General features: G+C 65.7%; 34 protein-coding genes and 3 pseudogenes. 28 read left to right on the top strand and 9 right to left on the bottom strand.

Going from position 1 to position 42,838, the window contains the following annotated elements; all coding sequences use genetic code 11:
* Together F7R02_RS16200 and F7R02_RS16195 are read right to left on the bottom strand one after the other, a co-directional pair.
* A partial coding sequence (locus F7R02_RS16200) for a transposase (RefSeq protein ID WP_151210039.1) occupies nt 1-187 on the bottom strand: 187 nt, incomplete at its 3' end.
* Nucleotides 188-232: 45 nt separating this feature from the next.
* Nucleotides 233-445 (bottom strand): annotated as a pseudogene (locus F7R02_RS16195) (endoglucanase); the annotation flags it as partial.
* A gap of 212 nt (nt 446-657) precedes the next feature.
* On the opposite strand from F7R02_RS16195, the gene F7R02_RS16190 reads away from it, so the two are divergent.
* The 8 genes from F7R02_RS16190 (at nt 658) to hemC (ending at nt 12,449) form a co-directional block, all read left to right on the top strand.
* Nucleotides 658-2,145, top strand: a complete 1,488-nt coding sequence (locus F7R02_RS16190; protein ID WP_005923772.1) for a SulP family inorganic anion transporter — start codon at nt 658-660, stop codon at nt 2,143-2,145.
* Between the two features lie 496 nt (nt 2,146-2,641).
* Nucleotides 2,642-3,622: a GGDEF domain-containing protein gene (locus tag F7R02_RS16180; RefSeq protein ID WP_167521044.1), complete on the top strand. Its 981-nt coding sequence runs from the start codon at nt 2,642-2,644 to the stop codon at nt 3,620-3,622.
* Nucleotides 3,623-4,056: 434 nt separating this feature from the next.
* Entirely contained in the window at nt 4,057-5,706 is a 1,650-nt protein-coding gene (locus F7R02_RS16175; protein WP_078591305.1) for a M28 family metallopeptidase, read from the top strand.
* A gap of 1,212 nt (nt 5,707-6,918) precedes the next feature.
* On the top strand, nt 6,919-8,856 hold the full coding sequence (gene mdoH / locus F7R02_RS16160) for a glucans biosynthesis glucosyltransferase MdoH (protein ID WP_078591307.1): 1,938 nt from the start codon (nt 6,919-6,921) through the stop codon (nt 8,854-8,856).
* 154 nt (nt 8,857-9,010) lie between these two features.
* Nucleotides 9,011-9,679, top strand: a complete 669-nt coding sequence (locus F7R02_RS16155) for an alpha/beta hydrolase (RefSeq protein ID WP_011050437.1) — start codon at nt 9,011-9,013, stop codon at nt 9,677-9,679.
* 4 nt (nt 9,680-9,683) lie between these two features.
* Nucleotides 9,684-10,736 (top strand): sensor histidine kinase, encoded by a 1,053-nt coding sequence (locus tag F7R02_RS16150; protein ID WP_078591308.1) that lies wholly within the window; start codon nt 9,684-9,686, stop codon nt 10,734-10,736.
* Between the two features lie 30 nt (nt 10,737-10,766).
* Entirely contained in the window at nt 10,767-11,504 is a 738-nt protein-coding gene (locus tag F7R02_RS16145) for a LytR/AlgR family response regulator transcription factor (protein ID WP_007965008.1), read from the top strand.
* A gap of 30 nt (nt 11,505-11,534) precedes the next feature.
* On the top strand, nt 11,535-12,449 hold the full coding sequence (hemC, locus tag F7R02_RS16140) for a hydroxymethylbilane synthase (RefSeq protein WP_078591309.1): 915 nt from the start codon (nt 11,535-11,537) through the stop codon (nt 12,447-12,449).
* Between the two features lie 130 nt (nt 12,450-12,579).
* Here hemC and F7R02_RS16135 read toward each other — a convergent pair whose 3' ends face one another.
* Complete coding sequence (locus tag F7R02_RS16135; RefSeq protein WP_005916853.1) at nt 12,580-13,380, bottom strand: DUF481 domain-containing protein; 801 nt, start codon at nt 13,378-13,380, stop codon at nt 12,580-12,582.
* A gap of 555 nt (nt 13,381-13,935) precedes the next feature.
* Here F7R02_RS16135 and F7R02_RS16125 point away from each other — a divergent pair.
* Nucleotides 13,936-14,901: a helix-turn-helix transcriptional regulator gene (locus tag F7R02_RS16125; RefSeq protein ID WP_005916857.1), complete on the top strand. Its 966-nt coding sequence runs from the start codon at nt 13,936-13,938 to the stop codon at nt 14,899-14,901.
* Between the two features lie 109 nt (nt 14,902-15,010).
* On the opposite strand, the gene F7R02_RS16120 is transcribed toward F7R02_RS16125, so the two are convergent.
* A complete protein-coding gene (locus F7R02_RS16120) occupies nt 15,011-15,580 on the bottom strand; it encodes a lipocalin family protein (protein ID WP_078591310.1) in 570 nt (189 codons plus the stop codon).
* Between the two features lie 370 nt (nt 15,581-15,950).
* Here F7R02_RS16120 and F7R02_RS16115 point away from each other — a divergent pair, with 370 nt between their 5' ends.
* The 3 genes and pseudogenes from F7R02_RS16115 to F7R02_RS26925 form a co-directional block, all read left to right on the top strand.
* On the top strand, nt 15,951-16,262 hold the full coding sequence (locus F7R02_RS16115; protein ID WP_033483885.1) for a hypothetical protein: 312 nt from the start codon (nt 15,951-15,953) through the stop codon (nt 16,260-16,262).
* A gap of 67 nt (nt 16,263-16,329) precedes the next feature.
* Nucleotides 16,330-18,423 carry a prolyl oligopeptidase family serine peptidase gene (locus F7R02_RS16110; protein WP_078591311.1) on the top strand — a complete coding sequence of 698 codons (2,094 nt, stop codon included), beginning with the start codon at nt 16,330-16,332 and terminating at the stop codon, nt 18,421-18,423.
* Nucleotides 18,424-18,597: 174 nt separating this feature from the next.
* A pseudogene (locus F7R02_RS26925) lies at nt 18,598-18,873 on the top strand (P-loop NTPase family protein); the annotation flags it as partial.
* Between the two features lie 288 nt (nt 18,874-19,161).
* Here F7R02_RS26925 and F7R02_RS16100 read toward each other — a convergent pair.
* Nucleotides 19,162-20,346: a pyridoxal phosphate-dependent aminotransferase gene (locus F7R02_RS16100; RefSeq protein WP_078591313.1), complete on the bottom strand. Its 1,185-nt coding sequence runs from the start codon at nt 20,344-20,346 to the stop codon at nt 19,162-19,164.
* Between the two features lie 109 nt (nt 20,347-20,455).
* Between F7R02_RS16100 and F7R02_RS16095 the strand changes: the two genes are divergently transcribed.
* The 8 genes from F7R02_RS16095 (at nt 20,456) to hslU (ending at nt 28,471) form a co-directional block, all read left to right on the top strand.
* Entirely contained in the window at nt 20,456-22,564 is a 2,109-nt protein-coding gene (locus F7R02_RS16095; protein ID WP_139371111.1) for a S9 family peptidase, read from the top strand.
* Between the two features lie 367 nt (nt 22,565-22,931).
* Nucleotides 22,932-23,330 carry a YbaN family protein gene (locus F7R02_RS16090; protein WP_078591314.1) on the top strand — a complete coding sequence of 133 codons (399 nt, stop codon included), beginning with the start codon at nt 22,932-22,934 and terminating at the stop codon, nt 23,328-23,330.
* A 56-nt stretch (nt 23,331-23,386) separates the two neighbouring features.
* On the top strand, nt 23,387-23,635 hold the full coding sequence (gene lptM / locus F7R02_RS16085) for an LPS translocon maturation chaperone LptM (RefSeq protein ID WP_011050444.1): 249 nt from the start codon (nt 23,387-23,389) through the stop codon (nt 23,633-23,635).
* Nucleotides 23,625-24,479, top strand: coding sequence for a diaminopimelate epimerase (gene dapF, locus F7R02_RS16080; RefSeq protein WP_005923514.1), 855 nt, complete (start codon nt 23,625-23,627; stop codon nt 24,477-24,479). Before lptM ends, dapF begins: the two co-directional genes overlap by 11 nt.
* The gene (locus tag F7R02_RS16075; protein WP_167521043.1) at nt 24,476-25,147 is read left to right on the top strand and encodes a DUF484 family protein; all 672 of its coding nucleotides are present in this window, start codon (nt 24,476-24,478) and stop codon (nt 25,145-25,147) included. Before dapF ends, F7R02_RS16075 begins: the two co-directional genes overlap by 4 nt.
* A gap of 180 nt (nt 25,148-25,327) precedes the next feature.
* On the top strand, nt 25,328-26,245 hold the full coding sequence (xerC, locus tag F7R02_RS16070) for a tyrosine recombinase XerC (protein WP_139371112.1): 918 nt from the start codon (nt 25,328-25,330) through the stop codon (nt 26,243-26,245).
* 196 nt (nt 26,246-26,441) lie between these two features.
* Complete coding sequence (gene hslV / locus F7R02_RS16065; protein ID WP_003482763.1) at nt 26,442-26,993, top strand: ATP-dependent protease subunit HslV; 552 nt, start codon at nt 26,442-26,444, stop codon at nt 26,991-26,993.
* 110 nt (nt 26,994-27,103) lie between these two features.
* Nucleotides 27,104-28,471, top strand: coding sequence for an ATP-dependent protease ATPase subunit HslU (gene hslU, locus F7R02_RS16060; protein WP_078591317.1), 1,368 nt, complete (start codon nt 27,104-27,106; stop codon nt 28,469-28,471).
* 198 nt (nt 28,472-28,669) lie between these two features.
* Here hslU and F7R02_RS16055 read toward each other — a convergent pair whose 3' ends face one another.
* From F7R02_RS16055 to F7R02_RS16040, 4 genes are all read right to left on the bottom strand, one after another.
* Nucleotides 28,670-29,125 carry a nucleoside deaminase gene (locus F7R02_RS16055; RefSeq protein WP_039580914.1) on the bottom strand — a complete coding sequence of 152 codons (456 nt, stop codon included), beginning with the start codon at nt 29,123-29,125 and terminating at the stop codon, nt 28,670-28,672.
* Nucleotides 29,122-29,622: a GNAT family N-acetyltransferase gene (locus F7R02_RS16050; RefSeq protein WP_078517423.1), complete on the bottom strand. Its 501-nt coding sequence runs from the start codon at nt 29,620-29,622 to the stop codon at nt 29,122-29,124. Before F7R02_RS16050 ends, F7R02_RS16055 begins: the two co-directional genes overlap by 4 nt.
* Before the next feature lie 113 nt (nt 29,623-29,735).
* Nucleotides 29,736-30,824, bottom strand: coding sequence for an HlyD family secretion protein (locus F7R02_RS16045; protein WP_003482758.1), 1,089 nt, complete (start codon nt 30,822-30,824; stop codon nt 29,736-29,738).
* Nucleotides 30,821-32,470 (bottom strand): MFS transporter, encoded by a 1,650-nt coding sequence (locus tag F7R02_RS16040; RefSeq protein ID WP_078591318.1) that lies wholly within the window; start codon nt 32,468-32,470, stop codon nt 30,821-30,823. Before F7R02_RS16040 ends, F7R02_RS16045 begins: the two co-directional genes overlap by 4 nt.
* Nucleotides 32,471-32,557: 87 nt before the next feature.
* On the opposite strand from F7R02_RS16040, the gene ubiE reads away from it, so the two are divergent.
* The 8 genes and pseudogenes from ubiE to F7R02_RS15995 all read left to right on the top strand — a co-directional run.
* On the top strand, nt 32,558-33,319 hold the full coding sequence (gene ubiE / locus F7R02_RS16035) for a bifunctional demethylmenaquinone methyltransferase/2-methoxy-6-polyprenyl-1,4-benzoquinol methylase UbiE (protein WP_003482754.1): 762 nt from the start codon (nt 32,558-32,560) through the stop codon (nt 33,317-33,319).
* 189 nt (nt 33,320-33,508) lie between these two features.
* Nucleotides 33,509-34,399 carry a GGDEF domain-containing protein gene (locus F7R02_RS16030; RefSeq protein ID WP_003482753.1) on the top strand — a complete coding sequence of 297 codons (891 nt, stop codon included), beginning with the start codon at nt 33,509-33,511 and terminating at the stop codon, nt 34,397-34,399.
* 118 nt (nt 34,400-34,517) lie between these two features.
* Nucleotides 34,518-36,464 carry a M1 family metallopeptidase gene (locus tag F7R02_RS16025; RefSeq protein ID WP_078591319.1) on the top strand — a complete coding sequence of 649 codons (1,947 nt, stop codon included), beginning with the start codon at nt 34,518-34,520 and terminating at the stop codon, nt 36,462-36,464.
* Between the two features lie 189 nt (nt 36,465-36,653).
* Nucleotides 36,654-37,373, top strand: a complete 720-nt coding sequence (locus F7R02_RS16020) for a hypothetical protein (RefSeq protein WP_078591320.1) — start codon at nt 36,654-36,656, stop codon at nt 37,371-37,373.
* A 353-nt stretch (nt 37,374-37,726) separates the two neighbouring features.
* Nucleotides 37,727-38,341, top strand: a complete 615-nt coding sequence (locus tag F7R02_RS16010; RefSeq protein WP_078591357.1) for an HAD family hydrolase — start codon at nt 37,727-37,729, stop codon at nt 38,339-38,341.
* A gap of 624 nt (nt 38,342-38,965) precedes the next feature.
* Complete coding sequence (locus F7R02_RS16005; protein WP_425478579.1) at nt 38,966-40,825, top strand: methanol/ethanol family PQQ-dependent dehydrogenase; 1,860 nt, start codon at nt 38,966-38,968, stop codon at nt 40,823-40,825.
* Entirely contained in the window at nt 40,822-42,597 is a 1,776-nt protein-coding gene (locus tag F7R02_RS16000) for a quinoprotein dehydrogenase-associated putative ABC transporter substrate-binding protein (protein ID WP_078591321.1), read from the top strand. Before F7R02_RS16005 ends, F7R02_RS16000 begins: the two co-directional genes overlap by 4 nt.
* A gap of 25 nt (nt 42,598-42,622) precedes the next feature.
* Nucleotides 42,623-42,838 (top strand): annotated as a pseudogene (locus tag F7R02_RS15995) (c-type cytochrome); the annotation flags it as partial.

Raw genomic sequence — 42,838 nt, 5'->3', positions numbered from 1 at the left:
AACGGTTCATGCGTGTGTAGACCGTATGCCAGTTGCCAAAGCGCTTGGGTAGGCCGCGCCATTTGCAGCCATGCTCGGCAACGTAAAGGATGGCGTTGACCACTTGCAGGTTGGTCATGCTGACATTGCCGCGCTGCGCCGGCAGGCAGTGTTCGATCAGAGAAAATTGTGCTGGCGTGATCTCCATGCCCAATAGTTTAATCGCTCGGGCCATTAGTGTTAACAGGCCCTAGTTGATCATCTCTTTCCAGTTGCGTGCCCACAGACCATGCATGACATGGTTGCCGGTCTCGAAGCCGAACACGTTGACGCCCTTGAGCTGAACCACATTGCCGTTGTCGTCGACGATCTTGTTATTGCTGACCGAATAGCTGAAAGCCGGTGCGGCGGTGAGCGCTAACATCGTTGCCAATGCGAGCGTACTTGCAGCCCTGAAAATAGACATGGTGGTCTCCCTGGATGACCGAACTCGACGCCCGAGCGCGGTGAGGGGGGCATCTTGGTCTTCGGCTGCGCCGTGTGGCGTGACCGCTGCCGCAGAAGAGCGCAGTGGCGCACCGGTCACATGCAAGCTGCGGGCGAGGTCGCTTTCCCGCACACTATCGATGCGGCGTGTTGTCCGCAGGCTGTCCTTTCTGTCCCCCGGAGTGTCTCTCAATGTCCTTGTTGCGTGCCGAACTGGCGCAATGGCGCGCTTCCCCCGCGCGCGAACTCATGGCCGGTGCGGTCGCCACATTTGCGCTGATTCCCGAAGTGATTGCGTTTGCATTCGTCGCCGGGGTGGATCCGCAGGTAGGCCTGTTCGCATCCTTCGTGATCGGCATCGTGATTGCGTTTTGCGGGGGGCGGCCGGCAATGATTTCGGCTGCGGCCGGCTCGGTGGCGCTGGTGGCTGCACCGCTGGTGGCCGCGCACGGGTTGCCATATCTGCTGGCCGCCGGCTTGCTCGCTGGCGTGGTCCAGATCCTGTTCGGGGTGTTGCGGCTGGGCGTGTTGATGCGCTTTGTCAGCAGTTCGGTACGCACCGGTTTCGTCAACGCGCTGGCCGTGCTCATCTTCGCAGCGCAATTGCCGCATCTGCTCGGCGCCAACCCGACCACCTGGGTCATGCTGGGCGCAGGCCTTGCCATCATCTACGGCCTGCCGCGTCTGCGCCTGCCGGGGCTGTCGGCGATTCCCTCGCCCCTGCTGTGCATCCTGCTGCTCAGCGTTGCCGGCACCGCGCTGCATCTGCCGCTCAAGACGGTGGCCGATCTGGGCAAGCTGCCCAATGCGCTACCGTTCCTGCAATGGCCGGCGGTGCCGTTGACGCTGGAGACGCTGCGCATCATCGCCCTGCCAGCGCTGGCCATTGCCATGGTGGGCCTGCTCGAGTCGATGATGACCGCGCGCGTGGTCGATGAACTCACCGACACGCCCAGCAACAAGAACCGCGAATGCACCGGGCTGGGCATCGCCAACGCAGCCGCCAGCCTGTTCGGCGGCATTGCCGGCTGCGGCATGATCGGGCAGACCGTGGGCAACGTGAAATACGGCGGCCGTGGCCGGCTGTCCACGTTGTTTGCCGGCGTGTTCCTGCTGATCCTGATGGTGCTGCTCAAGCCGTGGGTGTCGCAGGTGCCGGTGGTTGCGCTGGTGGCGATCATGGTGATGGTGTCGGCGGAGACCTTCGACTGGCGCTCGCTGCGCACCGTGGTGACCCACCCGCGCACCTCCAGCGTGGTGATGCTGGCCACCGTGGCGGTCACGTTGTTCACCCACAATCTGGCGGCGGGTGTGGCGGTCGGCGTGCTCCTGAGCGGGGTGTTCTTCACCTTCAAGGTGGCCGGGCTGCTGCAGATCGCGCATCACGATGGCGCGGATGGCGTGCGCACCTACAGCGTGCGCGGGCAGGTGTTCTTCGCCTCGGCCGATGTGTTCATCGACGCCTTCGACGCACGCGAGGTGCCCGGCCGCGCAGTGGTGATCGATGTCGGCCGCGCGCATTTCTGGGACATCACCGCGGTGGCGGCACTGGACAAGGTGGTGCAGCGTTTGCGCCATCACGGTCTGGATGTGCAGGTGAAAGGCTTGAATGCCGGCAGCCGACGCCTGATGCAGCGGCATGCCTTGGGCGAAGACGCGCTGGAATCGGCACTGCCTTAGAGCGTGTTATGCACGTTGAGACGAGATGCGTTGGCCGCCAGCGGTGCGGAGCGGGCGCTACGTGGCGCCGGCTTGGCTGGCGCCAGGGCAAGCCAAACCGGCGCGCGGTGCCGTTGACGGCCAACCCTCTGGGAAGCGCCCTGTGGCGCGCCGATGCCGCGTTGCGCGCCTTGCCCAGGCGGCCAGCCCGGACAAGGCGCACGCCTTGTCTCGATGCGCCACCGGACGCTCCGCACTCACCTCAACGTACATGACAGACTCTAGGCTGCGAGCCTGCGCCAGGAATGCGTCTGGCACGCCTGCGGCGCGTCATGCCGGGCTGTCCGCGCGCTGAGTGCGGCTGCCAGCGCATTCAAGTTCCGGCGGGCGACGCCGATGTTTCGGCATCCTCGTTGCCGGTCGTCGCCGTGATGCCAGTGGGTTTCAGCCCGAGATATGTGCCTGCGTGGCAAGCCCGGCATGACGGGTTCGTGTCCGCCCGCCGGAGGGCGCAGCCGTGACCAACGCACCGTTGCTGGAACGGATGGTGGACCTGACCGCCATCCGCGATGCGGACCTGCTCGATCTGAGCCTGTTGCGCACCGTGCGCGAAGTCTGCGCGGCCGAAGAACTCTCGCTGCTGCGCATCGCCCCGGACAGCAACAGCATCGCCGAAACGCGGCTACGCGACGACGGTTGGCTGGCGCTGACGGTGGCCGAGATCCACGATGCGCGCACGCGCACCCAGCTGGCCGAGGTCCATGGGCCGGGCGATGTGGTGCAGCTGCAGGAAGACGGCCGCGCCTTGCTGGTCTACCCGATGATGGAGGCGCGCGGCATCCGGACCTGCCTGCGGGTGGGCGGGACGCGTATTCCCGGCCTTGCCGAGCAAGCGATGCTGCAGGGCTTTGCGCGCTTCTTCCAGAATTACCGCAGCCTGCTCGACGACGCCCAGCGCGATGCGCTGACCGGCCTGCGCAACCGCAAGACGTTCGATGATGTGATCCTGCGACTGTTTGCCGGTGGTGCCGACTCCGCCGCAGAGCAGGGCGTGTGGCTGGGCATCGTGGACATCGATCACTTCAAGCGCGTCAACGACACCTTCGGGCATCTGTATGGCGACGAGGTGCTGCTGCTGGTCGCACAGCTGATGCAGCGTGCGTTTCGACAGGACGACCTGCTGTTCCGCTTCGGCGGCGAAGAGTTCGTGATCGTGTTGCGCGGCGTTGACCGCGACACGGCCGTGAGTCTGTTCGAGCGGTTCCGCTTGGCCGTGGCCGAGCACTTGTTCCCGCAGGTGGGGCAGGTGACGCTCAGCACCGGCATCGTCGAACTGACGCATGGGCGGCTGATCAGCGAAATGCTGGACGAAGCCGACAAGGCGCTGTACTGGGCCAAGCAGAACGGCCGCAATCGCGCGGCGGTCTATGCCGAGCTGATTGCTGGCGGGCAATTGCAGCAGGTTGCGCAACCGGTGGGCAGCGTCGATCTGTTCTAGAGCGTGTTATGCACGTTGAGTTGAGTGCGAAGCGTCCTGTGGCGCGTCGAGACAAGGCGTGCGCTGCGGCCCAGGCTGGCGGCCTGGGCAAGGCGCGCAACGCGGTCTCGGCGCGCCACAGGGCGCTTCCCGGAGGGTTGGCCGTCAGCGGCACGGAGCGGGCGCCGCGCGGCTTGCCTTGGCGCCAGCCAAGCCGGCGCCACGCAGCATCCGCTCCGCACCGCTGACGGCCAACGCATCTCATCTCAACGTGCATAACACGCTCTAGCGGCAGCAAGGCGCTGGAACAATCCAGAGCTATTTGCCGTGGATGCAGGCACGAACGTTCCGCAGTGCTCATCGCACCCGCATCGCACGCATCGGCGCAGCTGCAGGTATCGGCCTGCACGCGATGCTGGCTACACTCCAGGGCTATCCATGATGCGGGGTGTGCAATGAAGCGAGTTGCCGTAGGACTTCTGGCGATGGCGGTCTCGACCGCACTGATGGCGGCCACGCCGAGTTTCGATGGCGCGCGCATCTCGCGTGACGTCAAGGAACTGGCCTCCGACGCCTATGAAGGCCGCGGCCCGGCCACCGCTGGCGAGGAAAAGACCATTGCCTACTTGAGCAAACAGTTCGCCGAAGCCGGTCTGCAGCCGGGCGGCGATCTGGCCAACGGCAAGCGCGCCTGGACCCAGGCGGTGCCGTTGCGGCGCGCCGATATCGTCGGCACGCCGACCATTGCCGTGCAGAGCGCCGGCCAGCCGCAAACGCTGACCCAGGGCAAGCAAATCGCCATTCGTGCTGCGCTGGATGGCTCATCCACAGTGGAGATCGCCAACGCGCCGCTGGTGTTCGTCGGCTACGGCGTCAAGGCGCCCGAGCGCAACTGGGACGACTTCAAGGGTGTGGACCTGAAGGGCAAGATCGCGGTGGTGCTGATCAACGACCCGGACTTTGAAACCGGCAAGGGCGACTTCGACGGTGCCGGCATGACCTACTACGGCCGCTGGACGTACAAGTACGAAGAAGGCGCGCGCCAGGGCGCCCTGGGCGTGCTGGTGGTGCATGAAACCGCGCCGGCCTCGTACGGCTGGGACACGGTGGCCAGCTCCAACACCAACACCATGTTCGACGTGGTGCGCGACAACCCGCGCAGTGCGCATCCCACGCTGGAAGGCTGGATCCAGCGCGATCTGGCCACCGAACTGTTCAAGCACGCCGGGCTGGATTTCGAGACCTTGAAGAAGCAGGCGCAGACGCGCGGGTTCAAGCCGGTCGAGCTGAAGGGCCAGCGTTTGAGCGCCAGCTACCAGGTCAAATCCGATGTGATCACCTCGCACAACGTGGTGGCGCGGCTGGAAGGCAGCAAACACCCGGACGAGACGGTGATCTACAGCGCGCACTGGGATCATATCGGCGTGGGCAAGCCGGATGCACGCGGCGACACCATCTTCAATGGTGCATTGGACAATGCCAGCGGCACCGCCGCGCTGCTGGAGCTGGCGCGCGGTTTCGCCAAGGGGCCAACGCCTGAGCGCTCGGTGGTCTTCCTGGCGGTCACCGCCGAAGAAAAGGGTCTGCTGGGCTCGGAGTTCTACGCCTCCAAGCCGCTGTACCCGCTCGATACCACGGTGGCGGTGATCAAAATGGACGGCATGAATCCGTTCGTGCCCTCGCGCGATTTCGGCATCTACGGCACGGCAAAGCTCGAACTGCTCGATCAACTGAAGAGCGTGGCCGCGCAATCCAAGCTGCGTTATACGCCCGATCCCAAGCCGCAGGCCGGGTATTTCTTCCGTTCCGATCACTTCTCGTTCGCCAAGCGCGGCGTGCCGGCGCTGTCGTATGCAGCCGGCCAGGATTGGGAAGTGGGCGGCGTGGCGGCAGGAAAGGCGGCCGCCGACGACTACACCGCCAAGCGCTATCACCAGCAAGGCGACGAATGGAAGCCGAATTGGACCTTCGCCGGCGCCGCCCGCGACTTGGGCGTGCTGTATGCACTGGGCCAGCAGCTGGCCGACTCGCGCCAGTGGCCGAACTGGAGCCAAGATTCCCAGTTCCGCGCCACCCGCGACGCCAGCGCGGCGGCACGCAAGTAAGACCGGCGCACAACGCCGTTGCGCGAAACCGGGGCAGCTGCTCTTGCGCGATGCGGCATGTGTCATATCGACATGCCGCTTTTGAATCAGCCTTGCCTGCCACGCGGCGAGTGCTTCTTGTTGTCGGTCACAGCAATCGGCCAACGTCCTGCAATCTCCTCGCTGCCTGCGGCACGGATGCCGCCCTCGAGCCCCAGGGATGGAGTCGCGGCGTGTCCTGCAAGCGGCGAGGGCACTGCGCACGCGACACGCCAGGCTTGAAGATCGCCGAGCGCTCGCGCACGCGAACGCTCCGCATCTGGAGGTGGCTGCTTGGCGCCAAGAGTGAAGTTGTCACCAGGCGGGCCTGCGCATTGCTGCAGGGCCCTTGCCCGCCCACCACCGCAGGACACGCTACAAGTACGTGCCTGTCAGCTCCGTGGCGGCATCCATGTCGCCCAGGTCGCGCGACGGTGGGCGGGCAAGGGCCAGTCGTGGTGGTCGGTGCGTACGGCATGGGCAAGCAGTACATGTCGGGTTTTAAACGTATCGCCTGCTCGCTCCAACCGAATGTCCTGAAACGGCGTTCATCGATCCCTTGATCAAGCTGTTGCATCAGCAAACGAAGGCTACGTGCGACCAGCCGCCTTCCTGGCCATCGATCAACTGCCTGGAGCGTGAGGACGCCGCACACTCGACCAATCACGCTGTTGCCGCAGGCCTTGAGAACGTCCGACCACCGCAATGGCTGGAACTCCAGAGTGCCTCAAGCGATTTAGAGCGACCAACCGATCTCTTGCCCCAAGCCTTCGACTGCATCGGCACAACGCAACGCCAAAGCCCCGTCGCTGCAACCGATTGCACGTCATGGCACACCAATTGCAGCTCCCCAGCAGGATGGCCCGGCCAGCGGCCCGTGACAGCGTCTGCGCTAGGCTGCAATCTGTTGGGGTTGCGTTCGGTCGGTGCGGCGTAGTCTGCCGCGCGGTCCTCGTGGGGGAGGGCGAAGACCGTACGCGGCGTTCGTTCCTTTAACGGTCGATTCTTTAGGATGAGCTGCGAGGTGAGATTGCAGCCAGGAGAACTTGTGCATCGGAGTGGTTTCAGAGCGTCTTGGTCGTACAGCGTCGGGCTCGCCCGCTCGGCCGCGTGCCAGGCAACATCGCACTGCATGGCGGGGATGGACCTCCCGTGTCAGCCCGCACTGTCGTCCTCGCGCGACGGGCAGCCCTGATGGATGGCACCGTGACTCCTTCCCCGATAACGACTGCAATGCCCCCCGTTTCCGCCCTCGATGCCGGCACGCCAACGCTGCCGCCGGAAGCGCCGCTGGCGATGCCCGAACAGAACTTGCGCGAAGGTAGCCTGCAGGTGCGCCACCAGCGCACTTCGCCGCCCGGCATCGGCGTGCGCCGCTTCTATTTGATCGGCGGCACCTTCGCCACCACCGCCATCGCCGTATGGGTGATGCTCAGCGTGCTGTGGCCCGACGGCATCAGCGTGCTGGAAGGCTGCCTGCTCGGCCTGTTCGTGCTGCTGTTCGCCTGGATCGCCATGTCCTTCGCCAGCGCCGTGGCTGGCTTCGTCACCGTGGTGGCGCGCGCCGGCCGCAAGCTCGGCATCGACCCGGAGCAACCCCTGCCCACGCTGCGCTCGCGCACCGCGTTGCTGATGCCCACCTACAACGAAGACCCGCGCCGGCTGCTGGCTGGCCTGCAGGCCATCTACGAATCGGTCGCCGACACCGGCCAGCTGGAGCATTTCGATTTCTTCGTGCTCAGCGACACCACCCGCGAGCACATCGGCCGCGCCGAAGAGCTGGTCTACAACGCGTTGTGCGACCGCGTCGGCGGGCACGGCCGCATTTTCTACCGACGCCGTGCCGACAACGCCGCGCGCAAGGCCGGCAACGTGGCCGACTGGGTGCGCCGCTTCGGCGGCAGCTACCCGCAGATGCTGATCCTGGACGCCGACAGCGTGATGACCGGCGACACCATCGTGCGGCTGGTCGCAGGGATGGAAAACAACCCGGACGTGGGCTTGATCCAGACCTTGCCGGCAGTGGTCAACGGGCAGACCCTGTTCGCCCGCATGCAGCAGTTCGGCGGCCGCGTGTACGGGCCGATCATCGCCTTCGGTGTGGCCTGGTGGCACGGCGCCGAGAGCAACTACTGGGGCCACAACGCCATCATCCGCACCCAGGCCTTCGCCGATCACGCCGGCCTGCCGTCGCTGCGCGGGCGCAAGCCGTTCGGCGGGCATGTGCTCAGCCACGACTTCGTGGAAGCGGCGCTGATGCGCCGCGGCGGCTGGGCCATGCACATGGTGCCGTACCTGCAGGGCAGCTACGAAGAAGGCCCGCCCACGCTGACCGACCTGCTGATCCGCGACCGCCGCTGGTGCCAGGGCAACCTGCAGCACGCCAAGGTGGTCGGCGCCAAGGGCCTGCACTGGATCAGCCGCATGCACATGCTGATCGGCATCGGGCATTACTTCACCGCCCCGATGTGGGGTCTGTTGATGCTGATCGGCATCGGCATTCCGCTGGCCGGCGGCGGTATCGATCTGGCCGGCGACCTGCCGTTCTCGCCCGCCCGTTACTGGCATGGCAGCAGCCAGGGCAATGCGATCTGGATCTTCGTCTGCACCATGTTCGTGTTGCTGGCGCCCAAGCTGCTCGGCTACATCGCGCTGCTGCTCAACCCGCGCGAACTGCGCGCCTGCGGCGGTGCCTTCCGCGCTGCGGTGAGCATCCTGCTGGAAACGGTGCTGGCCGCCTTGATGGCGCCGGTGGTGATGTACCTGCAGTCGCGCGGCGTGTTCGAGGTGCTGGCGGGCAAGGATTCGGGCTGGGATGCGCAGGTGCGCGACGACGGCAAGCTGTCGTGGCCGGCGTTGTTGCGCAGCTATGGCGGTCTGACCGTGTTCGGCCTGTTCATGGGTGCGGTGGCCTATGCGGTCTCGCCGGCGCTGGCCGCGTGGATGGGGCCGGTGATCGTTGGCATGGCATTGTCGATCCCGGTGGTGGCGCTGACCTCGCTGCGTCGCGCCGGCATGGCGCTGCGCCGTGCCGGTATTTTCTGCATCCCCGAAGAACTCGACCCGCCCAAGGTGCTGGTGCGTGCGTCCGAGCTGCGCCGCGCCGCCGCGCTGGAACCGTCGCTGATCTGAGGAGTGCGCATCGGCGCTGGTCTCGCTGGCCGGCGCTGTTGCGTTGTCGCGTGCAGGAGGCCCGTGGCGATCCGCGGGCCTCAAGCCTCTGGCGCCAGCTGATCTGGCCTACCCCTCGCACAAGGCATAATGCCCAGCCCGCAAGCGGAGCTGGATGATGCTGGAAGTGATCGAACGCGAGACCGGACCGAACCCGCAATGGAGCGTGCTGTGGCTGCACGGCCTGGGCGCCGATGGCAGCGACTTCGCCCCGATGGTGCCGGAGCTGGTGCGCCCGCAGTGGCCCGCGCTGCGCTTCGTGTTCCCGCATGCGCCGATCCGCCCGATCACCATCAACAACGGCGTGCGCATGCGCGGCTGGTACGACATCGTCGGCATGGATTTCGCCCAGCGCGCCGACAAGGCCGGCATTGCCGAGTCGGTGGCCCAGGTCGAGGCCTTGATCGCCCGTGAGCAGGGCCGCGGCATCGCGCCGGAGCGCATCCTGCTGGCCGGCTTCTCGCAAGGCGGTGCCGTGACCCTGGCGGTGGGCCTGCAGCGCAGCGTGCCGCTGGCCGGGCTGATCGCCATGTCCACCTATCTGCCGGATCCGGCCGCGGCCGCCAGCCAGTTGCAGCCGGCCGCCCTGCGCCAACCGCTGTTCATGGCGCATGGCACGGCCGACCCGGTGGTGCCGTTGGCGGCCGGCCAGGCCAGCATGCAGACCTTGCGCACGCTGGGCTTCGCATTGGATTGGCATACCTACCCGATGGGCCACCAGGTCTGCCTGGAAGAAATCGAGGCCCTGCGCGACTGGTTGCAGGCGCGCTTTACCGCTGCCTGAGCCCATGGCCCAGCGCGCGCCGCAGATCGCCTGGATGCCGGACCTGTGCCGGCTGCCGCGGTTGGGCGCGATGCTGGGCCTGGCCGAGCTGGTGGTGCTGGTGGTGACCTTGGTACCGGATGCCGGCGCCGCGCGCAGCATCACGTTGTCGCGGTTCCTCTCCGCCAGCGGCCTGGCGCTCTGGCTGGCGTTGGCGGTCACCGTGCTGCTGTGCGTGTTGCGGCCTACCTTGTCGCGATTGCCGCCGCGGCTGGGCGGGCTGAGCGCCTTGCTGATCGCTGCCGTGGTGGCGATGTTCGGTGCCGGCATCGTGCATGGCCTGTATGCGGTGCTCGGGCAGGTGCCGCTGGGCGCGCAGGTCGGCTTCTGGCGGTTCACGCTTGGCAGTGCGGCCACGGTGGTGCTGATCACTGCGCTGGCGCTGCGCTACTTCTATGTCAGCGACCGCTGGGAGGTGCAGGTGCAGGCCAACGCGCGCGCCGAGGCCGATGCCCTGCAGGCGCGCATCCGCCCGCACTTCCTGTTCAACAGCATGAACCTCATCGCCAGCCTGCTGCGGCGCGACCCGGTGGTGGCCGAGCAGGCGGTGCTGGACCTGTCGGATCTGTTCCGTGCGGCGCTCGGTGCCGGCGAGGGCGTCTCCACCTTGCGTGCCGAATGCGAACTGGCCGAACGCTATCTGGCAATCGAATCGCTGCGCCTGGGCGAGCGCCTGCAAGTGCGCTGGCACCGCCAGGAACCGTTGCCGTGGGACTTGCCGATGCCGCGGCTGGTGCTGCAGCCGCTGGTCGAAAATGCGGTACTGCATGGCGTTTCGCGCATGCCCGAAGGCGGTACGCTGTACCTGTCGCTGCGTCAGCGCGGCAACCAGCTGCAGATCCGCATCGTCAACCCGGCGCCGCAGCCCGGCACCCAGTTGCCGTTGCTGGCCGGCGCCGGGCATGCCCAGGCCAGCATCTCGCACCGGTTGGCGTTCCAGTTCGGCGCCGGGGCACGGATGGCGGCCAGCTGGGCTGAAGGCTACTATGCCTGTGAGATCACATTGCCGCTGCCGTGAGGGGAAAGTCACTGCAGCGAGGGGGAGTCCATGACGGCCACGCAAGTGCGGGTGCTGATCGCCGATGACGAGCCACTGGCGCGTGAGCGCCTGCGCATGTTGCTGGGCGAGCATCCGCAGGTCGAGGTGATCGGCGAGGCCGAAAACGGCCAGCAAGTGCTGCAGCAGTGCGAACATCTGCATCCGGACCTGGTGCTGCTGGACATCGCCATGCCCGGCGTCGACGGCCTGGAAACTGCGCGCCTGCTGCGGCAAAGCCAGCCGCCGCCGGCGGTGGTGTTCTGCACCGCGTACGACCAGCATGCGTTGTCGGCGTTCGACGCGGCCGCGCTGGATTACCTGATGAAACCGGTGCGCCCGGAACGGCTGGCGTCTGCACTGGAGAAAGTCGCCACCTTCCTGGCCGGCCGCGTGCCCGGCACCGCGCCCAGGCCGCTGCGCACCCATCTGTGCGCACGCCTGCGCGGCAGCCTGCGGCTGATCGCCATTGGCGACATTCGCTACCTGCAGGCCGAAGAGAAGTACGTCATCGTCCATCACACGCGTGGCGAGGACCTGATTGAAGAGTCGCTGAAGTCGCTGGAAGACGAATTCGCCGACCGCCTGGTGCGCATCCATCGCAATTGCCTGGTCGCCCGCGATGAGCTGGTGGAACTGCGCCGCAGCGGCGATGGCCAGGTCCATGCGGTGCTGCGCAACGTGCCGCAGACCCTGGAAGTGAGTCGTCGCTGCGTGGCCAGCCTGCGCGATCAATTACGGCAACTGTGAGTTCGGTGCCGGCTCCGCGATAATGCCGGCATGACCACGCTCCGAATCGCCACTCGCAAAAGCCCGCTTGCCCTCTGGCAGAGCGAACACGTCGCCGACGCGCTACGTCAGCGTCATCCCGGCCTGGAGGTCGTGCTGGTGCCGATGAGCACCCGCGGCGACGAGGTGCTGGACCGTTCGCTCGCCGCGATCGGCGGCAAGGGTCTGTTCCTGAAGGAGCTGGAACTGGCGATGTTGCGCGGCGAGGCCGATTGCGCGGTGCATTCGCTCAAGGACGTGCCGATGGAACTGGACGCCCCATTCGTGCTGCCGGCCATCCTGGAACGCGGCGACCCGGCCGATGCGCTGGTGTCCAATCTCTACGCCAGCCTGCAGGCGCTGCCGCTGGGCGCGCGCGTGGGCACCTCCTCGTTGCGTCGTCAGGCGCAGTTGCGTGCCGCGCGCCCGGACCTGGAATTGATCGACCTGCGCGGCAACGTCAACACGCGGCTGGCCAAGCTCGACAACGGCGGTTACGACGCCATCGTGCTGGCCTGCGCCGGCCTGCAGCGGCTCGGGCTGGAAGCACGCATCAGCGCACGGCTGGACGCGCCGGAATGGTTGCCCGCACCTGCGCAAGGCGCGGTGGCGGTGGAATGCCGTGGCGACGACGCACGCATCCACAGCCTGCTGGCGGTGCTGGATGCCGGCCGCACGCGTGCCTGCGTGGAAGCCGAGCGGGCCATGAATCGCGCCCTGCACGGCAGCTGCCATGTGCCGGTGGCCGCCTTCGCGCGCTGGGAAGGGCAGGACCTGTTCCTGCAGGGCATGGTGGGCAGCGCCAGCGACGGCCGCCTGATCCATGCCGACGCGCACGGCAGCGCCGATGAGACCGAAGCGCTTGGCCGCCGCGTTGCGCAAGGACTGTTCGACAAGGGCGCCGCGCAGCTGCTGGCCGAGCTGTAGCGCGCTGTCATCGCACGGGCCTTTGGCCGCCCGGCCCACGCCCCGGCTGTCGTAGGAGCGGCCCTGGCCGCGACAGGCGTTCCCGGGAACGCTTGTCGCGGCCAGGGTCGCTCCTACCGAGTCGAGTCGCTTACTTGAACGTGTAGACCAGATTGACCGTGGTCAGCGTGTCGGTCTTCTTGTCGCCGTCGCTGACATCGCTGTTGTGACGCATCTGCCACGCCGCCTTCAGCGCAAAGTGCGAGTTCATGCTGACCTGCACGCCGAAATCGTTTTGCGCATAGGTGTTGTACTCGCCCGATTCCACCAGCAGGGTGTTGATCAGATCGGTGTTGTCGGTGACGGTGTACTTCAGGTCGAACAGGCCGCGGCCGATCAGGCCGGTTTCGTTACGGTCTTCGTCGCTGTTGTGCGCGCGGCGCACACCCGGGCCGACCTGCGCATCCAGGTAGAAGCGGTCGGCGTCGATCAGGCGGGTGCCATAGCCGATACCGAAGGTGGCCAGGCGATCGTAGGTGGCGAAGTCGTCGTGTTCGTAGCGGCCGGTGGCCGTGAGCTGGCGGTGTTCGCCCAGCTGCAGTGCGCTGCCGACGCTGCCGGTGTAGCGCTCGGCCGTGGTCTGGCGCTCGCGCGTGGTGCTGCCGTCGTCGTTGGTGTTGGTGTATTCCGAACTCGAGCGCAACGCGGTGGCGTCCAGGCTATGGATCCAGTCGCCGTCGGTGTAGCGCAGGCGCACGCGGCCGTTGAGGCTGTCGGTGGTGCTGTTGCCATGCGCCGCTGCGTAGCCGAGCTCCCCGCTGCTGCCGCTCCACGGTGACGGCAGCACCACTGCGGCCGGGTCTGCCGGCGCCGGTGCGACTGCCTGGGCCCAGACGGAGGGCGTAATCAACAACAGCGGCAACAGGGCAGGCAACGGGACACGGCGGGACATGGGCAGCTCGCTTTGGAAGGCGGGAGGAGGGGTGAAAGCGATTTCATGATAACGGACTGTGCGGTGCCGTCATCGCCAAGTGAATATCAGCTTCATTGCCGGTTGGGACGCTGCAAGCGGCCTGGGGCGATCAGCTCCAGATGGGCGCGACGGCGAAGGGCGATCTGTGAGCGGCTGGCGTATGGCCAGTGTGACCTGCGCAGTCGTTGTCAGGGCAATGAAAGTGGCTCGGGACAGGTGCCTGGCGTGAATCGCAGCAACCTGCCCGGGCGCGCGTGCGCATGGCGGCGGCCTGGGGATGTCGCCAGGACCTCTGGACTGCCACGTGGCAGGAGCCTCAGCGGCCGATTGCGTCGCGTGCCAGCGCTACCGGCGATGCCTGCCAACCAAGGGCCTGCGCGAACGCTCACGCGATGCCGGCACGCGGTGGATGCTGCCACCGACCCAACAGACCAAGCCGCTGCGTCGCACGTCCCCTGGGCGCTTGCCGCCGTCTGCCCGCCGTCACATCGCGATGCTCACCCCGCCGCGCAAAGACTCGGACATAATCGACGCATGGACCGCTACGAACGCATCAACTCCCTGCATCGCTTGCTCAAATCGGCACGCTATCCGGTCACGGTGGCGCGGCTGCAGGATGAGCTGAGCTGTTCCCGTGCAACTGTCTACCGCGATCTGGCGTTTCTGCGCGACGCGCTGATGGCGCCGGTGGAAGGCGATGGCGAATCGGGCTTTCGCTATCTCTCCGGCGAAAGCGACCGCTTCGAATTGCCCGGCCTGTGGCTGAGTTCGGAAGAACTGCACGCGCTGCTGGCCTCGCAACAGCTGCTCGCGCGCACCGGCGGCGGGGTGTTGTCCTCGATGCTGGCACCGCTGCAGCAGCGCATCGAAGGACTGCTGGCTGCCCAGGCCGGCGTCTCGCAGTGGCCGGTGGATCGGGTGCGGGTCATTCCACACCGTGGCCGCAAGCTGGACGAAGCCAGCTTCCGCACCGTGGCCTCCGGCGTGCTGGAGCGCAAGCAGCTGAGCTTCGATTACCGTGCGCGTTCGACCGACGAATCGACCAAGCGGACGGTGTCGCCACAGCGCATCACCCATTACCGCGACAACTGGTATCTGGACGCGTGGGATCATGGGCGCGACGGCGTGCGCAGCTTTGCGGTGGACCGCATCAACCACGCGCGTCTGCTCGATGCGGCGCCGCGCGATGTGCCCGACAGCGAACTGGACGAGCAGCTTGCCGCCAGCTACGGCATTTTTTCCGGGGCGCCCAAGGGGTGGGCGACCATCGTGTTCAGCTCCAAGGCCGCGCGCTGGGTTGCCGACGAACATTGGCATTCCAAGCAGCAGGGCCGCTTTCTGCCCGATGGCCGTTACGAGCTCAAGTTGCCGTACAGCAACTCGCGCGAATTGCTGATGGACGTGCTGCACTACGGCTCGGACGCAGAGATCGTCGAGCCCATGTCGCTGCGCGAGCAGGCCAAGGCGTTGTTGTCGCTGGCATTGAGCAATTACGACTGAGCCTGGCCGGCGGTGAATGGCTGCGCCGCGTGGCTGCTGCGGCGCGCATCTGCATGACGGTCGACGAGGCGCTGCCGACCCGGCGCATGGCCAGTGCGACCAAGAACGCTCAGCGCTTGTTCGGCTCTTCAAAACCCAGGCGGTCCACCTGCTCGCGCAGCTGCGGCACCCGCTTGAGTTTGTCGGTATAGATGGAATAGTCGTCGCGCATCTTGTTGACCAGCATGCGGTACTGGTCGCGGCTCATGTCCGGCTTGCGCGAGAAGATCCAGGCCAGGTCGCGGCCAGGGTAGGAGATCAGCATCCAGGAGCCGTCGGGAGCGATTTCCAGGATGCGCTGCTTGGCCGGGATGACCTTGTAGAACCACACCCGCCAGTCGCGGTTGCCGCTGTCGGCATCCACCGAGGCGCGCGCATTGACTTCCTTTTCCGGTTCGCCGAACCCGTCTCGGTACAGATAGCGCACCGCCACCTTGCCGTCTTCGACCAGGGTGTATTCGTCGCGGCTGGTGACGTGGCCGCGCTCGACCGCGTTGGGCATGCGCGCAATGACGTACCAGGTGCCCATGATCTTGGACAAATCGATTGCCGGCTCCGTGGCGGGCGTGTCTTTGGCATGTGCCGCAGGCAGGCCGAGGACGAGCAGAAAGGCGAGGGCGATCGTAACGGTCAGGCGCATCGCAACATCACAAGGAGGCAGTCGGAGCAGCACACTACCGCATGCAGGGGGCAAGTTCGCGTCAACGGTCGGGCCTGGCATCGGCAGCCGGGGGATCTGTGGCGAACGCCGTGCGGCCGGGGCCGGCTGGCGGGCGGGCGCCGATCAGGCGCTGGCGGCGCGACCGGCTCGCTCTGCCGCGTGGCGTCGATCCTGTGTCGCCTGCGTGCGGGTTGCCAGGCGCCGACGCAGGTCGGCAGCACTCTTACAAGCCTGTGACGCGCTCCAGCAGGCGCCCCGATCGATGCCCCGCATCAAGGTCGCAGCCTGTGAGATGGGCTGCGGCAATCCTGCGCGCCTGTTGTGATCCTTCCTGCCACGGAGTGCCGCCATGTCGCATCGTCCTGCTTCCCGTTCCGAACGTCCCGACCCGCGCGTGCTGCGCCCGGTGCGGCAGATCGCCCTGGCCGGGCTGGCCCTGGTGCTGGTCTGGCCGGCCGCGCGAGGCAGCAGCGAGTGGATTGGCTGGTTGCCGCTGTGGCTGGTCGGCATGCCGATGCTGGCGTGGTGGAGCCTGCACCGGTTTGCCCTGCCTTCGTTGGCACCGCGTGGCGCGCGCCGTGTTGCGCCCCGGCGGCGTGGTCCGCAGGCCCAGCGTCGGCGCAGTGGTTCGCGTACGGCGACACAGGCGCGCGCAGCCTGACCTTCGGCAGGGTTGGCCGACGGGGCGCTGTGCTACGTTCCGGGCATTCGTTTTTCCGGAAACATTCATGCCCAAGTTCGCCTCGATCTGCCTGGTTGCCGGCCTGATCACCGCTGGCGCCGTCTCTGCAGAGGAACCCCCCGTGTCCAACGATCCCTACGCCTGGCTGGAAGATGTCACCGGCGCCAAGCCGCTGGATTGGGTCAAGACCCAGAACGCCAAGACCGAGGCGCGGCTGGCCAGCACGCCGGCGTTCAAGCAGATGGAAACCAGCATCCGCGAAGTGCTGGATTCGGACGCCAAGATTCCGGGCGTCCAGAAGATCGGCGCGTTCTACTACAACTTCTGGAAGGACAAGCAGCACGAGCGCGGCCTGTGGCGGCGCACCACGCTGGACGAGTACCGCAAGGCCACGCCCAAGTGGGAAACGGTGCTGGACCTGGATGCGCTCAACAAGGCCGAAGGCGAAAACTGGGTGTGGCACGGTGCCGACTGCCTGCGCCCGGACTACCAGCGTTGCCTGATCGCGTTGTCGCGCGGCGGTGCCGATGCCGATGTCACGCGCGAGTTCGATCTGGGCAGCAAGCAATGGGTCAAGGACGGCTTCTTCCGTCCCGAGTCCAAGGGTGGGCTGGGCTGGATCGACCGGGACACTGTCTACGTGTTCACCGACTTCGGCGCCGGCAGCATGACCAGCTCCGGCTACCCGCGCATCGCCAAGCAATGGAAGCGCGGCACGCCACTGACTGCCGCGACCGTGGTGTACGAAGGCAAGCCGACCGATATGTACATCGCAGCCATGCATGACGACACGCCCGGATTCGAGCGCGATTTCGTCAGCCGCACGCTGGCCTTCTACAACGACGAGCTGTATCTCAAGGGTGCCGACGGCACGCTGGTCAAGGTGGACGTGCCCAATTCGGCCAGCAAGTCGGTCAAGCGCCAGTGGCTGACGCTGGAGCTGCGCGAACCGTGGACGGTCGGCGGCAAGACCTACAAGCCCGGCACCTTGCTGGCCACGCGTTTCGACGATTTCATGGCAGGCAAACGCAACTTCGATGTGTTGTTCGAGCCCACCGACACCACCTCGCTGGCCGGCATGGCGTGGACCAAGTCGCATCTGGTATTGAACGTGCTGGAAGACGTCAAGAACCGTCTGAGCGTGATCACACCCTCGCGCGATGGCTGGAAAAAGAGCGCGTTTGTCGGTGCGCCGAGCTTCGGTACGGTGGATGTCGGCGCGGTGGATAGCGACGACAGCGACGCGCTGTGGCTCACCGTCACCGATTATCTGACCCCCACCACCTTGTCGTGGGTGGACGTGGGCGCTGCGCCGCAGCCGCTCAAGACCATGCCGGCGTTCTTCGATGCCGGCAAGGACACCATCGAGCAGCACTTCGCCACCAGCAAGGACGGCACCCGCGTGCCGTATTTCCTGGTACGCCCGAAGGCCCTGAAGCTCGACGGCAGCGCGCCGACCTTGCTGTACGGCTACGGCGGTTTCGAAATTTCGATGACGCCCAATTACTCCGGTGGCCTGGGGCGCGCCTGGCTGGAGAAGGGCGGCGTCTACGTGGTGGCCAATATCCGCGGCGGTGGCGAATACGGCCCGCGCTGGCACCAGGCCGCGCTCAAGCAGAATCGCCACAAGGCCTACGAGGACATGGCCGCAGTGGCCAAGGATCTGGTGGCGCGCAAGATCACCTCGACCAAGCATCTGGGCGTGCAGGGCGGCAGCAATGGCGGCCTGATGACCGGCAACATGCTCACCCAGTATCCGGAGCTGTTCGGCGCGGTGGTGGTGCAGGTGCCGCTGCTGGACATGAAGCGCTACAGCCACCTGCTGGCCGGCGCCTCGTGGATGGCCGAATACGGCAACCCGGATACCGACGACTGGACGTTCATCCAGGCCTTCTCGCCGTACCACCTGTTCGACCCGAAGAAGACTTACCCACCGGTGATCTTCCTGACCTCCACGCGCGACGACCGCGTGCATCCTGGCCACGCGCGCAAGATGGCGGCCAAGATGATCGAGGCCGGCAAGGACGTCACCTATTACGAGAACATCGAAGGCGGACACGGCGGCGCGGCCAATAATGCGCAGGCTGCGCATATGGCCGCGCTGGCGTATAGCTTTCTGTGGGAGCGGCTGGCCGACTGAGCGATCATTGCCGGTTGCGCTGCGTTGATCGATACCGGCCCGCTGGCAGTGCACAGCGGGCCGGATCGTTTGCGACCGGTGGGTATTGCCGGTGTCTGGAGCGGCGCGATGAAACTGGATGATCTCGGTCCACGGATCTGCATTCTCGGACTTTCCAACAGCGGCAAGTCGACCCTGGCGCAGGCGATCGCGCAGGCGCGCGGTTGCGTGCCGGTGCATCTGGACCAGTTGCATCACCTGCCCAATACCGCCTGGATACCTCGGCCCAGACAGGACTTCGTGGCGCTTCACTGCGCCGCAATCGCCCAGGAACGTTGGGTGATTGACGGCAATTACCTGGGCTGTCTTGCGCCACGTCTGGCGCTTGCCACCGGCGTGATCGTGCTGGATGTTCCAACCATCGTCAGCGTGCTCCGCTATCTGAGGCGAAGCTGGTACGAGCCTTACCGTTACGGTGCGCTGGAAGGCGCCAAGAATGAGGTCACCTGGGCAATGCTCCGCCATATTGCAATTGTTGAACCTCGCAAACGAGCGGAACTGTCGCGTTCGATCAAGGCTGTAGACGTGCCGACGATTGCATTGCGCACGACCGCGGCAATCGACCGGTTCTATCGCAGCGAACGGTTGCAGTGCCCCACTGGCGCACCTAGATGATTGTCGTACGCCCTCTTTCAGCCGAGCGATGCTGCGTTCCGGGCGCGATGCTGGCGGGCTAACTTGCGGCTACGCAATGTCGATCTACAACCGCTTCAACCCACGCGCAATTCGCTCTACCGCCTGTTCCAGGCGTGGCAGGCTTTGCGTGTAGGCAATGCGTACATGCTGATTGGCGCGGTAGTGGCCGAAGTCGATGCCGGGCGTAAACGCAACATGTTCGGTCTCCAGAAAATGCGCGCAAAACGCCTGCGCATCATCTGAAAATCCGCTGATGTCGGCATACAAGTAAAACGCGCCTTGCGGTTCGACCGCGATCTCGAATCCCAGCGCACGCAAGGCCGGCAGCAGGTAATCGCGACGCTGCTGGAACTCGGCGCGGCGCGCTTCGAAGAGGGCGATGCTCTCGGGCGTGAAGCAGGCCAGTGCGGCGTGCTGGGCAATTGTCGAGGCGCTAATGTACAGATTCTGCGCGAGCTTTTCCAATTCCGGCACCGCGTCGGGCGGTGCGATCAGCCAGCCCAGCCGCCACCCAGTCATGCCGAAGTACTTGGAAAAACTGTTCAGCACGAACGCGCCATCGTCCACTTCCAGCACGCTGTGCGCATCCAGACCGTAGGTCAGGCCGTGGTAGATCTCGTCCACCACCAGGTGGCCGCCGCGCGCATGCAGCGCCTGCGAAAGCGCAGCCAGTTGCGTGCGCGACAGCACGCTGCCGGTGGGGTTTGCCGGCGAGGCCACCAGGGCGCCCACGCTGTCGGCGTTCCAGGCGCTCTCCACCAGCGCAGGGGTCAACTGATAATCGCTGTCCGGGCCGACCGGGACCAATTGCGCGGCGCCCTCGACCAGGCGCAGAAAGTGGCGGTTGCAGGGGTAGCCCGGGTCGGCGAGCAACCAATGCCTGCCCGGATCCACCAGCAGGCTGCTGGCCAGCAGCAATGCGCCAGACCCCCCGGGTGTCACCAGGATCCGCTCCGGATCGAGGTTGCAGGCGTAGCGTTGCGCATAGAAGCCGGCAATCGCCTCGCGCAGCGCCGGCAGCCCGCGTGCGGCGGTGTAGCGGGTGTGGCCGGCCGCCAATGCCGCCTGGCCGGCAGCGACGATGGGCGCGGCAGTGGTGAAATCGGGCTCGCCGATTTCCAGGTGGATCACGTCGTGGCCGGCCTGCTCGAGCGCATTGGCGCGCGCCAGCAGCGACATGACATGAAACGGGGCGATGTCCTGGCTGCGGCGGCTATAGCCGCCTGCGTACGGAAGTGTGGAATCCATTGGTTCGATGATAGACCAGCATGACCTAGGACACATGGCGCCCGACAGAAGGCTCTTCCACACTCGGGTGCTGGGATGGCATTGCGTTCATCCAATGGACCCCAATCTGATGAAGCCCGTTCTCACTGTTCTGATCGCCAGCCTGATGACCACTGTCCCTGCCTTCGCCGCCCTTCCGTCGCCGCCAGACGTTGCCAAGCACCCGCATGTGGTCAAGGCGCCGTTCGGCGCGACCCGCAATGACGACTATTACTGGTTGCGCGACGACAAGCGCCAAGACAAGGCGATGCTGGCGTATCTCAACGCCGAGAATGCCTACACCGACAAGGTGATGGCGCCGCTGAAACCCCTGGAAGAAGCGCTGTATACCGAGATCGTCGGGCGCATCAAGCAGGACGATGCCAGCGTGCCGTATCGCGAGCGCGGCTATTGGTATTACACGCGGTTCGAAACCGGCAAGGATTATCCGATCCAGGCGCGCCGCAAGGGCAGCATGGAGGCGCCGGAACAGATCCTGCTCGACGTCAACCAGATGGCGCAGGGCAAGGGCTACTTCAGCGTGGGCGATGCCGCGGTGAGCCAGGACAATCGCATCCTCGCCTGGGCCGACGATGCCGTTGGCCGCCGTCAATACACCATCCGCTTCAAGAACCTGGAGACCGGCGAACTCTATCCGGACACGGTGGAGGGCGTCTCGGCCAATGTGGTGTGGGCCGACGACAACAAGACGCTGTTCTATATCGAAAACGATCCGGAAACGCTGCTCACCGTGCGCGTGAAAAAGCACCTGCTGGGCACGCCGTCCAGGGACGATGTGCTGGTGTACGAAGAGAAGGACGACAGCTTCTACATGGGCATCGGCCGCACGCGCGACGACAAGTACATCACCATCGAGATGGAAAGCACGGTCTCTTCGGAAACCCGCTATGCGCTGGCCGCCGAGCCGGACGCCTTCAAGGTGCTGGCCGGGCGCGAGCGCGATGTGGAATACCACGCCGAGCATTTCGATGGCCGCTGGGTGATTCGCACCAATGCCGACAACGCCAGGAACTTCAAGCTGGTCACTGCGCCCACCGATGCGACCACACGCACGCAGTGGACCGACTGGGTGGCGCACGACGACAACGTCTACATCGAAGACTTCGAATTGTTCGATGGGTTTACCGCCATCGAAGAGCGTTCCGGCGGACTGGAGCGTGTGCGCTTGCTCAAGCGCGATGGCAGCCATGAGTACGTCAAGGCCGATGAACCGGCGTATTCGATGGGTCTATCCGTCAACTCCGAGCCGGATACCGCCTGGCTGCGCTACAGCTACACCTCGTTGACCACGCCGGCGACCACCTACGAGCTCAATACGCAGACCGGCGAGCGCAGGTTGCTCAAGCAACAACCGGTGATCGGCTACGACGCCAGCAAATACGTGACCGAACGCGTGTGGGTGACGGCGCGCGACGGGGTCAAGGTGCCGGTGTCGCTGGTGTACAAAAAGGGCTTCAAGAAGGACGGCAGCGCAGCGCTGTTTCAGTATGCGTACGGCAGTTACGGCATGTCGATGGACCCGGCATTCAATCTGCCGGCGATCAGCCTGCTGGACCGCGGTGTGGTGTATGCCATCGCGCACATCCGCGGCGGCCAGGAAATGGGGCGCCAGTGGTACGACGATGGCAAGCTGCTGCACAAGAAAAACACCTTCAATGACTTTATCGATGTCACCCGCGGTCTGGTCGCCCAGGGGTACGCCGCCAAGGACCGCGTTGCCGCATCCGGTGGTAGCGCCGGCGGCCTGCTGATGGGCGCGGTGGCCAACATGGCGCCGCAGGACTATCGCGTGATGGTCGCGCAGGTGCCGTTCGTCGATGTGGTCACCACCATGCTCGACGCCAGCATTCCGCTCACCACCAACGAATACGACGAGTGGGGCAACCCGGAAACCCAGGACTATTACGCGTACATGCTGTCGTACTCGCCGTACGACAACGTGCGCAAGCAGGCGTACCCGGCGCTGTTCGTGGGCACCGGCCTGTGGGATTCGCAGGTGCAGTACTGGGAGCCGGCCAAGTGGGTGGCCAAGCTGCGCGACGACAACACCGGCACCCAGCCGATCGTGTTCCGTACCAATATGGAAGCCGGGCATGGCGGCAAATCCGGACGCTTCCGCCGCTACCGCGAGCTGGCCGAGTCGTATGCGTTCGTGCTGGATCAGCTGGGCGTGAAGTAGCTGGACGGGCGGGATTGGGGAGTCGGGAGTCGGGATTCGTTACAGCGGATGGCTTGGGCGGGAGCTGGCTGCTCGCTGGGATGCGAGCGGCTTGCGCGTCTTCCATCTTCCGCCTCACCGCCTTCGTTTTTCCTTATCGGCGTGGTGCGTTCGCTGCCTCGTCCTGCAGCGAGCCGGGCATCGCAGTCAGGCGTCGCTGCGGCTGGGGCTGCGTATCTGACCGCAGCGCGGTGGGGCGACGCGGCAGATCTGGCGGCCAGCGCGCGCTGCACGCCGCCCGCTGCGCAGAGCGCGCCCTTCTGCAGCGATAGAATCATCGCTGCAGGGCCGACTCACCAAACCGCAGCGCTGGCCGTATCATTTGCGCATGACGCGACCGACTCGATTCCGCTGGGCCTGGTGGTTGCTGGCCTACGCCAGCCTGGTTACCGGCATCGTCGGGATCTTCGTCCCGGGGCTGCCGACGACGGTCTTCATCCTGATCTCTGCCTGGGCGGCCTCGCATGGCTCCGAACGCCTGCATAACTGGCTGCTGTCGCATCCGCGCTTCGGTCCGGCGATCGTGGAATGGCAGACCTACCGTGCGGTCAGCCGCAAGGCCAAGTGGATGGCGACGCTGACCATGACGGTCTGCGCCGCGATCATGCTGTGGTGCGTGCCGGTGTTCTGGGTCAAGTGCCTGTCGATCGGCAGCATGGCCGTGGTAGCAATCTGGCTGTGGTTGCGCCCCGAGCCGCCGCCGCGCCCCCTGCCCGGCGCGCACTGAACGCAGCGGGCCACCGAGCGCACGGCCATAACGGTGTTCTGGCTATACTTCGGCCCATGAGCATTATGTCCCGACCGTCTGTTCGTCTCGCACTGGTTGGTGCGACCTTTGTCCTGCTTGCCGCCTGCGGCAACAAGGGCCCGCTGGTGATGCCGCAGAAGCCGGTGCCGGTGGAAGCCCAGCCGGTGCCGCAGCCGGCGGATGCGTCGCAACCGCTGGACGAGTCCACGCCTGCGCCGGTGGATGGCGACACCAAGCCTGCATCTACCACCGACCAGCCCGCTAGCAGCGGCAATGAGCGCTGACGGTCGCAGCGGGCGTCTGCGTTTCACCAAAATGCATGGCGCCGGCAATGATTTCGTGGTGCTGGACCTGCGCGACGGTACGCCACCACCGGATGCCGCACTGGCAGCGCAGTTGGCCGACCGCCACTTCGGAGTTGGCTGTGATCAGATCCTGACCATCGAGGCGCCGCGCAGCGAAGGCGCTGCGGCAGCCTACGGCATCTGGAATTCCGATGGCTCGGCCGCGCGCCAATGCGGCAATGGCGCGCGTTGTGTCGCCGCGTGGCTGGTGCGCGACGGCACCGCCCAGGGCGGGCGCTTCATCATCGACAGTCCGGCGACCGCGCACGCGGTCGAGCGCCTCGACGGCGACCGTTACGCGGTGGCGATGGGCGTCCCGCAGTTCGAGCCCACCCAGATTCCGCTGGCCGGGTTTGCGCATGCACGCGACGAATATGCGCTGCCGGTGCACGGCGAGACCGTGCGCTTTGGTGCGGTGTCGATGGGCAACCCGCACGCGGTGGTCGAAGTCGGTCGCGTCGATGCAGCGCCGGTGGAACGCGTGGGCGCGCTGCTGCAGCAAAACGCCGCGTTTCCCGATTCGGTCAATGTGGGTTTCGCGCAGGTAGTCGACCCCGCGCACGTGCGCCTGCGCGTGTTCGAGCGCGGCGTTGGCGAAACGCTGGCCTGCGGAAGTGGCGCCTGTGCGGCTGCGGCGGTGTTGATGCAGCGCGGCCGTGTCGAGCGCGATGTGCAGGTGTCCTTGCCCGGTGGCGAGTTACGCATTCGTTGGCCCGGCGACCAGGAGCAGGTGGTGATGTCCGGCCCGGCTGTGTTCGTCTTCGATGGAGAGTGGAACCGATGAGCGAGAACACGGACAAATTCGGCGCGCACGACGTGGCCACGTGGTTGCGACGTCACCCCACCTTCCTCAAGCAGTTCCCGGATCTGGCGGTGAGCTTGCTGGTGCCGCGCGACGACGGCCCCACCGCCTCGTTGGCCACCTACCAGCTGGAAGTACTACGCGACAAGAACCGCGAACTGTCGCGCCGCCTGCACGAGCTGGGCAGCAATGCGCAGGAAAACGAGCGGCTGGCAGTACGCACCCATCAACTCACGCTTGCGTTGATGCGCCAGGCCAGCGCGGCCGACACGCTCAAGGCGATGGCCGCCTCGCTGGCAGAAGATTTCAACGGCGAACTGGTGCGGCTGGTGTTGCTCAAACCCATCGATGCGCTGGATGCGGACTGGCTGCAGATCATCGCAATCGACGATGCACGGCTGGCGCCGTTCCGGGATTGCCTCAACGATGGCGAGCCCATCTGCGGCCGCCTGCAGGCTGAAAAACACGCGCTGCTTTACGGTGCACAGGCGGGGCAGGTGCAATCCACCGCGTTGCTGCCGCTGCCGGGCATCGGCCTGATCGCAGTGGGAAGCAGCGATGCCAACCGGTTCTATCCCGGCATGGGCACGCTGTTCCTGCGCATGATGGGCGAATCGCTGAGCGTGGCGTTGCAACGCTTCGAGGTGTGAGGCCGATGGCTGCGTCCATCGACGTTGGCGACATGGGGTCGTTGGCGATGGCGCTGCTTCCGCAGCGGGGAGGGCGAGATGGTGGCAGTCGACTATCCGGGTTGTCTGCACCTGCAGGGCGCGCGTTCGCGCGCATGTTGCAGATGACGGCAGTCACGCCGCGATATCGGAGGCGCTGACGTGTCATCGGTCGATGAGTTCCTGACGTACCTGCAGGTCGAGCGGCAAGTATCGGCGCACACGCTGGACGCGTATCGGCGCGACCTTGCTGCCCTGGTCGTCTGGGCGTCTGAGCAGAAGACAGACGATGGCGTGCAGGACGCTGCAGTGCCTGCCGAGACTGCACAGTTCGATAGCGCGCACTTGCGGCAATTCGTTGCGGCAGAACATCGGCGCGGGCTGTCGGCAAAGAGCCTGCAGCGCCGTCTGTCGGCATGCCGCAGTTATTACGCCTGGTTGCTCAAGCGTGGCCGCATTTCGGCCAGCCCGGCGGCGGCGCTGCGTGCGCCCAAGGCGCCGCGCAAGTTGCCGCAGGTGCTGGACGCCGACGAAGCAGTGCGTCTGGTGGAAGTACCGACCGATGCGCCACTAGGCCTGCGCGATCGTGCGCTGCTGGAAGTGTTCTACTCGTCCGGGCTGCGCCTGAGCGAGTTATGCGCATTACGCTGGCGCGACCTGGACCTGGACAGCGGCCTGGTGATGGTGCTCGGCAAAGGCAGCAAGCAGCGCCTGGTGCCGGTGGGCTCGCACGCGATCGCCGCCTTGCGCGAATGGCGGCGCGACAGTGGTGCAAGCGCCGACAGCCACGTCTTCCCTGGCCGTGCCGGCGGTGCGATTTCGCAACGTGCGGTGCAGATCCGCATCAAGCAACTTGCAGTGCGTCAGGGCATGTTCAAGGACGTGCATCCGCATATGCTGCGCCACAGTTTCGCCAGCCATATCCTGGAATCGTCCGCCGATCTGCGCGGCGTGCAGGAGTTGCTGGGCCATTCGGACATCGCCACAACCCAGATCTACACGCATCTGGATTTCCAACACTTGGCCAAGGTCTACGACGCTGCGCATCCGCGTGCCAGGCGCAAGAAAGCTGCAGAGTGAGCGCTAAGCTGTAAGCAGCCGGCAGCCGGCGTCATCGACTCCTGCAGTTCACTGCCGCAGGTCGGTCTGCATGTCGCGTGCAAACGTGTTGCCGTCTCGCAAGTGAGCGCTGCCACACCAGCCTGCGGCGACTGGTCGCAGCGTGCTTGAACCCGGCAGGGGCGTCCCCACCTCCTTGGAAACCCCCGGAGGATCCATGGACCCTAGCCAGAACCCCAACATCGTTCACGCCACCACCATCATTTCGGTTCGACGTGGTGGGCATGTCGCCGTCGCCGGCGATGGCCAGGTCACCCTTGGCCATACGGTCATGAAGGGCAATGCACGCAAGGTGCGTCGGCTCGGGCGCGAGGGTCAGGTGCTGGCCGGTTTCGCCGGTGCGGCAGCCGATGCGTTCACCTTGTTCGAATTGTTCGAAGCCAAGCTCGACAAGCATGGCCAACTGACGCGCGCTGCAGTGGAACTGGCCAAGGATTGGCGCACCGAGCGCCGGCTGGGCAAGCTCGAAGCGCTGCTGGCCGTGGCCGATAAAGAAACCTCGCTGATCATCAGCGGCACCGGCGATGTGATCGAACCGGAAGACGGCATCATCGCCATCGGCTCGGGTGGCTCGTACGCCTTGTCGGCTGCGCGCGCGCTGCTGGCGCACACGCAACTGGATGCCAAGACCATTGCCGCCGAAGCGATCAATATCGCCGGCGATATCTGCATCTATACCAATCGCAACGTGGTGGTCGAAGAGCTGTGAATCGGGAGTGGGGAATCGGGAATCGCAGCAGCGGTTTCGTCCCCACTTCGACGCCATAGGCTCTTGATGTTTGCTTTTGCGATTCCCCTTTCCCAATTCTCGATTCCCTAATGCCTAATATCGATACCGCCACCATGACTCCGCGCGAAATCGTGCAGGAGCTCGACCGTCATATCGTTGGTCAGCACGACGCCAAGCGCGCGGTTGCCATCGCGCTGCGTAACCGCTGGCGCCGCATGCAGTTGCCGGAAGAACTGCGCAACGAAGTGATGCCCAAGAACATCCTGATGATCGGCCCTACCGGTGTGGGCAAGACCGAGATCGCACGGCGCCTGGCGACACTGGCCAACGCGCCGTTCGTCAAAGTCGAAGCCACGCGCTTCACCGAAGTGGGGTATGTGGGCAAGGATGTGGAGCAGATCATCCGCGACCTGGCCGATACCGCCGTCAAGCTGTATCGCGAGCAGGCCAAGGTGCGCGTGCGTAACCAGGCCGAAGAGCGTGCCGAAGACCGCATCCTGGACGCATTGCTGCCACGTCGCGCGGCCGGGATTGGGTTTGATCCGGAAGCGGCGCGCAACGAGCCCTCCTCCCAAGATAACGACACCCGCATCAAGTTCCGTCGCATGCTGCGCAACGGCGAGCTGGACGAGCGCGAGATCGAACTGGAAGTGGCGGTGAACGCCAGCATGGACATCATGACCCCGCCGGGCATGGAAGAAATGGGCCAGCAACTGCGCCAGATGTTTTCCAATCTGGGCAGCGGCAAATCCCAGAAGCGCAAGCTCACCATCAAGGCGGCGCGCCCGCTGTTGATCGAAGAAGAAGCGGGCAAATTGGTCAACGAAGACGATGTGCGCACCGCGGCCATCGAAGCGTGCGAGCAGCACGGCATCGTGTTCATCGATGAGATCGACAAGGTGGCCAAGCGCGGCGAAGCCGGCTCCAGCGGTGGCGATGTCAGTCGCGAAGGCGTGCAGCGCGATCTGTTGCCGCTGGTGGAAGGCTCCAACGTGTCCACCAAGTACGGCACGGTCAAGACCGACCACATCCTGTTCATTGCATCAGGCGCGTTTCACCTGGCCAAGCCCAGCGATCTGATCCCGGAGCTGCAGGGCCGCTTCCCGATCCGCGTGGAACTGACCGCGCTGACCAAGGCCGATTTCGTCCGCATCCTCACCGAGCCCAAGGCCGCCTTGATCAAGCAGTACGAAGCCCTGTTGCAGACCGAAGGTGTGGCGTTGACGTTTGCGTCCGATGCGGTGGATCGGCTTGCCGAGATTGCCGCGCAGGTCAACGAGCGCCAGGAGAATATCGGCGCCCGTCGCCTGCACACCGTGTTGGAGCGTTTGCTCGATGTGTTGAGCTACGAAGCGCCCGATCGCGATGGGCAGAGCGTGACCGTGGACGCCGCCTATGTGGATGCGCAGCTGGGTGAGCTGGTACAGGATCCGGACCTGAGCCGCTACATCCTCTGACGACGTTGCACGGCAACCTGCGCGTGGGATGGAACAGACCCGCCAATGGCGGGTCTTTTTGTTTGCAGCATGCACGACGGACGAGGCGGGCTTTGGCAATGATCGGCATTGTGGAATGGGGCAACGCAACGCCCGCTGCGCAGCGGCATTGCCCGCGGCCTGTGATGGTGCGGCAATGCCATGGTGCTTTAGCTGACCTCAGTCCTCGCCAATATCTTCGTTCCACACATCCGGGTTGGCGGAGATATAGCCACCGAGCAGATCGATGCATTCCTGGCTCTGCAGATCGATCACGTTGACGCCGTGCTCGCGCAACCATGCGATGCCGCCCCGGAACGTGACCGATTCGCCGACCACCACGGTGCCGATGTTGAACTGGCGCACCAGCCCGCTGCAGTACCAGCACGGCGCCAGCGTGGTGACCATGATGGTGTCCTTGTAGCGGCGCTGGCGGCCGGCCTTGCGAAACGCGTCGGTCTCCCCGTGTACCGAGGGATCGTTTTCCTGCACGCGGCGGTTATGGCCGCAGCCAAGCAGGCGCCCGTCGTTGTGATACAGCGCCGCGCCGATCGGGATGCCGCCTTCGGCCAGGCCCTGGCGGGCCTCGGCAATGGCGGTGTCCAGCAACGCGCGGTAGTCGGGAGTGGTGATCATGCGAACTCCAAAGGGGCCGCGCCGGCAGGGCGCAGCATGTCGAGATGGGGAATGCCGTCTTCCAGGTACGGTGCGGAAGCAGGCGCAAATCCGTGCGCCGCGTAGAATGATTGCAGGTGCGCCTGCGCACCGAGCTGGATCGCGCGACCCGGCCACTGCGCGTGCACCAACCCAATGCCTTCGCGCAACAACGCATGCGCCAGTCCAGTGCCACGAAATGCAGCAGCGACGACCACACGGCCGATGCTCGGTTCGGAATAACTCAAGCCTGGGGGCAGCACGCGCAGGTAAGCCGCCAACGCAGCGTCATTGGCGGTACCCAGCACATGCAGCACGGCGGGATCGGTATCTTTGCCATCCAGTTCGGGATAGGCGCATTGCTGCTCCACCACAAACACATTCGTGCGCAGCCGCAGCAGCGCATACAGCTGCGTGGCGCTCAGTTGCGCAAACCGCAGATGTTGCCAGTGCAGGGAAGGAAGAGGCAGGGTGGGCATCACTGCATGATAGCGGCTGTGCCGCGGTTGAGCTGCGACGTCATGCCTATGGGGACTGGCCGACCTGCCTGCGTGCGACGGCATTGCTGCCCACGCTCGGGGGCAGGTTGTGCCTAGTCGACCGCGCTGTCGGTATCGACGGCCACCACCACCGACATGCCCGGCCGCAGCCGCGGCGCCAGTGGCTGGTCCGGATCGACGCTGATGCGCAGCGGAATGCGCTGGGCAATCTTGACGAAGTTGCCGGTGGCGTTATCGGCCGGCAGCACGCTGAATTCGGAGCCGGCAGCCGGCGAAATGTCCTGCACGCGGCCATGCAGACGCGCATTGTCCAGTGCATCCACGGTGAAGCTGGCGCGCTGGCCGATCCGGATCCGGGCCATCTGGGTTTCCTTGAAATTGGCCACGATCCACAGCGTGTCCGGCACCAGCGACATCAGCTGCGTGCCGTTGGTGACGTAGGCGCCCTGGCGCACGCCAAGCTGACCGAGCTGGCCATCGCGCGGGGCCAGGATGCGCGTGTTGTCCAGGTTGATCCGTGTCAGCTGCACGGCGGCCTGCGCGTTGGCAACCGCGGCTTCCAACGCGGCGCGGTTGACGGTCACGCTGCGCGCGTTTTCTTCGGCGGCCTGCACTGCGGCACGTGCCTGCGCCACGCCGGCCTCGGCCTGCGCGCGCGCGGCGAATGCGGTGTCGCGGTCCTGTTCGGAGACCAGTTGCTGGCTGGCCAGCTGCTGCGTCCGTGCATAGGCCGAACGGGTGCGGTCGCGTTGTGCCTGGTTGCTGCTCAGCGCCGCGCGTTGCTCGGCAATCGTCGCTTCGGCGCTATGCCGTTGTTGATCCCAGTTGGCGAGGTTGGCCTGCGCGGTCTGCACTTGCGCCTTGGCCTGTTCGAGTTGCTGGGCATAGATGCGGTCGTCGATGCGTGCCAGCAGCTGGCCGCGCTTGACGTGCGCAAAGTCCTGCACCGGCACCTGCGTGACATAGCCGCTCACCTGCGGCGCAATCACGGTGATCTGACCGTGCACCATCGCATTTTCGGTGCGTTCGATCGCACTGACGAACGGCGGCAACCGCCAGGCATACAGCACCAGCGCCACGCCGATCAGGGCGAGCCCGCCGAAGCCGATGACCCCGGCGAGACGGCGACGCCGACGACGTTGCCGGTCGGCAGGCGGGGAGGAATCTGCTGGTGTATTCATGGGCGCGCAGTGGGAGCAGGAGGGGAGGGCGATACCGAGGGCCGCAGATAGCGGCGCCACACCAGCACGGACAGGATCCACACGCCGGTGGCGATGGCGATGCAGCCGATCAACAGGAACACGTCGCTGTACGCCAGCACATTGGCCTCGCGCGTGGCGACGGTGCCCAGCGTGCGCACGCCTTGGGCCTGACGCAGTGCCGGGTCGCCGATGCTGCGGCCATACAGGCTTGCATAGGCCTGCACGCGCGCGGCCACCTGCGGGTCGGTCAGCACCAGATGTTCAACCAACTGGCTGGAATGGTATTTCTCGCGCACCACCTGCACGGTGCCGAGCAGGGCGCTGCCGAGCAGGCCGCCCATGTTTTGCGCCATGCCGAACAGCACGATGAAACTGATCAGGTTGCCCGGCTGGGCGATCACCCGGCCGATGCCGGCCACCATCGCCGGGCCGATGAAGAACGTGCTGCCGAAGGCGAGCAGGAACTGGCTCGCATACATCTGCTCGGGGCGGGTGAGGCTGGTGGCATCGGCATCCATGAAGCAGCCGGTACAGATGGCCGCCACCGCGATGATCAGATGTTCGGCAACCCGCGCCGGGTTGATCAGCCACGCGCTGGCCGCCACGCCGACCACTGCGCCCAGCAGCATCAGCGCGAACAGGGTCTGCAGTTGCGTATTGGCCAGACCCAGCGTCTGGAAGAAGCCGATGGCGCCGGTGCTTTGTTCGGACAGCACCAGCCGGATCAACAGAATCGCCAGCCCCAGCCGCAACATGTCCGCACTGGCCAGCCAGCGCGTGTTGATCATCGGATTGCGGCGGTTGTGTTCGATCCAGGCCGCCGTGCACAGCAGCACGATGGATGCGGCCAGCACCACGCCCAGCCACGGCGTACTGGTCCACCACAGCAGGCGCCCGAGCGAGAGCACCGCGGCCAGGCCGGCGGCGCCGGTGGCGAACAGACTGAAGGTGAGGAAATCCAGCGGCTCGAACACGCGATACCGGTCGCTCGGCGGTAACTTGAGCGCCAGCACGCAGGCCAGCGCAAACACCGCCAGCCCGCACTCGAACAAGTACAGGCCTTGCCACTCGCCAAATTCCAGCAGGTCGGTGGAAAACACCCGCGCCAGCGGCAACGCCAGTTGGGTCATGCCCAGGCCCAGCACCACGGCCTTGAGCCGGTATTTCGTTGGAAATGCCTGGATCACGTAGTACAGGCCCAGCGAGCTGAGCGCGGCGCCCACCAAGCCATGCGCGGCGCGCACGGTGATCGCCGAGCTCAGGCTGTGCACGAACAGGTGCGCGAAGGCGATGAGCGCGTACAGCGCCAGGAAGATTTCGGTGAACCGGCGCAGCCCGAACTGCTGGCGAAACTTCACCAGCAGCAGGTTCGCCGACATGTTGGTCATCACGTAGGCGGCCGGCAGCCAGGCCATTTCGGTGGCGTAGGCGCCCAAGGTGCCTTGCAGATAGGTCAGGTTGGCGGTGACCAGGGCATTGCTCAGCCCGCCGGTGAGCGCCACCACCACGCCCACCAGGCCGTACTGGATCCGCCGCCGGGTAGGGTGCAGCGGGGTGGAGGCCGACCCCGGCAGGGTGGGCCGCTCATGGGGCTGCCAGTCGCGCTGGACGTACTTGTCGCGCACTGAATGCTCGCAGGGCCGGTCGCAGGTGAAAGCGCGATTGTGGTCCGGTTGCGGTCATGGTGGCGTCAGCGGTGCGATAATCCGCCCATGAGCGAATCCCCCTATACCTCCGGTACTACCCATTTCGGCTTTCGCGATGTCGCTGCCAAGGACAAGCAGAAGCTGGTCGGCGAAGTGTTCACCTCGGTCGCGCGCAATTACGACCTGATGAACGATCTGATGAGTCTGGGCGTGCACCGCGCATGGAAACGCTACTTCGTGGCGACCGCGCAGGTGAAGCCAGGCGACCGCGTGCTGGACCTGGCCGGCGGCACCGGCGACATCGCCGTGCTGCTCAAGGAGCGGGTGGGCAACGAAGGGGCCGTGGTGCTGGGCGACATCAATGCCGGCATGCTGTCGGTGGGCCGCGACCGGCTGACCAACCGCGGCTTGGTGTCCGGTTTCGACTACGTGCAATGCAACGCCGAAGCGCTGCCGTTCCCGGACCAGAGTTTCGATCTGGTGACCATTTCCTTCGGCCTGCGCAACGTCACCGACAAGGACGCCGCCTTGCGCGAGATGTACCGCGTGCTGAAGGTGGGCGGACAGGCGCGCGTGCTGGAATTTTCCGAAGTCACCGCCGACTGGTTCAAGCCGATCTACGACTTCCACTCGTTCAAGATCCTGCCCAGGCTGGGCCAGCTGTTCGCGCGCGATGCCGATAGCTACCAGTACCTGGCCGAAAGCATCCGCAAGCATCCGCCACAGGAATCGCTCAAGGGCATGATGGGCGAGGCCGGGTTTGCGCGTTGCCACTTCAAGAACCTCACCGGCGGCATCGTGGCGATCCACTCCGGCTACAAGATCTAAGCAGGGCGGTTGAGCCGGCTGGCGTCGGCGCGCTTAGCGTGCGCTGGCGCTCGCCCACCGCGTGCACGGGATCGCTTGTTGAGGCGAACCGGTGCCGCACATGGGTACAACCAGCGAAGTCTGAGACTTCCGTCGCGTTGGCTCCACACGCTCTCGGCGACGCTAAGCGCTCTTTTGCCGGAGTGTTGGATGCGCTTGTACGCCGGGCTCTCGCGCGTGTTTCCCCGCTCCTTCAGCGCCAAACTGCTGGCGGTGACCTTCCTGGGCATCCATCTGCCGTTGCTGTTGTTGATCGCCTGGTTGGCATCGCAGAGCGAACTGGACGGGCGCCCGCTGTGGTCGGTGGTGATCGTGGCATTGCTGGCCACGCTGGCCGGCACCGCGCTGACCTTGGTTGCGCTGTATCGGCTGCTGGCGCCGCTGCGCATCGCCGCCGATGCGCTGGATTCGTATTACGCCGATCAGCGCCTGCCCACGCTTCCGGAACAGGGCGACGACGAATTGGGCCGGCTGTTGCGCGGCATCAACCGCAGCCTGCGTGGCATCGATGCCGGCATGCGCGATCTCAAGAAACACGCCTTGTTCGACCCGCTGACCGAGGCGCTGAACCGGCGCGGTTGCGAACAGGCGATGCGCGATTCGGTGATCGCCTCGCAACGCGAAGGCTGGCCGTTCGTGCTGTTCGTGCTGGACATGGACAACCTCAAACAGATCAACGACCGCTTCGGCCATCTGGCTGGCGACCGCGTGCTGGTGCGCCTGGTGGACTCGGCCTACGGCTGGTTGGGTGCGCAGGACTGGGTCGGGCGTTGGGGCGGCGACGAATTCCTGATCGGCATCCATGCCAGCGAAGACGACGCCACGCTCAAGCTCAACCAATGGCTCTCGATGCTCGAGCGCGAGGATGCCGGCGATGCGCCGCTGCATGTGAGCGCCGGCAGTGCGGTGTGCGAACAAGGGCTGGATGCCACCGAACTGTATCGCCGCGCCGATGCGGCGATGTATCGCGCCAAGTTCTCCGGTGGCCGGCGTCTGGTGCGCGACGGGCACGACGCTCCGCGCGGCCATCCGGTGATCTGACCTGGGCAAGCCGGTTGCGATACTGAGTGGCAGGTCATCGCTTATGGCCGCCGATGGCACGGGCAGGCTGCGGCGCAGGGCGCTAAAATGCCCAATTCTCCTTGCTGCGGTGCCGTCGATGCGCTTCCCGTTCCTGTCGCTGTCCCTGGCCGTGTCCATCGCGCTGGCCGGCTGTTCCAATGACTCCACGCCGTCGGTATCCCCCACCGCGCCGGCCGCCACTGCCAAGGCTCCCGTGAAAGCAGACGCCCGCAACCACGACGAAAGTTCCTACGCCCAGCCGCAGTTGGTGGTCATCAAGGACCTGGCGCTGGACCTGAAGCTGGATTTCGATGCCAAGCAGATCGGCGGCACTGCCACCTACACGCTGGAGTGGAAGGACAAAGCCGCCAAGCAACTGGTGCTGGATACGCGCGAGTTGAGCATTGCGCAGGTACAGGCAGACGATGGCAAGGGCGGCCTGTCGCCGCTGCAGTTCGCCCTGGCGCCGGCCGACAAGACCTTCGGTAGCAAACTCACCATCGAAGCGCCGAATCAGCCGGGCAAGGTGGTGATCACCTATCACACCGCGCCGACGGCCTCGGGCCTGCAGTGGCTGGAGCCGTCGATGACCGAAGGCAAGCAGCTGCCTTTCATGTTCAGCCAGTCGCAGGCGATTCACGCGCGCAGCTGGGTGCCGCTGCAGGACACCCCGAGCGTGCGCTTCACCTATAGCGCACATGTCACCTCGCGCCCGGACGTGATGGTGCTGATGAGCGCCGACAACGACCCCAAGGCGGCACGCGACGGCGATTACAGCTTCACGATGCCCGAGCCGATTCCGTCCTACCTGCTGGCGATCGCCGCCGGCGATGTGGTGTTCAAGCCGATTTCCGCGCGCTCGGGCGTGTGGGCCGAGCCGGCCATGGCCGACAAGGCCGCCAAGGAATTCGAAGACACCGAAAAGATGATCGGTGCGGCCGAAAAACTTTACGGCCCGTATCGCTGGGGCCGTTACGACATGCTGGTGCTGCCGCCGTCGTTCCCGTTCGGTGGCATGGAAGATCCGCGCCTGACCTTCGCCACGCCCACCGTGATCGTCGGCGACAAGTCGCTGGTCTCTTTGGTGGCGCACGAACTGGCGCATAGCTGGTCCGGCAACCTGGTGACCAATGCCAGCTGGAAGGACATCTGGCTCAACGAAGGGTTCACCACCTACGTGCAGGGCCGCATCACCGAGGCGCTGTACGGCACCGAGATGGCCGAGATGGAGCGCGAGATCGACCAGGGCGATCTGCTGGCCGAAGTGAAGGACATGCCGCCGGCCGACCAGGTGCTGGAGTTGCCGCCGCTGGCCCAGCGCGACCCCGACGAGGCCTTGAGCCAGGTCGCCTACGTCAAGGGCGCGTGGTTCCTGCAGTTCCTGGAGCAGCGCTTCGGCCGCGAGGTATTCGACCCGTTCCTGCGCGGCTGGTTCGACGATCACGCCTTCCAGAGCGCCACCACCGACCAGTTCGTCGATTACCTGAAGAAGAACCTGCTGGACAAGCATCCCAACACGGTGAGCGCAGCCGACGTGGATGCGTGGCTGAAGCAGCCGGGCATTCCGGCATTTGCGGCCAAGGCGCGCTCGCGCAGCTTCTCGATCGTGGATACCGCACGCATCGCCTGGAGCGGCAGCGGCACCTTGCCGAACAAGCAGGTCACCAGCGAGTGGGGCACGCAGGAATGGGTGCACTTCCTCAGCGGCATGGGCGCCACGCTCAAGCCCGAGCAGCTCAAGCAGCTGGACGAGGCGTACCACTTCACCGGCACGCCGAATGGCGAGATCGCGATGCGCTGGTATCCGCTGGCCATTCGCAGCGGCTACACCGACGCGCGCGCTGCCGCGGGCGAGTTCATCGAACGCGTCGGCCGCCGCAAGCTGGTGCTGCCGATCTACGCCGAATTGTTGAAGACCCCGGACGGCATCGCGTTCGCCGAACAGGCCTTCGAAAAGGCCAAGCCCAGCTATCACCCGATCACCACCGCATCGGTGGCCGAGATGATCGCCAAGGCGAAAGCGGCACCGCCGGCGCAGCCGTAATGGCAGCGGAGGGCGTTGCAGACGCCCTCCGCCACCTCCATCGCTGCCGTAGGAGCGCACCCGGGCGCGAGGTGGCGTTACCGGGAATGCTCCATCGCGCCCGGGTGCGCTCCTACGGTCTACGGGTTTGATCGCGGGTACGGCGGGCAGGCTGGTATCGTTGACGTTGAATTCGCCCCGGAGTCGACGATGAAGTATCTGCTGAGCGCGGCCTTGTGCGTCGCCGCCTTGAGTGCCTGCACCGACCGCGAGGCGCAACGTCAGGCGCAGGCCACCGCGCAGGCGCAGGCCAAGGAAACCCAGGCCGAGGCGCTCGCCAAGCAATACGACGAAGCGGTGAAAGCGCAGAACTGGGACATGGCGCGTGCGCATGGTGCGGCCTTGATCGAAGGTTATGCGGGCACTGCGGCCGCCACGCGCATCGAGCCAGGCTATGCCGATATCAAGGCCAAGGGCGAGCAGGCGCGCGAGCTGCGCCGCATGCAGGCGCTGTGGCAATACTCGCAGGTGCCGGCCAAGGGCGGTACGCAGCGCTCGGCGATGATCGACGCCAAGCAACGTGTGGATGTGGATGGCAGCGGACCCAAGCCGGTCAGCCTGGTGTTTCGCGATCATCCGCAGTGGAAGCGCCACAGCTACCTCGTGCTCAAGGCCGGCGATTTCAACTGCTACGGTGGCTGCAAGTTGCAGGTGACGGCCGATGGCGGCGCACCGCGTGCCATGGCGGCGCACCGCCCGGATACCGACGAAGCCATTGCCATGTTCATCGACGATGACAAAGCGTTGTGGAAGCTCGTACGCAACGCCAAGCGCATCGGCATTACCTTCCCGGTCAAGGCCGGCGGTACGCGCACCGCAGAGTTTGAGGTCGGCGGCCTGGACACCACGCAGATGCCCGGGTGGAAGTAGGCGAGTCCGCGATGAGTGCTGGCGTACACCGATCTGTTTGCGAGTTGGTGCAGCATTGCCGCGCTTGATCGATAGTGCAGTAACCCGGTGTGATGGCGCTGCAGCGCATCGGCATTCAGCGCTCGGGATGGTCAGCAGACCTGGCGCGCATTCGTTCGGATGAAGGGGCGCGCGCGTTGGCGTGTCCGCGCAGGGACATGTCGAGCGAGCGCCACCCGCACCTGTTTGGCGATGCGCGCAAACGCCTGGTTGACCGCCTTGGGCGAGGTCGCCGATTGCGCACTGCAGGTTGGCCGCGCCGCCGCCTGCCGCACCGAATCGATCACTTTGATGTCTTTGCAAGGATGGACAACATGACAAGCGCCGCTCTCTCTCCCACGTTGTCCGACTATCGCCATTGGGTCTTCGACATGGACGGCACGCTGACCGAAGCTGCGCACGATTTCGCCTTGATCCGCCGCGTCCTGGACATTCCGCCAACGACGGACATCCTGCATCACCTGGCAGCGTTACCGGCCGACGAAGCGGCGGCCAAGCATGCCTGGTTGCTCGAACACGAGCGTGCGCTCGCCCAAGGCGCACGCGCCGCGCCGGGCGCAGTGGCGCTGGTGCGCGCGCTGCATGCCGCCGGTTGCCGGCTTGGCATGCTCACCCGCAACGCGCGTGAGCTGGCAAAGATCACGTTGCAGGCGATCGGTCTGGACGATGCATTCGCCTGGGACGACATCGTTGGCCGCGACGAGGCTGCCCCAAAACCTGCGCCCGACGGGCTGCATTATTTCGCGCGGCGCTGGTCGGTGCAGGGCAGCGCGCTGGTCATGGTCGGCGATCACCACAATGACCTGGCCTGCGGCCGCTCCGTCGGTGCGTGCACTGTCCTGGTCAATACATCCGGCGACCCCTGGCCCGGTTTCGCCGACTGGCGCCTGCACGATTGCACGCAGTTGCTCGCGCAATGGGAGGGCTAGGGTGGCGCGTTGTGCCTGTGCAACGGGGGTAACGTGCACCCGAGCAGGCATGGGAACTGTTGACTAGCCGCCGACGCCATGACGGGTCGTGGACGGCGCACCTGTCTATTGGCCGTACCCGTCTCCGCATTCGCCTTTCTGACGCCTTCGCCCAGCGGGGGAGAAGACCGGCATGCCTGGCGACATCGCGCAGTGCTGCTTGCCATAGCGCATTGCCCTGCATCAGCGGCGCAGCGATCTGAGTTCAGGACACGCTCGGCGTTGCTGGGATGTCACTGGACCGTCTGCACCACCTGTGTCACAGCACGTGCTGCGCAAACTGTGCCAAAACCGTGACAGCGCGAGATGCCCAGCGCGCCGTCATCACCCCCGGCCCTCGCTGACTCGACGTGGTGCGGCGCACCAGTGTGCTGGCATGCCGTTTGCTCAGGTCTCTCCCGACGTTTCCTACGTCCGCATCGCCACGGCGGTGATAGCGCCTGCGCTGCGGGATGTTTCAACCGACTGGTTGTTCAAACGAGAGGGGTAGACGCACATGCACCAATCTTCCTGTCGCAGCGTACGCAGCGCCGCGCTGCTCATGCTTGCGCTGAGCGCCGTTCTGTCTGGCCCGCCGCCGCGGCCGTGGTCGACACCGATAGCGAGTTCACCGCCAATGCCAGCAATGCGGACAACTGGGGTGGCGTGGGGCGCGACTTCGCACTCACCCGGCATAGCCCGCTGGCCGAGATCAATCGCGACAACGTCAAGAATCTGAAGATGTCGTGGGAGATGAAAACCGACGCCACGCGCGGCCACGAAGGCCAGCCGCTGGTGATCGGCAGCATCATGTACATGGTCAGCGCGTATCCGAACAACGTGTTCGCCATCGATCTTGCGGCGCAGGACGACGGCGGCAAGGTGTTGTGGAAATACACCCCGCAACAGGACGAACGGTCGGTGGCGGTGGCGTGCTGCGACACGGTCAACCGTGGCGCCTCGTATGCCGACGGCAAGCTGGTCTTCGGCAGCCTCAGCGGCGATGTGATCGCGCTCGATGCCAAGACCGGCAAGGAAGTGTGGAAGCAAAAACTTGCGCACCCGGACAAGGGCGAAACCATCACCATGGCGCCGATCATCGCCGACGGCAAGGTGGTTGCCGGCATCAGCGGCAACGAGTTCGGCGTGCTCGGTCGCGTGGCCGCCTACAACCTTGCCGATGGCAAGCAGGCATGGTCCTGCGATGCGGCCGGTACCGACAAGGCGATCTGCCTGGGCCCGGATTTCAACAAGGCCAATCCGCAGCATGGCCAGCTTGGCGACCTGGGCGTCAAGACCTTTCCCAACGACGAATGGAAGCGCGGAGGCGGTGCAGCCTGGGGCTGGTACAGCTACGACCCGAAGTTGAAGCTGGTGTACTACGGCACCGGCAATCCCGGCCTGTGGAGCCCGTCGTATCGTTGCGGCAAGACCTCGCAGGAGGAATGCAACAACGGCGAGCATGACAACAAGTGGTCGATGACCTTGTTCGCCCGCAAGATCGATACCGGCGAAGCGGTATGGGGCTATCAGAAGACCCCGTTCGACCAGTGGGATTACGACGGCATCAACGAGCCGATCCTGGTCGACCTGACCATCGATGGCAAGCAGGTTCCGTCGGTGGTGCAGTTCGACCGCAACGGGTTTGCCTACGTGCTCGATCGTTGCGATGGCACGCTGCTGCGCGCGCACAAGTTCGTGCCGGCCAACTGGGCCGAACGCATCGACATGAAGACCGGCCGTCCGGTGAAGGTGGCCGCGCATTCGCCACTGGAACGCGGCAAGAAGGTGCAGGCGTTCCCGTCGGCGATGGGTGGCAAGGACCAGCAGCCGTGTTCGGTGGATCCGGCCAATGCGGCGGTGTTCTTCTGCGGCACCAACAACTGGCACATGGAGCTGGAACCGCAGGAGCGCGGCAACACCATGATGGGTCTGCCGTACGTGTTCGCCAACGTGATGATGAAGCCCAACGAGCCCGGCGCGCTGGGCATCGTCAAGGCGTTCGATGTGGTGGAAGGCAAGTCCAAGTGGGAGATCAAGGAGAAGTATCCGGTGTGGAGCGGCACCCTGGTCACCGACGGCGGGCTGGTGTTCTACGGCACGCTGGATGGGTGGTTCCGCGCGGTGGACAAGGACACCGGCAAGAAGCTGTGGGAGACCAAGTTGCCGTCCGGCATCATCGGTAACCCCATCGCCTACAAGGCCAACGGCCATCAGTACGTGGCGGTGTTCTCCGGTATCGGCGGGTGGATCGGCTTGCCGGTCACTGCAGGCCTGGATCCGTCCGATCCGTATGGCGCACTGGGTGCGGCGGGGCTGGCGTTCGGTGCGGGCTTCGACAAGATCCCGCTCGGCGGCATGGTCCACAGCTTCCGTATCGATGGCGCCGGCAAGACCGTGACTGCCACTGCCACTGCCACCGCAGGCGGCGGCACCGCCAATGCAGCAGCGAAGACGGCACGATGACCTGCACGCAAGGCGTTGGGCGCGCACCTCGGCAGCTTGCTGCCGGCGTGCGCGGCATCACCCGGCACCTGCAGCAGGTGCTGGTGCTGTGCAGCCTCGGACTCGTCGCCGCAGGCTGCACACGCGAGCCGTCCTCACCGATGGCTCGCGCTTCTCATTCCGATGCGGCGTCCGCTGCGGCGCCTGCATCCACCGCTGCGCCGGCAACCACGCCTTCCGCGGCATCCGCGCCGCCACCTACGCCAGATCCGCACGTCCTGCGCGTGTGCGCAGACCCGGGCAACATGCCGTTGTCCAACAAGGCCGGCGAAGGCTTCCAGAACAAGATCGCGCAGGTGGTTGCCGATGCCATGGGCCGGCGCCTGGAATACGAGTGGCGCACCTATTACCAGCGCGGCCTGGCGCGTAGCACCATCAATGCGGGCCGCTGCGATGTACTGATGGACCTCAACAGCGATTTCGAGCAGGGGCTGACCACGCGCCCGGTCTATCGCTCGGCGTATGTGCTGGTCACACGTCAAGGCTTGTCGTTGAGGCCGACCTCGCTGGACGACCCGGCGTTGAAAAAGCTGCGCCTGGGCGTGTTCCAGAGCTCGCCTGCGCGTCAGGCGCTGTACGAGCACGGCATCAGCGGTGAGGTGCAATACCTGTTCTACGACTCGGCCACCGCGCCGGAAGAACACCCCGGCAAGCTGGTCGAACGGGTCGCCGCCAACACGCTGGATGCGGCCGAATCCTGGGGCCCGGTGGCCGGGTATTACGCGCAGCGCAGCGGCCTGGGTCTGGTGCCCTTGAACACCATCGACGATGCGGTACTGGAGTATTCGATGGCCTGGGCGGTGTCGCGCAAGAATGCCGACCTGCGTGATGCATTGAACACGGCGTTGCAGCAAAGCGCGGCCAAGATCGCGGAAATCCTGCGCAGGTATCACGTGCCGCTGGTGCGCTGTCGTGACTGCGTGGTAGCCGGCGAGCTGGCATCGCATGGGCCGTATGTCACGCCCACACCGGCATCCACTGCGCCCAGCCCGGCGGCCTCATCGCAGGAGCTGGCGCAGCTGCAATTACGCATCGCCGACGGTGCCGACCCGAATCAGGAACTGGCGCATGCGCTGGATGCCGGCGATGCCGTGCGTGCGGCATGGCTGCTACGCCATGGCGCCGATGCCAATCACCCCAACCTGCTGGGCGAGCCGCCGCTGCACCAGGCCATCCGCAACCAGCAGCCGGATCTGGTCGGCCTGCTGCTGGATGCCGGCGCACGCCTGGACGCCCGCGACGCCAGCGGCTGGACCGCGCTGATGAAGGCGGCCTGGGCCAACGATGCGGACAGCCTCAGCAGGCTGCTGGCCAAGCGCGCGCCGGTGGATACCGTGTCCAGCGATGGCTGGAGCGCACTGGATCTTGCGGTGTCGTATGCCGATGTCGCGGTGGTGCAGGCGCTGCTGGACAAGGGCGCGAATGTGCGGCGCGCCAATTCCACCGGATTCACCCCGGTGATGTTTGCCGTGGCGCGCGACGACCCGGCCATTCTCGATGCCGTGCTCGCACGCGGTGCCGAGGTCGGTCACGCCAATCAGGCTGGTGTCACCGCGCTGATGCTGGCCGCAGCGGCCGGACGCGAGGCGGTCGCCAAACGGTTGCTGGTTGCGGGCGCCGACCCGTCTGTACGTAACCGCGACGGCAAGACCGCCGCAGATCTGGCGCAGGCACGTGGCGACACCCCACTGGCCACGTTGCTCACCAAGGCCAGGCGCCCAGCGCGCGAATGATTGCGTCACCCGCCGCGTGCACGGGGTGCGCGGTGTTCCCTCCGATCAGAAAGGTTCGTTCATGCGCACGTCCACCAAGGGTTGTTTCGATCGTCTTGTCCGCGCACCGCTGTGCGCATTGATGTTCAGCGTCGTGCTGGCGGCATGCGGCAAGGAGGCACCGCCGGCACCGGCCGCCGATGCACCGCCCCCGCCACCGGCGGCCGCCAGCGCACCGGCGCCTGCGCCAGCCGCCGGCCGC

The sequence above is a fragment of the Xanthomonas cissicola genome (assembly GCF_008801575.1).
In the GTDB taxonomy this organism is placed as follows: Bacteria; Pseudomonadota; Gammaproteobacteria; order Xanthomonadales; family Xanthomonadaceae; genus Xanthomonas; species Xanthomonas cissicola.
The sequence above is the reverse complement of the archived record's forward strand: the minus strand, read 5'-3'. Positions and strand labels throughout refer to the sequence as shown.

What these genes read in the sequence shown, in the direction of transcription:
- F7R02_RS16025 (WP_078591319.1), top strand. Translation starts at nt 34,518, where the DNA reads ATGCGCTTCCCGTTCCTGTCGCTGTCCCTGGCCGTGTCCATCGCGCTG.
- F7R02_RS16055 (WP_039580914.1), bottom strand. Translation starts at nt 29,125, where the DNA reads ATGATCACCACTCCCGACTACCGCGCGTTGCTGGACACCGCCATTGCC.
- ubiE (WP_003482754.1), top strand. Translation starts at nt 32,558, where the DNA reads ATGAGCGAATCCCCCTATACCTCCGGTACTACCCATTTCGGCTTTCGC.
- hemC (WP_078591309.1), top strand. Translation starts at nt 11,535, where the DNA reads ATGACCACGCTCCGAATCGCCACTCGCAAAAGCCCGCTTGCCCTCTGG.
- F7R02_RS16145 (WP_007965008.1), top strand. Translation starts at nt 10,767, where the DNA reads ATGACGGCCACGCAAGTGCGGGTGCTGATCGCCGATGACGAGCCACTG.
- F7R02_RS16150 (WP_078591308.1), top strand. Translation starts at nt 9,684, where the DNA reads ATGGCCCAGCGCGCGCCGCAGATCGCCTGGATGCCGGACCTGTGCCGG.
- lptM (WP_011050444.1), top strand. Translation starts at nt 23,387, where the DNA reads ATGAGCATTATGTCCCGACCGTCTGTTCGTCTCGCACTGGTTGGTGCG.
- F7R02_RS16090 (WP_078591314.1), top strand. Translation starts at nt 22,932, where the DNA reads ATGACGCGACCGACTCGATTCCGCTGGGCCTGGTGGTTGCTGGCCTAC.
- F7R02_RS16115 (WP_033483885.1), top strand. Translation starts at nt 15,951, where the DNA reads ATGTCGCATCGTCCTGCTTCCCGTTCCGAACGTCCCGACCCGCGCGTG.
- F7R02_RS16125 (WP_005916857.1), top strand. Translation starts at nt 13,936, where the DNA reads ATGGACCGCTACGAACGCATCAACTCCCTGCATCGCTTGCTCAAATCG.
- hslV (WP_003482763.1), top strand. Translation starts at nt 26,442, where the DNA reads ATGGACCCTAGCCAGAACCCCAACATCGTTCACGCCACCACCATCATT.
- F7R02_RS16155 (WP_011050437.1), top strand. Translation starts at nt 9,011, where the DNA reads ATGATGCTGGAAGTGATCGAACGCGAGACCGGACCGAACCCGCAATGG.
- F7R02_RS16120 (WP_078591310.1), bottom strand. Translation starts at nt 15,580, where the DNA reads ATGCGCCTGACCGTTACGATCGCCCTCGCCTTTCTGCTCGTCCTCGGC.
- F7R02_RS16100 (WP_078591313.1), bottom strand. Translation starts at nt 20,346, where the DNA reads ATGGATTCCACACTTCCGTACGCAGGCGGCTATAGCCGCCGCAGCCAG.
- F7R02_RS16190 (WP_005923772.1), top strand. Translation starts at nt 658, where the DNA reads ATGTCCTTGTTGCGTGCCGAACTGGCGCAATGGCGCGCTTCCCCCGCG.
- F7R02_RS16020 (WP_078591320.1), top strand. Translation starts at nt 36,654, where the DNA reads ATGAAGTATCTGCTGAGCGCGGCCTTGTGCGTCGCCGCCTTGAGTGCC.
- mdoH (WP_078591307.1), top strand. Translation starts at nt 6,919, where the DNA reads ATGGATGGCACCGTGACTCCTTCCCCGATAACGACTGCAATGCCCCCC.
- F7R02_RS16045 (WP_003482758.1), bottom strand. Translation starts at nt 30,824, where the DNA reads ATGAATACACCAGCAGATTCCTCCCCGCCTGCCGACCGGCAACGTCGT.
- F7R02_RS16110 (WP_078591311.1), top strand. Translation starts at nt 16,330, where the DNA reads ATGCCCAAGTTCGCCTCGATCTGCCTGGTTGCCGGCCTGATCACCGCT.
- F7R02_RS16095 (WP_139371111.1), top strand. Translation starts at nt 20,456, where the DNA reads ATGAAGCCCGTTCTCACTGTTCTGATCGCCAGCCTGATGACCACTGTC.
- F7R02_RS16050 (WP_078517423.1), bottom strand. Translation starts at nt 29,622, where the DNA reads ATGCCCACCCTGCCTCTTCCTTCCCTGCACTGGCAACATCTGCGGTTT.
- dapF (WP_005923514.1), top strand. Translation starts at nt 23,625, where the DNA reads ATGAGCGCTGACGGTCGCAGCGGGCGTCTGCGTTTCACCAAAATGCAT.
- F7R02_RS16000 (WP_078591321.1), top strand. Translation starts at nt 40,822, where the DNA reads ATGACCTGCACGCAAGGCGTTGGGCGCGCACCTCGGCAGCTTGCTGCC.
- F7R02_RS16075 (WP_167521043.1), top strand. Translation starts at nt 24,476, where the DNA reads ATGAGCGAGAACACGGACAAATTCGGCGCGCACGACGTGGCCACGTGG.
- F7R02_RS16175 (WP_078591305.1), top strand. Translation starts at nt 4,057, where the DNA reads ATGAAGCGAGTTGCCGTAGGACTTCTGGCGATGGCGGTCTCGACCGCA.
- F7R02_RS16135 (WP_005916853.1), bottom strand. Translation starts at nt 13,380, where the DNA reads ATGTCCCGCCGTGTCCCGTTGCCTGCCCTGTTGCCGCTGTTGTTGATT.
- F7R02_RS16010 (WP_078591357.1), top strand. Translation starts at nt 37,727, where the DNA reads ATGACAAGCGCCGCTCTCTCTCCCACGTTGTCCGACTATCGCCATTGG.
- hslU (WP_078591317.1), top strand. Translation starts at nt 27,104, where the DNA reads ATGCCTAATATCGATACCGCCACCATGACTCCGCGCGAAATCGTGCAG.
- F7R02_RS16030 (WP_003482753.1), top strand. Translation starts at nt 33,509, where the DNA reads ATGCGCTTGTACGCCGGGCTCTCGCGCGTGTTTCCCCGCTCCTTCAGC.